At 69.8% G+C, this 56,232-nt stretch carries 50 protein-coding genes, 1 tRNA gene and 3 riboswitches (1 of these 54 only partly in view); of the genes, 33 read left to right on the top strand and 18 right to left on the bottom strand.

What is annotated here, in order from left to right; all coding sequences use genetic code 11:
- A protein-coding gene (locus tag V8J36_RS00255) for an EamA family transporter (RefSeq protein ID WP_336465245.1) crosses the window boundary here: on the top strand, positions 1-799 show its 3' portion. The gene continues 98 nt to the left of window position 1, outside the view; only the last 799 of its 897 coding nucleotides appear in the window; the start codon falls outside the window, past its left edge; it ends in the stop codon at positions 797-799.
- Between the two features lie 5 nt (positions 800-804).
- The gene (locus V8J36_RS00250; RefSeq protein WP_336465244.1) at positions 805-1,470 is read left to right on the top strand and encodes an inner membrane-spanning protein YciB; all 666 of its coding nucleotides are present in this window, start codon (positions 805-807) and stop codon (positions 1,468-1,470) included.
- 41 nt (positions 1,471-1,511) lie between these two features.
- On the opposite strand, the gene V8J36_RS00245 is transcribed toward V8J36_RS00250, so the two are convergent.
- From V8J36_RS00245 to V8J36_RS00235, 3 genes are all read right to left on the bottom strand, one after another.
- The gene (locus tag V8J36_RS00245; protein WP_336465243.1) at positions 1,512-2,309 is read right to left on the bottom strand and encodes a glutaredoxin; all 798 of its coding nucleotides are present in this window, start codon (positions 2,307-2,309) and stop codon (positions 1,512-1,514) included.
- Positions 2,310-2,437: 128 nt separating this feature from the next.
- Entirely contained in the window at positions 2,438-3,142 is a 705-nt protein-coding gene (locus V8J36_RS00240; RefSeq protein WP_336465242.1) for a glutathione S-transferase N-terminal domain-containing protein, read from the bottom strand.
- Positions 3,143-3,262: 120 nt separating this feature from the next.
- Positions 3,263-4,177, bottom strand: coding sequence for a hypothetical protein (locus V8J36_RS00235; RefSeq protein WP_336465241.1), 915 nt, complete (start codon positions 4,175-4,177; stop codon positions 3,263-3,265).
- Between the two features lie 133 nt (positions 4,178-4,310).
- Positions 4,311-4,387: riboswitch (SAM riboswitch) on the top strand.
- Between the two features lie 52 nt (positions 4,388-4,439).
- On the opposite strand from V8J36_RS00235, the gene metZ reads away from it, so the two are divergent.
- On the top strand, positions 4,440-5,624 hold the full coding sequence (metZ, locus tag V8J36_RS00230; protein ID WP_336465240.1) for an O-succinylhomoserine sulfhydrylase: 1,185 nt from the start codon (positions 4,440-4,442) through the stop codon (positions 5,622-5,624).
- A 14-nt stretch (positions 5,625-5,638) separates the two neighbouring features.
- Here metZ and V8J36_RS00225 read toward each other — a convergent pair whose 3' ends face one another.
- Complete coding sequence (locus V8J36_RS00225) at positions 5,639-6,742, bottom strand: NAD(P)/FAD-dependent oxidoreductase (protein WP_336465239.1); 1,104 nt, start codon at positions 6,740-6,742, stop codon at positions 5,639-5,641.
- Positions 6,743-6,838: 96 nt separating this feature from the next.
- On the opposite strand from V8J36_RS00225, the gene V8J36_RS00220 reads away from it, so the two are divergent.
- Positions 6,839-7,480 (top strand): SDR family NAD(P)-dependent oxidoreductase, encoded by a 642-nt coding sequence (locus V8J36_RS00220; RefSeq protein ID WP_336465238.1) that lies wholly within the window; start codon positions 6,839-6,841, stop codon positions 7,478-7,480.
- 6 nt (positions 7,481-7,486) lie between these two features.
- On the opposite strand, the gene V8J36_RS00215 is transcribed toward V8J36_RS00220, so the two are convergent.
- On the bottom strand, positions 7,487-8,383 hold the full coding sequence (locus V8J36_RS00215) for a bestrophin family protein (protein ID WP_336465237.1): 897 nt from the start codon (positions 8,381-8,383) through the stop codon (positions 7,487-7,489).
- Between the two features lie 214 nt (positions 8,384-8,597).
- On the opposite strand from V8J36_RS00215, the gene V8J36_RS00210 reads away from it, so the two are divergent.
- On the top strand, positions 8,598-9,380 hold the full coding sequence (locus V8J36_RS00210; protein WP_336465236.1) for an SDR family oxidoreductase: 783 nt from the start codon (positions 8,598-8,600) through the stop codon (positions 9,378-9,380).
- A 202-nt stretch (positions 9,381-9,582) separates the two neighbouring features.
- On the opposite strand, the gene V8J36_RS00205 is transcribed toward V8J36_RS00210, so the two are convergent.
- From V8J36_RS00205 to V8J36_RS00175, 7 genes are all read right to left on the bottom strand, one after another.
- Positions 9,583-10,776: a winged helix-turn-helix domain-containing protein gene (locus tag V8J36_RS00205; RefSeq protein ID WP_336465235.1), complete on the bottom strand. Its 1,194-nt coding sequence runs from the start codon at positions 10,774-10,776 to the stop codon at positions 9,583-9,585.
- A gap of 88 nt (positions 10,777-10,864) precedes the next feature.
- Positions 10,865-11,920 (bottom strand): dipeptidase, encoded by a 1,056-nt coding sequence (locus V8J36_RS00200; protein ID WP_336465234.1) that lies wholly within the window; start codon positions 11,918-11,920, stop codon positions 10,865-10,867.
- Between the two features lie 3 nt (positions 11,921-11,923).
- A complete protein-coding gene (locus V8J36_RS00195) occupies positions 11,924-12,682 on the bottom strand; it encodes an ABC transporter ATP-binding protein (protein WP_336465233.1) in 759 nt (252 codons plus the stop codon).
- Positions 12,679-13,509 carry an ABC transporter ATP-binding protein gene (locus tag V8J36_RS00190; protein WP_336465232.1) on the bottom strand — a complete coding sequence of 277 codons (831 nt, stop codon included), beginning with the start codon at positions 13,507-13,509 and terminating at the stop codon, positions 12,679-12,681. Before V8J36_RS00190 ends, V8J36_RS00195 begins: the two co-directional genes overlap by 4 nt.
- Positions 13,509-14,426, bottom strand: a complete 918-nt coding sequence (locus tag V8J36_RS00185; RefSeq protein ID WP_336465231.1) for an ABC transporter permease — start codon at positions 14,424-14,426, stop codon at positions 13,509-13,511. The genes V8J36_RS00190 and V8J36_RS00185 overlap by 1 nt, the downstream gene beginning before the upstream one ends.
- Entirely contained in the window at positions 14,423-15,499 is a 1,077-nt protein-coding gene (locus V8J36_RS00180; RefSeq protein ID WP_336465230.1) for an ABC transporter permease, read from the bottom strand. Before V8J36_RS00180 ends, V8J36_RS00185 begins: the two co-directional genes overlap by 4 nt.
- The gene (locus V8J36_RS00175) at positions 15,496-17,091 is read right to left on the bottom strand and encodes an ABC transporter substrate-binding protein (protein WP_336465229.1); all 1,596 of its coding nucleotides are present in this window, start codon (positions 17,089-17,091) and stop codon (positions 15,496-15,498) included. The genes V8J36_RS00180 and V8J36_RS00175 overlap by 4 nt, the downstream gene beginning before the upstream one ends.
- A gap of 259 nt (positions 17,092-17,350) precedes the next feature.
- Between V8J36_RS00175 and V8J36_RS00170 the strand changes: the two genes are divergently transcribed.
- The 5 genes from V8J36_RS00170 (at position 17,351) to V8J36_RS00150 (ending at position 25,851) form a co-directional block, all read left to right on the top strand.
- Positions 17,351-20,695: a transglutaminase family protein gene (locus V8J36_RS00170; protein WP_336465228.1), complete on the top strand. Its 3,345-nt coding sequence runs from the start codon at positions 17,351-17,353 to the stop codon at positions 20,693-20,695.
- A gap of 10 nt (positions 20,696-20,705) precedes the next feature.
- On the top strand, positions 20,706-23,081 hold the full coding sequence (locus tag V8J36_RS00165) for a circularly permuted type 2 ATP-grasp protein (RefSeq protein ID WP_336465227.1): 2,376 nt from the start codon (positions 20,706-20,708) through the stop codon (positions 23,079-23,081).
- Positions 23,082-23,113: 32 nt separating this feature from the next.
- Complete coding sequence (locus tag V8J36_RS00160; protein WP_336465226.1) at positions 23,114-23,992, top strand: transglutaminase family protein; 879 nt, start codon at positions 23,114-23,116, stop codon at positions 23,990-23,992.
- A gap of 5 nt (positions 23,993-23,997) precedes the next feature.
- On the top strand, positions 23,998-24,918 hold the full coding sequence (locus tag V8J36_RS00155) for a LysR family transcriptional regulator (RefSeq protein ID WP_336465225.1): 921 nt from the start codon (positions 23,998-24,000) through the stop codon (positions 24,916-24,918).
- A gap of 105 nt (positions 24,919-25,023) precedes the next feature.
- The gene (locus tag V8J36_RS00150) at positions 25,024-25,851 is read left to right on the top strand and encodes a VOC family protein (protein ID WP_336465224.1); all 828 of its coding nucleotides are present in this window, start codon (positions 25,024-25,026) and stop codon (positions 25,849-25,851) included.
- A 3-nt stretch (positions 25,852-25,854) separates the two neighbouring features.
- Here the strand turns inward: V8J36_RS00150 and V8J36_RS00145 are convergent, their stop codons facing one another.
- Positions 25,855-26,274: a MarR family winged helix-turn-helix transcriptional regulator gene (locus V8J36_RS00145; protein WP_336465223.1), complete on the bottom strand. Its 420-nt coding sequence runs from the start codon at positions 26,272-26,274 to the stop codon at positions 25,855-25,857.
- Positions 26,275-26,402: 128 nt separating this feature from the next.
- On the opposite strand from V8J36_RS00145, the gene V8J36_RS00140 reads away from it, so the two are divergent.
- The 21 genes from V8J36_RS00140 to parA all read left to right on the top strand — a co-directional run bounded on the left by V8J36_RS00140 (position 26,403) and on the right by parA (position 50,539).
- Positions 26,403-27,257, top strand: a complete 855-nt coding sequence (locus V8J36_RS00140) for an FAD binding domain-containing protein (RefSeq protein ID WP_336465222.1) — start codon at positions 26,403-26,405, stop codon at positions 27,255-27,257.
- Positions 27,254-30,007: a molybdopterin-dependent oxidoreductase gene (locus tag V8J36_RS00135; RefSeq protein ID WP_336465221.1), complete on the top strand. Its 2,754-nt coding sequence runs from the start codon at positions 27,254-27,256 to the stop codon at positions 30,005-30,007. Before V8J36_RS00140 ends, V8J36_RS00135 begins: the two co-directional genes overlap by 4 nt.
- The gene (locus V8J36_RS00130; RefSeq protein ID WP_336465220.1) at positions 30,004-31,485 is read left to right on the top strand and encodes a 6-hydroxynicotinate reductase; all 1,482 of its coding nucleotides are present in this window, start codon (positions 30,004-30,006) and stop codon (positions 31,483-31,485) included. The genes V8J36_RS00135 and V8J36_RS00130 overlap by 4 nt, the downstream gene beginning before the upstream one ends.
- Positions 31,485-32,396 (top strand): UPF0280 family protein, encoded by a 912-nt coding sequence (locus tag V8J36_RS00125; protein WP_336465219.1) that lies wholly within the window; start codon positions 31,485-31,487, stop codon positions 32,394-32,396. Before V8J36_RS00130 ends, V8J36_RS00125 begins: the two co-directional genes overlap by 1 nt.
- A complete protein-coding gene (locus V8J36_RS00120) occupies positions 32,341-32,922 on the top strand; it encodes an amino acid synthesis family protein (protein ID WP_336465218.1) in 582 nt (193 codons plus the stop codon). The genes V8J36_RS00125 and V8J36_RS00120 overlap by 56 nt, the downstream gene beginning before the upstream one ends.
- Positions 32,919-34,259 carry a hypothetical protein gene (locus tag V8J36_RS00115; protein ID WP_336465217.1) on the top strand — a complete coding sequence of 447 codons (1,341 nt, stop codon included), beginning with the start codon at positions 32,919-32,921 and terminating at the stop codon, positions 34,257-34,259. The genes V8J36_RS00120 and V8J36_RS00115 overlap by 4 nt, the downstream gene beginning before the upstream one ends.
- 111 nt (positions 34,260-34,370) lie before the next feature.
- Complete coding sequence (locus V8J36_RS00110) at positions 34,371-35,672, top strand: ABC transporter substrate-binding protein (RefSeq protein WP_336465216.1); 1,302 nt, start codon at positions 34,371-34,373, stop codon at positions 35,670-35,672.
- A 196-nt stretch (positions 35,673-35,868) separates the two neighbouring features.
- Complete coding sequence (locus tag V8J36_RS00105; RefSeq protein WP_336465215.1) at positions 35,869-36,750, top strand: branched-chain amino acid ABC transporter permease; 882 nt, start codon at positions 35,869-35,871, stop codon at positions 36,748-36,750.
- The gene (locus tag V8J36_RS00100; RefSeq protein WP_336465214.1) at positions 36,747-37,679 is read left to right on the top strand and encodes a branched-chain amino acid ABC transporter permease; all 933 of its coding nucleotides are present in this window, start codon (positions 36,747-36,749) and stop codon (positions 37,677-37,679) included. The genes V8J36_RS00105 and V8J36_RS00100 overlap by 4 nt, the downstream gene beginning before the upstream one ends.
- Complete coding sequence (locus V8J36_RS00095) at positions 37,676-38,392, top strand: ABC transporter ATP-binding protein (protein WP_336466158.1); 717 nt, start codon at positions 37,676-37,678, stop codon at positions 38,390-38,392. The genes V8J36_RS00100 and V8J36_RS00095 overlap by 4 nt, the downstream gene beginning before the upstream one ends.
- A complete protein-coding gene (locus tag V8J36_RS00090; protein WP_336465213.1) occupies positions 38,389-39,093 on the top strand; it encodes an ABC transporter ATP-binding protein in 705 nt (234 codons plus the stop codon). Before V8J36_RS00095 ends, V8J36_RS00090 begins: the two co-directional genes overlap by 4 nt.
- Positions 39,094-39,177: 84 nt before the next feature.
- A riboswitch (glycine riboswitch) is annotated at positions 39,178-39,280 on the top strand.
- Positions 39,281-39,285: 5 nt separating this feature from the next.
- Positions 39,286-39,349, top strand: a riboswitch (glycine riboswitch).
- 76 nt (positions 39,350-39,425) lie between these two features.
- A complete protein-coding gene (gene gcvT, locus V8J36_RS00085; RefSeq protein ID WP_336465212.1) occupies positions 39,426-40,559 on the top strand; it encodes a glycine cleavage system aminomethyltransferase GcvT in 1,134 nt (377 codons plus the stop codon).
- Between the two features lie 28 nt (positions 40,560-40,587).
- Complete coding sequence (gene gcvH, locus V8J36_RS00080) at positions 40,588-40,950, top strand: glycine cleavage system protein GcvH (RefSeq protein ID WP_336466157.1); 363 nt, start codon at positions 40,588-40,590, stop codon at positions 40,948-40,950.
- 75 nt (positions 40,951-41,025) lie between these two features.
- Positions 41,026-43,866 (top strand): aminomethyl-transferring glycine dehydrogenase, encoded by a 2,841-nt coding sequence (gene gcvP, locus V8J36_RS00075; RefSeq protein ID WP_336465211.1) that lies wholly within the window; start codon positions 41,026-41,028, stop codon positions 43,864-43,866.
- A 184-nt stretch (positions 43,867-44,050) separates the two neighbouring features.
- Positions 44,051-44,509 (top strand): thioredoxin TrxC, encoded by a 459-nt coding sequence (gene trxC, locus V8J36_RS00070; protein ID WP_336465210.1) that lies wholly within the window; start codon positions 44,051-44,053, stop codon positions 44,507-44,509.
- 90 nt (positions 44,510-44,599) lie between these two features.
- Positions 44,600-44,675: transfer RNA gene (locus V8J36_RS00065), tRNA-Ala, on the top strand.
- Between the two features lie 316 nt (positions 44,676-44,991).
- Positions 44,992-46,641, top strand: coding sequence for a glucan biosynthesis protein (locus tag V8J36_RS00060; RefSeq protein WP_336465209.1), 1,650 nt, complete (start codon positions 44,992-44,994; stop codon positions 46,639-46,641).
- Positions 46,638-46,814 carry a hypothetical protein gene (locus tag V8J36_RS00055; protein WP_336465208.1) on the top strand — a complete coding sequence of 59 codons (177 nt, stop codon included), beginning with the start codon at positions 46,638-46,640 and terminating at the stop codon, positions 46,812-46,814. Before V8J36_RS00060 ends, V8J36_RS00055 begins: the two co-directional genes overlap by 4 nt.
- 3 nt (positions 46,815-46,817) lie before the next feature.
- Positions 46,818-48,638: a glucans biosynthesis glucosyltransferase MdoH gene (mdoH, locus tag V8J36_RS00050; protein ID WP_336465207.1), complete on the top strand. Its 1,821-nt coding sequence runs from the start codon at positions 46,818-46,820 to the stop codon at positions 48,636-48,638.
- The gene (locus tag V8J36_RS00045) at positions 48,631-49,851 is read left to right on the top strand and encodes an OpgC family protein (RefSeq protein WP_336465206.1); all 1,221 of its coding nucleotides are present in this window, start codon (positions 48,631-48,633) and stop codon (positions 49,849-49,851) included. The genes mdoH and V8J36_RS00045 overlap by 8 nt, the downstream gene beginning before the upstream one ends.
- 58 nt (positions 49,852-49,909) lie before the next feature.
- Positions 49,910-50,539 (top strand): ParA family partition ATPase, encoded by a 630-nt coding sequence (gene parA, locus V8J36_RS00040; protein WP_336465205.1) that lies wholly within the window; start codon positions 49,910-49,912, stop codon positions 50,537-50,539.
- 48 nt (positions 50,540-50,587) lie between these two features.
- Here the strand turns inward: parA and V8J36_RS00035 are convergent, their stop codons facing one another.
- Positions 50,588-50,881 (bottom strand): hypothetical protein, encoded by a 294-nt coding sequence (locus V8J36_RS00035; RefSeq protein WP_336465204.1) that lies wholly within the window; start codon positions 50,879-50,881, stop codon positions 50,588-50,590.
- A gap of 91 nt (positions 50,882-50,972) precedes the next feature.
- On the opposite strand from V8J36_RS00035, the gene V8J36_RS00030 reads away from it, so the two are divergent.
- Entirely contained in the window at positions 50,973-51,245 is a 273-nt protein-coding gene (locus tag V8J36_RS00030; RefSeq protein ID WP_336465203.1) for a GlsB/YeaQ/YmgE family stress response membrane protein, read from the top strand.
- Positions 51,246-51,260: 15 nt separating this feature from the next.
- Here V8J36_RS00030 and V8J36_RS00025 read toward each other — a convergent pair whose 3' ends face one another.
- The 4 genes from V8J36_RS00025 to uvrB form a co-directional block, all read right to left on the bottom strand.
- The gene (locus tag V8J36_RS00025; RefSeq protein ID WP_336465202.1) at positions 51,261-51,650 is read right to left on the bottom strand and encodes a hypothetical protein; all 390 of its coding nucleotides are present in this window, start codon (positions 51,648-51,650) and stop codon (positions 51,261-51,263) included.
- Positions 51,651-51,725: 75 nt separating this feature from the next.
- A complete protein-coding gene (locus V8J36_RS00020) occupies positions 51,726-52,472 on the bottom strand; it encodes a hypothetical protein (RefSeq protein ID WP_336465201.1) in 747 nt (248 codons plus the stop codon).
- A gap of 60 nt (positions 52,473-52,532) precedes the next feature.
- Positions 52,533-53,012, bottom strand: coding sequence for a VPLPA-CTERM sorting domain-containing protein (locus tag V8J36_RS00015; RefSeq protein WP_336465200.1), 480 nt, complete (start codon positions 53,010-53,012; stop codon positions 52,533-52,535).
- 308 nt (positions 53,013-53,320) lie between these two features.
- Positions 53,321-55,504: an excinuclease ABC subunit UvrB gene (uvrB, locus tag V8J36_RS00010; RefSeq protein ID WP_336465199.1), complete on the bottom strand. Its 2,184-nt coding sequence runs from the start codon at positions 55,502-55,504 to the stop codon at positions 53,321-53,323.
- A gap of 180 nt (positions 55,505-55,684) precedes the next feature.
- Between uvrB and V8J36_RS00005 the strand changes: the two genes are divergently transcribed.
- Positions 55,685-55,996 (top strand): ETC complex I subunit, encoded by a 312-nt coding sequence (locus V8J36_RS00005; protein ID WP_336465198.1) that lies wholly within the window; start codon positions 55,685-55,687, stop codon positions 55,994-55,996.
- Positions 55,997-56,232 lie beyond the last annotated feature (236 nt).

Here is a 56,232-nt window from a genome sequence, read left to right as displayed (position 1 = left end):
CGCGCTGCAGAAGGGGCGCCACGACCCTTGGGTCTCGCGCGGGGGGATGGACATCTGCTCGGGGCTCTTCGCGCTGCCGGTGATGGCGATGGTGCCGTTCCCGGAGCCGCAGATGTGGCCGATCTTCGCCGGTGCCTGGGTGATCCACTCGGCCTACAAGTTCCTGCAGGCCTCGACCTACCAGCGCGGCGCGTTCACGGTCGTCTACCCGGTCGTGCGCGGCGCGGCGCCGCTTTTCGCGGTGATCGGCGCCTGGATCGTCTTCGGCGAGCGGTTCGCGCCGCTGCAATGGCTGGGGGTGGCGGTGCTGCTGGCCGGGATCTTCGGCCTTGCAGTCTACAACCTGCGCTATGTCACCGTCGCGCGCGACACGCTGGTGGCGGCGCTGGGCTTCGCGGTCGCGACCGGCGCCTCGGTCGCCTTCTACACGACCTATGACGCCTACGGCATCCGCGCGACCGCCGATCCCTTCACCTTCCTCGCGTGGTTCTTCTTCATCGACGGCTGGCTGATGCCGCTGGTGCTGCGCAAGCGCCTTGCGGCGCTTCCGCGCGCCGACCTGGTCTCTGTCCTGAAACGGGGTGCATTCGGCGCGATCATCGCTTATCTCAGCTTCGGCTCGGTCATGCTGGCCACCCGGCTCGACAAGGTCGGCGAGGCGGCGGTCCTGCGCGAGACCTCGACGGTCTTCGCGGCGCTGATCGGCTGGCTGATGCTGGGCGAGCGTGTCGGGCCGCGACGGCTGGGACTGATGACGCTGATCGCGCTGGGCGCGGTGATCGTGGAATTCGGGGGATAGGACCGATGGCGGACGAAGACATCGCGGGTGGCCGGCTGGGCGCCGAGGCCGAGGGCGCGACGCCCAAGGGCCGCAAGATCAATCCCTGGCTGAAGGCGGGACTGGAATTCGGCCCGGTGCTGGCCTTCTTCGTGGCTTTCGGGCGGCTGAAGGACACGCATGTCACCATCGCCGGAACAGACTACGGCGGGTTCATCGTCGCGACGGCGGGCTTCGTCGCGCTGATGATCCTCACCACCGGGATCCTCTGGAAGCTGACCGGCCGGCTGTCGCCGATGCAGATCGCGACGCTGGTGCTGGTCGTGGTTTTCGGCGGGCTCTCGGTCTGGCTGAACGACGAGCGCTTCTTCAAGATGAAGCCCACGATGATTTACGTGCTCTTCGCGGCGATCCTCGGCTGGGGACTGATGCGCGGGCGGTCCTACCTTGCGCTGGTCATGGAAGAGGTGATGCCGCTGACGCAGGAAGGCTGGATGATCCTGACCAAGCGGCTGGCGCTGTTCTTCCTTGCCCTCGCGGTCGCCAACGAGGTCGTCTGGCGCACGATGTCGGACGAGGCCTGGGTCAGCTTCAAGACCTTCGGGCTGACGCTGGCGATGTTCGCCTTCTTCATTGCCCAGAACGGGCTGATGAAGGCGCATGGCCTGTCGAAGGACGACGAGGACAAGTGACGACGAGGACAAGTGACGGCGAGGGCCGGTGGGGGCGCGGCTCAGAAGAGCCGCACCAGCATCCACAGCCCCATCAGCGCCATCGCGAGGTTCTCGGTCAGCGAGACGAAGCCCAGCGGCGTGTTCGATCCGCCGCCCATGCAGGCGCATTTCAGCTCTCGCCCGTCGATCCACACCGCCTTGATCACCGAGACCGCGCCGATCGTGCCGATCACCAGCGCCACCGGCGCGGCGGCCCAGAGCGCGACGCCGGCCAGCATGGCAAGGCCCGCCGCGGTCTCGAGATAGGGGTAGATGTAGCCATAGGGCACCCAGCGCCGCGCGAGCAGGTCGTAGTTCAGGAACATCGTCGAGAAGCTTTCGACGTCCTGCAGTTTCTGCAGACCCAGAAGCACCATTGCGACCGAGACGAACCAGGAAAAGATCATCGCCGTCTCCAGCGCCCCGGTCGCGACCCAGGCGATCGCCAGTGCGATCACGGCTGCGACCGCGAACAGCGTCAGCACCGGGCGATAGGTCGTCTCGTCAGCTTTCGGGACGTGATGTCCGAAATGCTCCTGCAGGTCGTCATAGCCGCCGATGCGGCGCCCGGCGATGAAGACCTGCGGAGTCGCCTTCACGTCCAGCTTGCGCTTCAGCCGGTCGGTCTCGTCGCGCGTGGTCAGCCAGTGGTCATGGACGGTGAACCCCTTGCGTTCGAGCAGTGCCTTGGCCTTCAGGCCGTAGGGGCAGAGGTGATCGGGCATCACCATGCGATAGAGGCTGGCGGTCTTCGCGGGGTCGGCATCGCTTTGCGGCGCGGTGTCGATGACGATGGTTTCCATCGTTTGATCGGTCATGGGCGGCTCCGGTTCTGCGGCTGTGTCGCAGGGCGGCGGTGCCAAGGCCACGCCTTGGGCGCGCCATCGCCGGGACCGCCCCGGTTGCCGACACAACGGCTCCGGGGCGGTTTCGGTTTCGTCTTCGGTCAGGCTTTGCGGAACAGGTGCTTCTGCGCTTCCTTGTCCGCCGCCACGTTGCCGCGGTTTTCGGCCGAGACCGCGCGGCCGCGCTGCACGCCCGGACGCGCCGCCATCACGTCCAGCCAGCGCTTGAGGTTCGGCTTGTCGTCCAGCGTCTGCGACTGCCCTTCCCAGAGCGAGGCCCAGGGCCAGATCGCGAAATCGGCGATCGAGACGAAGTCGCCGGCGACATACTCGGTCTTCGCCAGCTGGCGGTCGAGCACGCCGTAAAGCCGCGCCACCTCGTTGCGGTAGCGGTCCTTGGCATAGGGCAGGTCCTGCGGCGGGTCCATCGCGGGGGCGTATTTCAGGAAGTGGTGAGCCTGTCCCGCCATCGGGCCCAGCCCGCCCATCTGCCACATCAGCCACTGGTCGACCGCGATCCGGTCGCGCTCGGTCGGGCCGCAGAACTGGCCGGTCTTGCGGGCGAGGTATTGCAGGATCGCGCCTGATTCGAAGATCGAGACCGGCTGGCCGTCCGGCCCCTCGGGGTCGATGATCGCGGGCATGCGGTTGTTCGGCGCGATCTTCAGGAACTCGGGGTCGAACTGCTCGCCCTTGCCGATGTTCACCAGATGCAGGGTGTAGGGCAGGCCCATTTCCTCGAGCGCGATCGAGATCTTCCAGCCGTTCGGCGTGGGCCAGTAGTACAGGTCGATGGGTTTGGTCACGGGTCATTCCCCCATTGGCCCCGCGGTGCCGCCGGATGCGGCCGTCTGAACGGGGCGGTTCGGATATCGAGAATGGGGGTTTTCCCGGCGGGGACAAGTGCGCCAGCGCAGGGCGGGGTCTCAGGCCATGCGCGGACCGGCGTCCTCGTCGCGTGGTGGCAGGGCCGCGATCAGCCCGCGGAAGCGGCGCACCGTGGCAGGAGGCGCTGCGGCGCGCAGTTGCGCGGGGCTGATCGCAGCGCGCTCGCGCAGGATCGCGCGATAAAGCGCGAAGACCCCGGGGCGCAGATAGGGGCCCCAGTGGCAGACGCGGTGGCGGGCGGCGCCGATGCGGAAGCCCAGCGCGGCCAGTCCCGCCCGCGTCTCGGCGCAGTCGAGGTCGAGATCGACCCAGTCCCGCGGCGCCTGCGGCAACCCGCGCCCGAGCCCGCGCCACAGCGAGGCGCCGAGTGCCAGCTCCAGCGCCGCGTCGAACAGGTCGTTCTCGCGCGTCGTCACGTTCACGAAGCCCGCGCGCCGGCCTGCGGGGCTGTCGACGGCGCGCATCGCGTTCGCGGTGAACTCGGCCGCGGCCAGCAGCAGCACCCGGCCGATGCTGCCCGCCGGTGCCGCGGCGATCCCTGCGAAGGCCACCCGCGCGCCCATCGAATGGGCGAGGATGTCGAGCGGGCGTCCGTCGAGCCGTGCCGCGATCTGCGCCAGCCCCGTGCCCGCGCGCCCCGCCGCCTGCCAAGCCCGCCAGAGCGAGCCGCTGGCCTCCCAGCCGATGGCGATGGCCAGCCCCTCGTCGGGGCGGCCCTGCCCGAAGCCCAGCGCGCGGGGCCAGGACAGTGCGCGGCGGTCGCCCGGGGCGGGGTCCAGCGCCAGGATATGGCGGTGGGGGGACAGCGCCTCGGATCGGGGCGAGAAGCGGAACCCGTGCAGCAGCGCGACCACCGGCCCGCGGGGCACGGCAGTCAGGGCTGCGCGAAGACGTGCCGCGGCGGGGGCGGGCAGCTGGCCGTCGGGGGCAAGGTCGATGCGGATCAGGGCCATGGGCGGCGCTCGATGAACTGGACCTGCTTTCATCCTGCCGCAGCGCGGCGACGCGGGCGTGACCCTGCGGTAACGCGGCCGTGACGATGTGCCCCGCACCGCGCTTGACCTTCGGGCGGGGCGGGCGTAAGCCCACCGCGACCGTGGCGATTTGTCCCCGATTGCGGGCCACGTAAAACAATCCGCTAAAGTGGCCGGACCGCCCTCGCAGGCCGTTCCGACCCCTGTGATGCGGGGTAACGCGATGCGAGGACCCGGAAGAATGACCGATCCCAAAGACTGGAAACGCCGCACGAAGCTCGTGCACACCGGCACCCGCCGGTCGCAATATGGCGAGATGGCCGAAGCCCTGTTCCTCACCCAGGGCTTCGTCTACGACAGCGCCGAGCAGGCCGAGGCGCGCTTCATCGCCGTCGGCGACGACGAGTTCATCTATGCCCGCTACGGCAACCCGACGACCCGGATGTTCGAGGATCGCATCGCCGCGATCGAGGGCACCGAGGACGCCTTCGCCACCGCCTCGGGCATGGCTGCGGTCAACGGCGCGCTGGCCTCGTGGCTGCGGCCCGGCGACCATGTCGTCTCGGCCCGTGCGCTGTTCGGCTCGTGCATCTTCGTGCTGGACTACCTCGCCTCGTTCGGGGTCGAGGTGACCTATGTCGACGGCACCGACAATGACGCCTGGAAGGCGGCGCTGCGCCCCGACACCAAGGCGGTGTTCCTCGAGTCGATGTCGAACCCGACGCTGGAGATCGTCGACCTGAAGGCGGTCTGCACGCTGGCCCATGCGGTCGGCGCGACGGTGATCGTCGACAACGCCTTCGCCACCCCGGTCTGGAGCCGTGCGGTCGAGATGGGCGCGGATGTGATCGTCTATTCGGCGACCAAGCACATCGACGGCGGCGGGCGCGCGCTGGGCGGCGTGATCTGCGGCACGAAGGAGTTCGTGCGCAAGGTGGCCGAGCCCTACCTCAAGCACACCGGCGCGGCGATCAGTCCGTTCAACGCCTGGCTGATGCTGTCGGGGATGCAGACGCTCGAGCTGCGCGTGCGTGCCCAGACCGAGGCCGCAGCCGAGATCGCCGAGGCGCTGTCGGGCCATGCCAAGATCACCCGGCTGGTCTATCCGGGACTGGAAAGCCACCCGCAGCACAAGGTCGCGGCGGAACAGATGGGCGGCTTCGGCACCATGCTGGCCTTCGAGATCGCGGGCGGGCAGGAGGCGGCGTTCCGGCTGCTGAACGCGCTCGAGGTGGCGAAGATCTCGAACAACCTCGGTGACGCGAAGACCATCGCCACGCATCCGGCCACCACCACGCACCAGCGCCTGCCGGTCGAGCAGAAGGCGATGCTGGGCATCACCCCCGGCCTGATCCGGCTGTCGATCGGTCTGGAAGACCCGGCGGACCTGATCGCCGACCTGATGCAGGCGCTCGACAAGGCGTAAGACCGGCGCGCGCGCTAAAGGCGCGCCGCCACCTCGGCCCCGATCGCGAGGCTCGAGGTCAGGCCCGGGCTCTCGATCCCGAAGAGGTTCACGAGCCCCGGCACCCCGTGCTCGGCCGGTCCGCGGATGACGAAATCCGCGGCCGGTGCGCCGGGGCCGGACAGCTTCGGCCGCACCCCGCAATAGCTGACAGACAGCGAGCCCCTGGGCAGCCCCGGCCAGTAGCGCGAGATCTCGGCCTCGAAATGCCCGGCCCGTGCCTCGGACAGGGTATAGTCGACCCCCTCGATCCATTCGACATCCGGCCCGAACCGCGCGCCGCCGCCAAGGTCCAGCGTCAGGTGCACGCCCAGCCCGCCGGGTTCCGGCACCGGGTAGATCAGTCGGCTGAAGCTATGCCGCGCGCTGGTGGTGAAGTAGCTGCCGCGGGCATAGTGCATCCGCGGCACCTCGGCCGAGGGCAGGCCATCCAGCGCCGTCGCGATCCCTGCCGCCCAGAGGCCCGCCGCGTTCACCACGCTGCGCGCGCGCAGGTCGAAGGGCGCGCCGGCCGCGTCCACCGTTCGCAGTTCGATCCCGTCGCCGGTGATCCGCCCGCCGGTCACGCTAGTGCCAAGCGCCAGCATTCCGCCGGCCGCCTCGATCTCGCCCACCAGCGCCAGCATCAGCCCATGGCTGTCGATGATCCCGGTCGAGGGCGAAAGCACCGCCGAGGTGCAGAAGAGGTCGGGTTCAAGCTCCATCGCCTCGCGGGCGGTCAGGCGGCGCAGGTCGCCGACCCCGCAGGCGGCGGCATGGGCCATGACCGTGTCCAGCGCCGGCTCCTGCGCCGGATCGGTCGCCACCACCAGCTTGCCGCAGTTGCGGTGGCCGATCCCATGCTCGGCGCAGAAGGCATAGAGCCGCGCCTTGCCCTCGATGCAGAGCCGTGCCTTCAGGCTGCCGGCGGGGTAGTGGATCCCGGCGTGGATCACCTCGGAGTTCCGGGCGCTGGTTTCCGTCCCGAAGGCCTCGGCCCGTTCCAGCACCAGAACCTCGCGGCCAGAGCGGGCCAGTTCGCGCGCGATGGCCAGCCCGACAACCCCGGCCCCGATCACCACGCAATCGACGTCTTCCATGTGATCCTCCCTCTTGCGCAGCAGCCTAGGGAGCGCAGGGCGGGAACGGAACCCCGCCGCGGTGCGTAGGGCATCGGAACGCGACGGAGGATGGCGATGCGGGCACTGGTGATCGGGGCATCGGGCGGGATCGGCGCGGCACTGGCCGCGGCACTGGCGGCGCGGGGCAAGGTGGTGGGCCTCAGCCGCAGCCACGACGGGCTCGACGTCACGGATGAGGCCTCGGTCGCCCGTGTGCTGGGCGTGCTGCGGGGACCCTTCGAGATGATCTTCTGCGCGACCGGGGCGCTGGGCCGGCCCGAGAAGATGCTGAAGGCGCTGGAGCCCGAGGCTTTCGTGCAGCAGATGCAGGTCAATGCACTGGGCCCGCTTCTGGTGCTGAAACACGCGCTGCCCCTGATGCCGCGCGACCGGGTGGCGCGGTTCGGGGCGCTGTCGGCGCGGGTCGGCTCGATCGGGGACAACCGGCTGGGGGGCTGGTATTCCTACCGCGCCGCCAAGGCCGCGCTGAACCAGGGCCTGCGCTCGGCCGCGGTCGAGATCGCGCGCACCCATCCGCAGGCGGTGATCGCCGCCCTGCATCCGGGCACGGTCGAGACCGCCTTCACCGCGGGATACGCCGCCGAGAAACATGCCCCGGACCGGGCCGCCGCGGACCTGATCCGGGTGTTGGAGGGCCTGACCCCGGACGACAGCGGCGGCTTCCGCGACTGGCGCGGCGCGACGGTGCCATGGTGAGCGGGGTCAGTTCAGAAGCCCGTCGACGGGTTGCAGCGGCTCTGGCAGGTCGGTGATGCCGCGGGCGGCCTGCAGCTCGATCTCGATGTTGCGGGCAATGGCGGCCAGCGGCAGGTCGTTCGGCTCGAGCCCGAAGGGCTGCTCGACCTCGTCGGCCAGCGCGTCGAGGCCGAAGAAGGCATAGGCCACCAGCAGGGACAGGATCGGCGTCAGCCAGCCGATCAGGTCTGCGAAGCCGAAGGGCAGCAGGAAGCAATAGGGATGCGCGGTGCGGTGCAGGAGCAGCGCATAGCCGAAGGGCACCGGCGTCGCCTTGATCCGCTCGCAGGCCGCCTGCGCGTTCATCAAGAGGCCAAGGCTTTCGTCGAGCCGCACCCAGGCGATCTCGCCCAGACGCCCCTCGCGGGCCTCGGTCGCCAGCCGCTCGCCGATCTCCTGCAGCATCGCTTCGGCCGGGTTGCGGGTGGCGATGGGCCGTGCGGGCATCGGCACCGGCAGTGCCACCGGGCCCTCGGCGCCGCGCAGCTGGTGCTCGACCAGCCGGATCCAGGCGACCAGATGCAGCAGCATCCAGTCGCGCAGTCCGGGGTCGGGCAGGATATGGGTGGCGCGGCCGATTTCGCGCACCCCGATCACCATCGCGCCCAGAAGCTTGCGGGCCTCCCACCAGCGGTCGTAGGCGGCCGAGTTGCGGAAGCCGAGGAAGATCGACAGGGCGATCCCCAGCAGCGAGAAGGGCGTCGGGTTCACCGCCGGCACCCAGTCCGGCGCGGTGCGGTGCAGGGTCACGATCACGGTCGAGATGACGCCCACGCCCAGCACCATCGGCCAGACCTTGCGGATCACCGAATGGCGCAAGACGAAAAACAGGGTGAGGACGCCGGGGCGGGGGCGAAGGATCATGACGGAGCTCTGAAGGGCTGAGGGGCGATCATTCCGGCGTCAGCAGGGCCGTATTGCTGCCTAGACCCGCGCCGGGTGCTTTTTCCAGTGCCGAGCCCGGGGGCGCGGCAGGAGGTCGCAGGGACGCTGTCCCGGGATCTGACATGGGGGTCGCCCAAGGCAACCGATCGGCGCAGGATGGCGTTGGCCCCGCGACGCGAAAAGGAAGGTCCCGATGGAAGACGCAAGTCCCGAAACCGCCACGGCCGAGGCGGCGGTGGCCGCGGTCCTGACCCGCGCGGCCCTGGTCACCGGCGGCGCGCAGGGCATCGGCCGCGCGATCGTGAAGCACCTGTCGGACGCGGGCTGGCAGGTCGCGGCGCTCGACATCGACGAGGACGCGCTGGACGAGGTCGGCGCATGGCCCGGGGTGATCCCGCTGGCCTGCAACCTTGCGGACGAGGCGCAGGTGACCCGTGCCGTTCAGGCGGCCGGGCTCGACCGGCTGGACCTCGTCGTGAACAACGGCGGGCTGGCCAAGGCGCAGGGGGCGGCGCTGGAGGAGATGAGCCTGGAAAGCTTCAACGGCTGGATCGGTTCGCATCTGGTCGGCACCTTCCTGGTGACGCGGGCCTGTCTGCCGGCGTTGCGCGCGGCGCACGGGGCGGTGGTCAACATGGCCTCGACCCGCGCCTTCCAGTCCGAGCCGGACAGCTACGGCTATGCGGCGGCGAAGGGCGGGGTGGTGGCGCTGACCCATGCGATGGCGATCGGGCTTGGGCCGCAGGTGCGGGTGAATGCGGTGGCGCCCGGCTGGATCGACACTTCGGGCTGGCAGAAGGGCCACCCGGCGCCGGCGCAGTGGTCGGCCGAGGATCATGCCCAGCATCCGGTCGGCCGCATCGGCGAGCCCGCGGATATCGTGGGCGCGGTGATGTACCTGTGCGACGCCCGTTTCGTCACCGGGCAGGTCATCGTCGTCGACGGGGGCATGTCGCGGAAGATGATCTACCTTTGAACGTCCGAAGGGAGTGCCGGGGGGAGGCGCGCCTCCCCCCGGCACTCCCTTCGGACGTTCAAAGGTAGATCATCTTCCGCGACATGCCCCCGTCGACGACGATGACCTGCCCGGTGACGAAACGGGCGTCGCACAGGTACATCACCGCGCCCACNTGGGGGGAGGCGCGCCTCCCCCCGGACCCCCCTGCGCCATGGCGCTCCTACCCGGCGTCGGGGCGAAGCCATCCGGGGTCGAAGGCCACCGCCTCGACACCGGCGAAGCGGGCGAGACGGTCGAGTTCGGCCTCGAGCCGCGCAAGCCGGGCGCCGGCGATCTTCACGCCGGGCTCTGGCCAGACCGCGCGGACCTGCAGCACGCCCTCGGCCCGCTTCGCCCGCGCGTCGAGGCGGCCGATCAGGCGGTCGCGCTCCAGCACCGGAAAGACGTAGTAGCCCCAGCGCCGCTGCGGCTCGGGCACGAAGACCTCGATGCGGTAGTGGAAGCCGAAGAGCCGCTCGGCCCGTGCCCGGTCGCGCAGGGCGGGGTCGAAGGGCGACAGGATGCGCACGCGGCCCGAAGGCTCGGGCGCGGCCTCGGCGGCGGCGCGCAGGCCCGGGCGCGCGTAATGGCGGCGGGGGCTGCCGTCGGCGCCTTCGATCTTCACCTCCTCGATCGCGCCGCGGGCGAGGGCGGCGGTGCACCAGTCCTTGGCCTCGGCGGGCGTGACCTTGGCCCAGAAGGCCGCGATCTCGCCGCTCGTCGCGAAGCCGAGGCGGTCGAGGGCGGCGTTGCAGGCCCAGTCGATGGTCTCGGCCTCGCCGCGCGCGATGGCCTGCGGATAGACCCGTTCGGCAAGGTCGTAGACCTTGGCGAAGCCGTCGCGGCGGGTGACGGCAAGGCGGCCCGAGCGCCAGAGGAATTCGAGCGCGGTCTTCGAGGGCTGCCAGTCCCACCAGCCCTGGCCACGGCTTTCGCGCGGGGTCGAAAGATCGCCGGTGCCGACCGGGCCGCTGTCGCGGATCCGGTCGAGGACGGTGTCGATCTCGGCCTCGAATTCGGGGCCCTGCCATTGCCGGTAGCGTTCGCGGATCCGGGCGGCATCGCGGGCGAAGCGCATCTGCCAGTGGTCGAGGAAAGCCGTGGGGATCAGGGCCGCGTCATGGGTCCAGTGTTCGAAGAGGTGGCGGTCGCGTTCGTGCAGGCGCTTCAGCGCCGGCGGGCGATAGGCGGGTCGGCGCGACCACAGGATCTGGTGATGGGCCCGCGCGACGGTGTTGATCGAGTCGAGCTGGACGAAGCCCAGGCGGTCGATCAGGGACAGCAGGTCGGGGCCTGTCGCGGGGCCCGCGGGCGCCTCGGCCAGCGCGTGGCGGTCAAGGAAGAGCCGGCGGGCGAGGGCGTTCTCGAGGATCATCGGGCGGCGGTCCCCTGTGACGAGCGCCGGGGGCTGTCTGCCCCCGGACCCCCGAGGATATTTTCGCCAGTGCGAATGCGGAAGGGGCTCAGGCCCAGGTCCGGTCGAGGAGGGCGAGCCAGTTTTTCCACGCGAGCTTCTCGATCAGCGCCTCGCCGTAGCCATGGGCGCGGAAGGCCTCGATCAGGCGCGGCAGGCCCGCGACATCGCCCAGGGGCGCGGGGATCGTCGCGCCGTCGAAGTCGGAGCCAAGGCCGAGGTGATCCTCGCCCAGGATCGACAGGAGGTGATCCATGTGGCGCAGCATCACGTCGAAGCCGAAGGCCGGGTCCTTGCGGCCGTCGGGGCGCAGGAAGGAGGTGGCGTAGTTCAGGCCGACCATCCCCTTGGACTCGGCGATCATCTTCAGCTGGCGGTCGGTGAGGTTGCGCGCCGAAGGCGTCACCGCATGGGCGTTCGAATGGGTGGCGACCAGCGGCGCGTCCGAAAGGCGGGCGACATCGTCGAAGCCCTTCTCGTTCAGGTGGCTGAGGTCGAGCATGATCTTCAGCGCGTTGCATTCCGCGACCAACCTGCGTCCGGCCTCGGTCAGGCCCGGGCCGGTGTCGGGCGAGGAGGGGAAGGCGAAGGGCACGCCGTGGCCGAAGGCGGTGGGGCGCGACCAGACGGGGCCGAGCGAGCGCAGGCCGAGCCCGTGCCAGACATGCAGCGTGTCGAGGTCTTCCGAGATCGCCTCGGCGCCCTCCATGTGCAGGATTGCGGCGATCTTCCCCGCGGCCATCGCCGCACGGATCTGGGCGGTGGTCGTGCAGATCGAGAGCGTCCCGGTGCGCTCCATCCATTTCAGATGGCCGATCATCGCGGTGGCGACCGGCAGCGCCGCGTCGAGCGGGGCCGGCGCCGGCAGCGGCACCTGATAGGGCGGGTTGTCCATCAGCGCGTCGTAATCGAGCCCCGCGGCATCCTTGGGCGAAGGGATGTAGACCGCGAAGAAGCCGCCGGCGAAGCCGCCCGCGCGCATCCGCGGCAGGTCGAGCTGGCCCTTGCCCTCGCCGGTCAGCCAGATCTCGTCGCGCCGGGCGGGATCGCGCAGCAGGCGCAGGAGGAAGTCGTTGTGGCCGTCGAAGACAGGAACTTGGGTCATGGGTCAGGCTGCCGTATAGCCGCGCGAGGCCTCGAGAAGCTGGCGCGTGTAGGGGGAGGTGGCGGTGCGGGCGCGCAAGGCATCGCGCGTGAGCTCTTCTACGCCCTGGCCATGCTGCATCACCAGCAGCCTCTCGCACATGTGCGCGACCACGGCGAGGTCGTGGCTGACCATGATGTAGGTCAGACCGCGCTCGGTCCGCAGCCGGTCGAGGAGGTTCAGCACCTCGGCCTGGATCGAGGCGTCGAGGGCCGAGGTCGGCTCGTCGAGCAGGAGCACCTTGGGTTCGAGGATCAGCGCCCGCGCGATGGCGACGCGCTGGCGCTGGCCGCCCGAGAGCTGGTGCGGATAGCGGAAGCGGAAGCCTTTCCCGAGGCCGACCTCCTCCAGAGCGCGCTCCACGCGGCTTTCCCGATCCGTGAAGCCGTGGATCGCCAGGGGCTCCGACAGCACCCGGTCGATGGTGTGGCGGGGGTGCAGCGAGGCATAGGGGTCCTGAAAGACCATCTGCACCTGCCGGTAGAAGGCCGGCGGGCGCGGGCTCGCAAGCTCTTGCCCGCCGATGCAGATCTCGCCGGCCGAGGTCGGGGCAAGGCCGCAGATGGCGCGCAGGACGGTGGATTTGCCAGAGCCCGACTCGCCCACCAGCCCATAGCTTTCGCCCTGCGCCACGCTCAGCGAGACGCCGCGGACGGCATGGACCTCGGTCGTCCCGCTGGTGAAGCGGACGTGAAGGTCGCGGATGTCGATGAGTGCGGTCATTCGGCCCAGCTCGCCTCGCGTTGCAGGGTGGGGAGGGGGCGGATGTCGTCGTCGAGCCGCGGCAGGCAGTTCAGAAGGCCCTGCGTGTAGGGATGCTTTGCCAAGTGAAGCTCCGAGGCCTTCAGTTCCTCGACGACGCGCCCGGCATACATCACCAGCACCCGGTCGCAGAAGGACGACACCAGCCGCAGGTCGTGGCTGATGAAGATCAGGCCCATGCCGCGCTCGGTCACCAGCCGGTCGAGGATGCGCAGCACCTCGACCTGCACGGTCACGTCGAGCGCCGAGGTCGGCTCGTCCGCGATCAGGAGGTCGGGCTCGGTCACCAGCATCATCGCGATCATCGCGCGCTGGCCCATGCCGCCCGACAACTCATGCGGATAGGCGTTGAACACGCGGTCCGGGTCGCGGATCTGCACGGCTTCCAGCATGGCGATGGCGCGGCGCTTCTTCTCGGCCCCCGACAGGCGGCCGTGGAACTTCAGCGCCTCCATGATCTGCTTGCCGATGGTCATCACCGGGTTCAGCGAATACTTCGGGTCCTGCATCACCATCGACATCCGGCCGCCGCGCAGGCTGCGCCATTGGCGGGGCGTCGCCTTCTTCAGGTCGATGCCGTCGAAGGTGAGCGTCTTCGCGCTGGCCTTGCCCGGCGGCGGGGTCAGGCCGAGGATCGCGCGGCCGGTCTGCGACTTGCCCGAGCCGCTTTCGCCGACGATGCCCAGCCGCTCGCGGCCCAGCGTGAAGCTGACGCCGCGCACGACCTCGACAGGCCCCTGGCGCGAGGGGAAGGCGATGCGCAGGTCGTCTACGGTGAGAAGCGTCATCACTTCCTCGCTTTCGGATCGAGGACGTCGCGCAGGCCGTCACCAAGGAAGTTGAAGCCTAGCGAGACCACGAAGATCGCAAGGCCCGGCATGGTCGCGACCCACCACTGGTCGATCAGGAAGCGCCGGCCCGCGGCGATCATCGCGCCCCATTCGGGCTGCGGCGGCTGCGCGCCAAGGCCGATGAAGCCGAGGCCGGCGGCGGTCAGGATGATGCCCGCCATGTCGAAGGTCACCCGCACGATCACGGACGAGGTGCAAAGCGGCACGACATGGCCCCAGATGATCCGGGGGCTAGAGGCGCCCTGCAGCCGGATCGCGGCGATGTAGTCGCTGTCGCGGATCGTCAGCGTCTCGGCCCGCGCGAGACGGGCGTAGGGGGGCCAGGAGGTGATGGCGATGGCGATGATGGCGTTTTCGATGCCGGGGCCGAGCGCCGCGACGAAGGCCAGCGCCAGGATCAGGCGCGGGAAGGCCAGGAACACGTCGGTGACGCGCATCAGCGCGGTATCGACCCAGCCGCCGAAATAGCCGGCGGTGGTGCCGACCAGAAGGCCGATCGGCGTCGCGATCACCGCGACCAGCGCCACCACCATCAGCGTCAGGCGTGAGCCGTGCACGAGCCGCGAGAAGATGTCGCGCGCCTGATCGTCGGTGCCCATCAGATGCGCCATCGAGGGCGGCAGCAGCCGCTCGGTCCTGAGGTCGCCGCCGACGATCGGATCGTAGGGGGCGATGACATTGGCGAAGACCGCCATCAGGATCAGCACGACGATGATGGCAAGGCCGACCATCGCCAGCGGATTGGTGCGGAAGGCAAGCCAGGTGCGGTAGGCCTGGCCCAGGCGGGCCTGCCGGCGCGAGGCGGGCTGCTCGGACAGCAGCCATTCGCGCCGGGAAAGGTTTGCAGCGGTCATGCGCGTCTCCGGACCCGGGGGTCGAGCAGGCGGTAAAGAAGGTCCGACAGCAGGTTCAGGGCGACGAAGCTGGTGCCGATCAGCAGCGTGCAGCCCAGCACCGCGGTCATGTCGGCGTTCTGCAGCGAGTTGGTCAGGTACATGCCAAGCCCCGGCCAGGCGAAGACCGTCTCGGTCAGGACCGAACCTTCGAGCAGGTTCATGTAGCTCAGCACGATCACGGTGATCAGCGGCACGGCCGCGTTCTTCAGCGCGTGGATCCAGATGATCCGCCATTCCGGCACGCCCTTCACCCGGGCGGCGATGACGTATTCCTGCGCCATTTCGGTCAGCATGAAGCTGCGGGTCATCCGGCTGATGTAGGCCATCGAGAAATAGCCCAGAAGCGAGGCGGGCAGGACCAGGTGCGAAAAGACGTTCTGGAACGCGGCCCAGCGGCCCTGCATCGCGGTGTCCAGAAGCAGGATGCCGGTCGTCGCGGTGAAATCGTACTCGTAGGAAATATCGACGCGGCCCGGGCCGGACACCCAGCCGAGGTTGGCGTAGAAGACCAGCAGGCCCAGCAGCGCCAGCCAGAAGATCGGTGCGGAGTAGCCGATCAGGCCGATCACCCGCACGATCTGGTCGGAGATGCCGCCCTGGCGCACCGCGGCCAGCACGCCCAGCGGGATGCCCAGCACGGTGCCGATGATGACGCCCGAGGTCGCAAGCTCGAGCGTGGCGGGGAAGACCCGGGCGATGTCCTCGAGCACCGGGCGCTTGGTCAGCACGCTTTCGCCGAAGTCGCCGCGGAAGATGTCGGTCAGATACATCCAGAACTGGGTGTAGAGCGGCTTGTCGAGGCCAAGCTCCAGATAGACGCGCTGGTAGGTCGAGGCGGGTGCGCGGTCGCCGACCACGGCCAGCACCGGGTCCACCGGCACCAGACGGCCGATCACGAAGGTGACCATCAGAAGGCCAAGGAAGGTCACGGCGGCGGTGGCGAGGATCTTCACCACGCCCCAGAGAACCGCCCCGATACGGGAAGCAGGGGCGCGCGAGCGCCCCTGCCGGGTCATGTCAGCGGCGCTCACTCCTTCGTCACCCCGATGAAGGAGTTGTCCGAGAAGCTGGGACCGAGCACGAAGTTGTCGACATTGGAGCGCTGGGCCGAGACCTCGACCTGCTGGAACATCACGACGAACGGGCTTTCGGCCAGCACCTTGCGCTGTTCCTCTTCGTACATCTTGGCGCGCTTGTCGGCGTCGCCCTCCATCATCGCCGCGTCGGTTTCCTTCGTCAGCTCGGGGATGTCCCAGGCGTTGCGCCAGGCGAGCGGCTTCGAGGTCGCGTCATCGGCGTTGTTGGGGTTGTAGGCGAAGGTCGAGGCGTTGGTGTGCGGGTCCTGATAGTCCGGGCCCCACTGGCCGATGTAGATGTCGTGCTGACGGCCGCGGTACTTGGTCAGCGTCTGCTTGCCGTCGCCCGGGATCAGTTCCAGCTTGATGCCGGCCTGCGCCATCGTGCCCTGGATCGCCTCGGCGATCGCGGTGATGTCGGCGGTGTTGCGGGTGTCCATCGTGACCGAGAAGCCGTCGGGATAGCCCGCTTCCTTCAGCAGCTCCTTGGCCTTGGCGACGTCGAGCTTGTAGGGCGCATCGTCGATCTCGCCCAGGAAGCCCTTGGGCAGGAAGGTCTGGTGGACCTGCGCGACGCCCGACATGATCGTGTCGGCGATCGCCTGGTAGTCGACCAGGTATTTCATCGCCTCGGCGACCTTCGGGTTCGACAGGTATTCGTTCTTCTGGTTCAGCCCGAGGTAGTAGATCGAGCCCTTGACCCCTTCCTCGATCTTGATGTCGGGGTTCGACTTCAGCGCGGCGATCTCTTCCGGGCCGAGCTTGCGGGCGATGTCGATGTCGCCCTGTTCCAGCATCAGACGCTCGGTCGCCGGTTCCGGGATGTGGCGATAGATCACCCGCTTCATCGCCGGCGCGTCGCCATAGTACTTCTCGTTGCGCTCGAAGACGACGGCCTCGTTCGGGCGCCATTCGCGGATCACGAAGGGACCCGAACCCGCGTAGTTCGTCTTCAGCCAGTTGTAGCCGTAGTCGTCACCCTCGGCATGTTCCATCACCAGCTTCTTGTCGACGACCATCGCGACGTTCGAGGTCAGGCAGTAGAGCACCAGCGAGGGCGCATAGGCCTGGTCCATCTCGAAGGTCACGGTCGAGGCGTCGGTGGCCTTGATCTTCTCTTCGACATTCTCCGGCGTGAAGCCGAACTGGGTGATGATGAAGGCGGGCGACTTGTCCAGCTTGACCGCGCGCACCAGCGAGAAGACGACGTCCTCCGCGGTGATCGGGTTGCCCGAGGCGAAGGTCAGCCCGTCCTTGATCTTGAAGGTCAGTGTCTTGCCGTCGTCCGACACGGTCCAGCTGTCGGCGATCTTGCCATAGACCTTGGACACGTCCTTGACGTCATAGCCGATCAGCGGCTCGTAGCTGTTGCCCAGCATCTCGCCGCCCGAGAATTCGAAGACCTCGGCCGGGTCGAGCGAGATGATGTCGTCGATCGCCCAGGCCTGGATCAGCGTGTCCGAGGGCGTGGCCGCCATGGCCGGCAGGCCCTGCACGGCGGCCCAGGCCACGACGGCCGTGGCCAGCCACTTGGAACGGTAAAGCATCTTGGAAATCCCCTCTGCTGGAAGTCGCGCCCGTGCCCGCGGTCCTTTGGCGGCCGTCGGTTGGCATGCGAACGATTTAACTGCCGGGTCAAAATTTCTGTCAAGGGTGCCGTCGGGGGAGAGCGGGCCGGCGCGGCGGACTGCCGATTTCGAAGGCAGCGGCGCGCGGGTTTCGCCGCGGCTGCGAAACGGGCTGGATGGGTGGGGGAAAAACGTGCAACCGTTAAGACCTACAGGGAATGGCGGGACGGCAGGACACATGTCGATCAAGGCGAGCATCTATCACCTCACGCATTACAAATACGACCGGCCGGTGATCCTCGGACCGCAGGTGATCCGGCTGCGACCGGCGCCGCACAGCCGCACGCGGGTGATCTCGCATTCCTTGCGCGTCGGGCCGAAGCCGCATTTCGTGAACCACCAGCAGGACCCCTGCGGAAACTGGCTGGCGCGCTTCGTCTTCCCGGAACCGGTGACCGAGCTGAAGATCGAGGTCGATCTTGTCGCCGACATGTCGGTCTACAACCCCTTCGATTTCTTCGTCGAGGAGGCGGCGGAAAACTGGCCCTTCGACTACCCGGCCGACCTCGTGCGCGACCTGTCGATCTACCGCCAGCCCGAAGAGGGCGGGCCGCTGTTCGAGAAATGGCTGGCCTCGATCCCGCGCCGCCGGATGCGCACCGTCGATTTCGTCGTCGGCCTGAACGCCCGGATCTCGCAGGAGATCGGCTATGTGATCCGGATGGAGCCGGGCGTGCAGACGCCGGAAGAAACGCTGGAAAAGGCGCTGGCCTCGTGCCGCGATTCCAGTTGGCTCCTGGTCAACACGCTGCGCCACCTGGGCTTCGCCGCGCGCTTCGTCTCGGGCTACCTGATCCAGCTGAAGCCGGACCTGAAGGCGCTCGACGGCCCCTCGGGGACCGAGGTCGACTTCACCGACCTGCACGCCTGGTGCGAGGTCTACCTGCCCGGCGCGGGCTGGATCGGGCTCGATCCCACCTCGGGCCTGCTGACCGGCGAAAGCCACATCCCGCTGGCCGCGACCCCGCATTACCGCAACGCCGCGCCGATCTCTGGCGGCTTCTCGGCCAATGGCACGCCCGAGACCGAATTCGCCTTCGACATGAAGGTGAACCGCGTCGCCGAACACCCGCGCATCACCAAGCCCTTCTCGGATGACGCCTGGGAGGCGCTGAACGCGCTGGGCCGCAAGGTCGACGAACGGCTGCAGGCCGGCGACGTGCGGCTGACGATGGGGGGCGAGCCCACCTTCGTCTCGATCGACGATTTCGAAAGCGCCGAGTGGAACACCGGCGCCGTCGGACCGCAGAAGCGCATCCTCGCCGACCGGCTGATCCGGCGGGTCAAGGACAGCTTCGCCCCGGGCGGCTTCCTGCATTACGGGCAGGGCAAGTGGTACCCAGGCGAAAGCCTGCCGCGCTGGACCTTCTCGCTCTACTGGCGGGCGGATGGCCAGCCGGTCTGGGGCGACACCTCGCTGATCGCGGATGAGGGCGTCGACACCGGCGCGACGCCGATGCAGGCGCAGGAGCTGATGCGCGAGATCGCCTTCGAGCTCGACGTGCCCGAGGATTACGTGATCCCGGCTTTCGAGGACCCGGCCGAATGGCTGGTCAAGGAAGCCCAGCTGCCCGAAAACGTGACGCCCGAGAATTCCAAGCTGGAAGATCCCGAGGCACGCCACCGCATCGCCAAGGTCTTCGACCGCGGCCTGACCGCGCCCGCGGGCTTCGTGCTGCCGGTCCAGCGCTGGCAAAGCCGCGCGGGCGGGCCGGGCTGGCGGTCCGAGCGCTGGCGGCTCAGGCGCGGGCACATGTTCCTGGCGCCCGGCGACAGCCCGGTGGGCTACCGCCTGCCGCTGACCTCTCTGCCCTGGCTCTCGCCGGCGGTCTATCCCTATCACAACCCGGCCGATCCCACGATCGAACGCCCGCCGCTGCCCGACTACGAGCCGGTCGAGGGCGCGAAGGGCGAGCGGCGCACCCAGCCGATGGCCAGCTTCGTGCCCTCGCCCCCGGCGCCGCAGGGCTTCGTGCCGCAGGGCGCGCCCGAGATCGAGGGCTTCGTGCGCACCGCCATCGCGGTCGAGCCGCGCGACGGGTGCCTGTGCATCTTCATGCCGCCGGTCGTCTGGCTGGAGGATTACCTCGACCTGCTGCGCGCGGCCGAGGCCGCGGCGCGGCGCATGGGCCTGAAGGTGCATATCGAGGGCTATGCGCCACCCTGGGACCCGCGCCTGAACGTGATCCGCGTCGCCCCCGATCCGGGTGTGATCGAGGTCAACATCCACCCCGCGCATAACTGGGAGCAGGTCGTCCACACGACCGAGACGCTCTACGAGGACGCGCGTCAGTGCCGCCTTGGCGCCGACAAGTTCATGATCGACGGCAAGCACACCGGCACGGGCGGCGGCAACCATGTCGTCGTGGGCGGGGTCACGCCCAACGACTCGCCCTTCCTGCGCCGGCCGGATCTGCTGAAATCGCTGATCCTGCATTGGAACCGGCACCCCTCGCTCAGCTATCTGTTCTCGGGCCTGTTCATCGGTCCGACCAGCCAAGCCCCGCGCATCGACGAGGCGCGCCACGACAGCCTCTACGAGCTGGAAATCGCGCTGTCGCAGATCCCGGCGCCGGGCTGGGGCGCGCCGCCGATGCCCTGGCTGACCGACCGGCTGCTGCGCAACATCCTGACCGATGTCACCGGCAACACCCACCGCTCGGAAATCTGCATCGACAAGCTCTATTCCCCGGACGGCCCCACCGGCCGCCTCGGCCTTGTCGAGTTCCGCGGCTTCGAGATGCCCCCGAACGCGCGGATGTCGCTTGCCCAGCAACTGCTGATCCGCGCCCTGATCGCGCGGTTCTGGGACAATCCGGCGGGCGGCAGCCTGACGCGCTGGGGCAACCAGCTTTATGACCGCTTCATGCTGCCGCACTACCTGTGGGAAGACTTCCTCGACGTGCTGGCCGACCTGCGCCGCCACGGCTTCGACCTCGACCCGGACTGGTTCAAGGCGCAGGCCGAGTTCCGCTTCCCCTTCTGCGGCGAGGCGGAATACGAGGGCGTCCATCTGGAACTGCGCCAGGCGCTCGAACCCTGGCATGTGCTGGGCGAAACGGGCGCGATCGGCGGCACGGTGCGCTACACCGACAGCTCGACCGAGCGGATGCAGGTCAAGCTGACCGCCGCCGACCCGTCGCGCTACATCGTGACGGTGAACCAGCGCCGGATGCCGCTGCAGAAGACCGCGACCAGCGGCACCGCCGTCGCGGGCGTGCGCTTCAAGGCCTGGCAGCCGGCGGCGGCGATGCAGCCGACGGTGCCGGTGCACGCGCCGCTGACGCTCGACATCTTCGACAGCTGGACGGGGCATGCGCTGGGCGGCTGCACCTACCATGTCGCGCATCCGGGCGGGCGCAGCTATGATACCTTCCCGGTCAATGGCAACGAGGCCGAGGCCCGCAGGCTTGCGCGTTTCGAACCCTTCGGTCATACGCCCGGCGGATATTGGCCCGCGGAGGAACGCGCGCATCCGGAGTTCCCGATGACGCTCGACCTGCGCCGGCCGGCAGGGATCTGACAGGACCAGAATGACACGCGCCGCCCCCTACAAGGACCCCGTCCTGTCCCTTCTCGAAGGGTATGAACGGCTGCCGGGGGCGGCGGACGAACTGCTGGACGGCGCGGGCCAGATCCGCCCGGTCTGGAAGCCCTTCGTGCAGCATCTCGCGCGGCTGCCCAAGGACGTGGTTGCCAGCCGCTTCGCCCGCGGCGACCAGTACCTGCGCGACGCGGGCGTCTTCTACCGGCTGTATTCCGAGGCCGACAGTGCCGAGCGCGCCTGGCCGCTGAGCCATGTGCCGGTGATCGTTCACGAAAAGGAATGGAACGGCATCGCCGCGGGGCTCGCCCAGCGCGCCGAGCTGCTGGAAAAGGTCATTGCCGACCTCTACGGCCCGGCCTCGCTGGTCAGCGACGGCCACCTGCCGCCGCAGCTTGTGGCGCAGAACCCCGAATGGCTGCGCCCGCTGGTGGGCGTGCGCCCGCACGGTGGCCATTTCCTGAACATCGTCGCCTTCGACATCGGCCGCTCGCCGGACGGGTCGTGGTTCGTGATGGGCGACCGGACGCAGGCGCCCTCGGGCGCGGGCTTCGCGCTGGAAAACCGCATGGCGACGGGCCGCGTCTTCTCGGACTTCTTCGCCACCGCGAATGTCGAACGCCTGGCCGCCTTCTTCCGCGCTTTCCGCGATTCGCTGAACGGCCTGCGCCGCAACGACGCCACCCGGGTAGGGATCCTGACCCCCGGCCCGATGAACGACACCTATTACGAACACACCTACATCGCCCGCTACCTCGGCTTCCTGCTTCTGGAAGGCGAGGATCTGGCGGTGCAGGACGGGCAGGTGATGGTGCGCACCGTCGCGGGGCTCAAACCCATCGACGTGCTCTGGCGCCGGCTCGACGCGCGTTTCGCCGACCCGCTGGAACTCAACGGCGCCTCGCGCATCGGCACCCCGGGCCTCGTGGGGGCGGTGCGGGCGGGCCATGTCTCGGTCGTCAACGCGCTGGGCTCGGGCCTGATCGAAAGCCGCGCCTTCCTCGCCTTCCTGCCGCGCATCTGCGAGGTGCTGATGGGCGAGCCGCTGAAGATGCCCAACATCGCCACCTGGTGGTGCGGCCAGAAGACCGAGCGCGACTTCGTCCTGGAAAACACCGACCGGCTGCTGGTCGGCCGGGCCCTGACCAACCGCCTGCCGTTCGAGACCGATCCCAGCGAGGAGGTCGCCCGCAAGGCGCCGCGGCCCTGGATCGAGGAACAGGGCGCGGAACTGGTGGGGCAAGAGGCGGTGACGCTTTCGACCACCCCGGCCTGGGTCGACGGGCATCTGGCGCCGATGCCGATGCTGCTGCGCGCCTTCGCGGTGCGCACGCCCGAAGGCTGGCAGGTGATGCCCGGCGGCTATGCCCGGATCGGCAAGACCCGCGAGGCCTCGGCCATCGCCATGCAGCGCGGCGGCGCCGTGGCCGATGTCTGGGTGGTCTCGGACCGTCCCGTCGCCCCCGACACCAACATCCCGCAGCCCGAGGTCTTCGTGCGCTCGGGCATGGGCGTGCTGCCGTCGCGCGCGGCCGACAACCTCTATTGGCTTGGCCGCTATGTCGAGCGGGTGGAAACCGCGGTGCGCCTGCTGCGCGCCTGGCACCTGCGCATCGCAGAGCCGGGCAGCACCGACCGCCCGCTGATGCGCCGCCTGTCCGAGCATCTGAAGGGGCAGGGCTTCGACCCCGGCCAACCCTTCGCCGACCGGCTGGCCGAACGCGTCGCCGCCGCCCGGGGCTGCGCCAACAAGGTGCGCGACCGCTTCTCGACCGACGGCTATTTCGCGCTGGGCGATCTGGCCGAGGCCGCGGCGCGGATGCGCGGGCGCGACCTGACCGGCGACGACGCGGTGCGCGAGCTGTCGGGCTTCCTGCGCCAGATCGGCGGCTTTTCGGGCCTTGTCCACGAGAACATGTACCGCTTCACCGGCTGGCGCTTCCTGACCATCGGCCGGGCGCTGGAACGTGCCAACTCGATGGCCTGGCTTCTGTCGACCTTCGCCGATCCCGGCGGGCCCGAAGGCGCGCTCGACCTCGCGGTCGAGGTCGGCGACAGCGTGATGACCCATCGGCGGCGCTACACCGTGGCCACCAGCCGTTCGACCGTCATCGACCTGCTGGCGCTCGATGCGCGCAACCCGCGTTCGGTCCTGTTCCAGTTCTCCGAGATGAAGGCGCAGGTGGCCGAGCTTCCGGGGTCCGAAACGCTGGGCCTGATGCCGCGGCTGCCGCGCCGGCTGCTCGAGCTGCACACCGGCATCGCCGTGCTCGGCCCGGACGAGATGACGACCGAACGCCTGCGCGCGCTGCGCGGCGCCACCGCCGATCTTTCGGGCCTGATCGCCGAGACCTACTTCCAGTAGCGTCCGCCCCCCCGGCCGGGGTATGAGGGGCCATGCTCTACGACATCGCCGCCAGCATCGATTACACCTACCAGCAGCCCTCGGCGCTGGGCCGGACCGTGCTGCGGCTGCTGCCGGCCTCGATCCCCGGCGTGCAGCGGCTGATCGCGGGCACGCTGACCGCCCAGCCCCTGTCGGATGAACGCATCGACCGGGTCGACTTCTTCGGCAACGCGGTGACCGAGATCGCCTGGCGCGGCACGGGGCGCGAGGCGCGCTTCAAGGTGCAGGCCCGCGTCGAACGGCTTGCCCGCCCGCCCGAGCTTGACCTCTCGCCGCCGCTCTCGGGCCTCGCCGCCGCGATCCGGGCCTGGCCCGACCTCGGCCCCGAGGCGCCGCACCACTTCCTCGGCCCGTCCGAGCGCGTGCGCCCGACCGCCACGATGACCGCCTTCGCCCGCGATCTCGTCACCCCGCAGATGACGGTGCTGGCGGCGGTCGAGGCGATCGGCCGCGCGCTTTACGAGGACATGCGCTTCGACGCCTCTGCCACCACGGTCGATACCGACCCGATGGAGGCCTTCACCGCCCGCCACGGCGTCTGTCAGGATTTCAGCCACATCATGATCGCCTGCCTGCGAGGGGTCGGCATCCCCGCGGCCTATGTCTCGGGCTATCTGCGCACCCTGCCGCCGCCGGGGCAGGAGCGTCTGGCGGGCGCCGATGCGATGCATGCCTGGGTCCGCGCCTGGTGCGGGCCCGACCTCGGCTGGGTGGAATTCGACCCGACGAACGACCTGCTGGTCGCCGGCGACCACATCCTTGTGGCGGTCGGGCGCGACTATCACGACGTCTCGCCGGTGAAGGGCGTGCTGCGCACCGCCGGGCGGCAGGCCAGCCACCACGGCGTCGACGTGATCCCGCTGGGCTGAGCGCGATGGACCGGCTCGCCTCGGACCGGATGTTCGTGACGGTGATGGAGCTTGGCAGCTTCTCGGCCGCCGCGCGCCGGCTCGGCGTCAGCTCTGGTCAGGCCTCGAAGCTTGTGGCGCGGCTGGAAGAGGATCTGGGCGTGCAGCTCATCACCCGCTCGACCCGCGCACTGTCGCCGACGCTGGCGGGGCAGGAGTATTTCGAGCGGATGCGTCGCGTCCTCGAAGAGATCGAGGCGATCGACCACGAGATCCGCGACGCCGCGGCCGAGCCCGGCGGGCTTTTGCGCCTGACCGTGCCGATCAGCTTTGGCACCGCGGTGCTGGCGCCGGTGCTGACCGAGTTCTCGGCCCGCTTCCCGGCGATCCGCCTGCAGGTCGATTTCTCGGACCGGCTCGCGGCGCTGGTCGACGAGGGGTTCGATCTGGCGGTGCGCATCGGCGCGCCGCGGGATTCGGGCCTGATCGCGCGACGGCTGTGCCCGGTCCGGGTCGGCGTCGTGGGGGCGCCGGCCTATCTGGCGGCCCGCGGGCGGCCCGAGACGCCAGCGGATCTGATCCAGCATGATTGCATCCTTGACGGAAACTTCGCCAATCCCGGCGCCTGGGTGTTCCGCGATCCCGCGACCGGGCGCGAGGCCGGGGTGCCGGTCAGCGGGCGGCTGCAGTTCTCCTCGGCCGAGGCGGTGGCGCAGGCGGCGCTGCGCGGCGCGGGCCTGGCGCGCGGGCCCGATTTCGTGCTCGGCCCGCTGGTGCAATCCGGGGCGCTGGTGCCGCTGCTGGCCGACTGGGATGTCGAGCCGATCCTGCTGCATGCCCTTTATCCCGCCGGCCGCCATCTGCCGGCACGCCTGCGCCGCCTGATCGACCATCTGGTCGAGGCCTTCCGGACGCCGCCGCCCGATTGGCGGATGCAGGCGCCCTGATCCCTTCCGGATCGGAAGAGGTGTTCCGGCAAATGTAGGGGTTATGCGACGGGGACCGAACCGTCATCTTGGGGACAACGAAGCTTGAACCCCGGACCCGCTCCCATGACCGCAACCCTTGCCGCCGCGCACCCGCTGAACACCTCCACCGCCCCCGTCGAGGTCGGCCATGTCGTGCTGACCGTGCGCGATCTCGACGCCGTCGCCGCCTATTACCGCGACGTGATCGGCCTCGACCCGCTCGCCTCTGACGGCGCCACCGCGCGGCTTGGTGCCGGCGGCCGTACGCTGGTCGAGTTGCGCCGCGACGGCGCCGCCCGCATCGCGCCGCGTGGCGAGGCGGGGCTGTTCCACACCGCCTTCCTGATGCCCTCGCGCCGCGACCTTGCCGAATGGCTGAACCGCATCGCGGAACGGCAGATCCCGGTGCAGGGCGCCTCGGACCACCTCGTCAGCGAGGCGATCTATCTGGCCGACCCCGAGGGCAACGGGATCGAGGTCTATGTCGACCGTCCCCGTGCCGACTGGCCGCATGGCCCCGACGGGATCGCGATGGCGACCGAGCCGCTGGACATCCCGGACCTGCTGGCGCAGGCCCGCGGCCCTTGGGCCGGTGCGCCCGAGGAACTGGTGGTGGGCCATGTCCATCTGAAGGTCGGCGACCTGGCGAAGACCGAGGGCTTCTTCGGCAAGACCCTGGGTCTTGACCTCACTACCCGCTATCCTGGCGCGAATTTCTGGGGCTGGGGCGGCTATCACCACCACCTCGCGACCAACATCTGGCAGACCCGCGGCGCGGGCAGCCGGCAGGCAGGCCTGACCGGTCTGGCCGAGGTCGCGCTGCTGGCCGAGCCTGCAGAGGCCCGTCGCCTCGTCGGCGCGACGCTGGTCGATCCCTGGGGGACGGCATTCTCGGTCTCGGAAAAGCGCTGAAGCTCAGACCAGCTTCAGCAGAAGCGTCATCAGCTGGGCCCGCTCGCGTTCCGTCAGCGGGTCCAGGGTCGCCTCGGTCACCTGTGCGGCGCGGGGTTCGGCCAGCTCGTAGCTCATCCGCCCGGCATCGGTCAGCGAGACCGTCAGCCGCCGGCGGTCGTCGGGATCGGGCGAGGTCTGCACGAGCCCCTGCCGGGTCAGCCGGTCCACCACGCCCTTGATCGTCGCCCCATCCATCGCCGTCACCCGGCCCAGATGGTTCTGCGACAAAGGCCCCAGCTCGTGCAGCTTGGCCAAGGTCGTGAACTGGGTGGTCGTCAGCTCGGGGATCGCGGCCGAGAATATCGCGAGGTGGCGCTGCGTCACGCGCCGCAACACGAACCCCACCTGCTCGTCCAAAATGTAACGCGGATCATCGTTCATCACCGCTACATTTAGCGTCAGCGCGCGCCATCGCGCAAGAACGTTGACAGGCGCCGAAGCCGGGGCGCAGGATGTTTGTGCGCATACGATCTGCGCCGTCTCTCCTGTCCTCCCGGGGTGTCGTGTCGATGACCGAGCTTTTCGCCAGGCCTGACCGTCTTGACGCCGCGCTCGCGCTGATGGCTGCGGGCGGGTGGCGGCCGCTGGCGGGGGGCACCGACCTTTACGCGGCGACGCGGGCGGCGCGGCTTGACGGCCCGGTGCTGGACCTGACGGCGATCCCGGCTCTGTGCGGTGTCTCGACCATGCCCGATGGCCTGCGCATCGGCGCTGCGACGCCCTGGGCGACGCTGGCCGCGGCGGACCTGCCGCCCGCGCTCGACATGCTGCGTGCGGCCGCGCGCGAGGTGGGCGGGCGTCAGGTGCAGGCGCGGGGCACGATCGGCGGCAACCTCTGCAATGCCTCGCCCGCCGCGGATGGCGTGCCGCCGCTGCTTGCCGCCGGGGCAGAGGTCGAGCTTGCCTCGACCGCCGGCACCCGCCGCCTGCCGCTGGCCGCCTTCTTGCTGGGCCCGCGCCGCACGGCGCTGGCCGCAGGCGAACTGCTGACCGCGGTCCTGATCCCGGCCGAGGGGCTGCAGGGCCGCTCGGCCTTCCTCAAGCTGGGCGCGCGGGCGCATCTGGTGATCTCGATCGCGATGGTCGCGGTGCGGGTGGTGATCGAGGGCGACCGCATCGCCCGTGCCGCCGTCGCCGTCGGCGCCTGCTCGGCCACCGCCTGCCGGCTGCCTGCTGTAGAGGCCGCACTGGTGGGGCAGGGGCAGGCGGGGCCGCGCTTCGATCCGGCGCTGGTGACCGCGGCGCTTTCGCCGCTCGACGACATCCGCGCCACCGCCGCCTACCGCCGCGAGGCCGCCGCCGAATTGGTCGCCCGCGCCCTCTCTGCCGCCCTCGCCGCCGCCCGCCCGGAGCCCGCGCTATGAACCGCCCCACGCCTCCGGTGCCGATGCTGACAGTGAACGGCACGGCGCGTCCCGTGACGGGCGATCCGCGCCGTCGCCTGTCCGAGGTGCTGCGCGAGGATCTGGGCCTGACCGGCACCAAGGTCGGCTGCGACGCTGGCGATTGCGGGGCCTGCACGGTGCTGGTCGACGGCGCGCCGGTCTGCGCCTGCCTGACCGCGGCGGGACAGGTGACGGGCGCCCGGATCACCACCGTTGAAGGTCTGGCCGAGGATGGCGGCCTGTCGCGCCTGCAGGCAAGCTTCCTGCGCCATGGGGCCGCGCAATGCGGGATCTGCACGCCCGGGATGCTGATGGCGGCCTCGGCGCTGCTCGCCGCCACCCCGCGCCCGAGCCGGGCCGAGGCCGAGGCGGCGCTGGGCGGCGTCCTGTGCCGCTGCACGGGCTATGCCAAGATCATCGCCGCCGTCTGCGACGCGCATCGCGACGACATGCCTGAGACGGCACCCGCGCCCGGCACCGCGGTCGGCGCGCGGGTCCGGCGGCTGGACGGCACGCCGAAGGTCACCGGCACCGACAGCTTCGGCGCGGACGATTCCCCCGAGGGCGCCCTGCTGCTGGTTGCGGTCCGCTCTCCGCATTTCCACGCCCGCTTCACCTTCGGCGACCTCGCGGGCTTCGCCGCGCGCCCCGGCGTCGCCGGGGTCTGGACCGCCGCCGACATTCCGGGCGTGAATCGTTTCGGCGTGATCCCGGCCTTCGCCGACCAGCCGGCGCTGGCCGAGGGCACCGCGCGGCTGCGCGGCGAGGCGGTGGCGCTGGTGGCCTTCGAGCCGGGCATCGAGCCTGACGTCTCGGCCTTCCCGGTGGCATGGGAGGTGCTGCCGCACGAACTCGACCCCGAGGCCGCGGCGACCGAGGGCGCGGCGCTGGTCCATACCGACCGTCCCGGCAACCACCTGACGCAGGGCTTCGTGAAGCGCGGCGATGCCGCGGCGGCACTCGCGGCCTCGGCCCATGTCGCCGAGGCGCGGTTCGAGACCGCCTTCGTCGAACATGCCTATATCGAGCCCGAGGCCGGCAGCGCCTGGATGGAGGGCGAGACGCTGGTGATCCGCGCCTGCACGCAGGCCCCGGTGATGGATCAGGAAGAGACCGCGAAGATCCTCGGTCTGCCGAAAGCGCGGGTGCGGATCATCCCCTCGGCGGTGGGCGGCGGCTTCGGCTCGAAGCTCGACGTCTCGCTGCAGCCCTATCTGGGTCTGGTGACGCTGGCCACGGGCCGGTCGACGCGGATGACCTACACGCGGTGGGAGTCGATGACCTCGACCACCAAGCGCCACCCGGCGCGGATTTCGGTGCGGATCGGCTGCGATGCGCAGGGCCGGATCACCGCGCTCGACTTCGACGGGATCTTCGACACCGGCGTCTATGCCAGCTGGGGCCCGACGGTGGCGAACCGGGTGCCGGTGCATGCGACCGGCCCCTATCGCACGCCCGCGGTCCTTGCCCGCGCCCGCGCCATCCATACCAACGGCCCCTCGGCCGGGGCCTTCCGCGGCTTCGGCGTGCCGCAATCCGCGATCGCGCAGGAGTTGCTCTATGACCGCCTTGCCGCCGCGACCGGGATCGACCGGCTGCAGTTCCGGCTGCGGAACGCTTATGTGCCGGGCGACCTGACCGCCACCGGCCAGCGTCTTGCCGCGCCGGGCATCCAAGAGTGTCTCACCGCGCTCGCCCCCCATTGGGACCGCGCGCTGCAACGGGCCGCCGCGGCCAATGCCGAGGCCGAGGCCACGGGCAGCCCGCTGCGCCGGGGCGTCGGTGTCGCCTCGTGCTGGTATGGCTGCGGCAACACCTCGCTGCCGAACCCCTCGACGATCCGCGTGGGGATCACCCCCGCGGGCCGGGTGGTGCTGCATCAGGGCGCGACCGACATCGGGCAGGGCTCGAACACGGTGATCGCGCAGATCTGCGCCGATGCGCTGGGCCTGCCGCTGGCCGCCTTCGACCTGATCGGGCCGGACACCGCGCTGACGCCGGATGCGGGCAAGACCTCGGCCTCGCGCCAGACCTTCGTCTCGGGCCGGGCCGCGCAGGCCGCGGGCGCGGCGCTGCGGGCCGAGATCCTGCGCGCGGCCGGCGTGAACGGCGCGGCAGAGCTGCGGCTCGACGGTGCCGCGCTGGTCGTGACCGGCCAGACCGAGCACCGGATCGACCTTGCCGCGCTGCCGTCCGATGCCCGCGGCTATGCGCTGAGCGCCGAGGAAAGCTATGACCCGCCGACCGCGCCGCTCGACGCGAACGGTCAGGGCATCCCCTACGCCGTCTACGGCTACGGCGCGCAGATGGCAGAGGTCGCGGTCGACATCCGCCTTGGCACCGTGAAAGTGCTGCACATGACCGCCGCCCATGACCTCGGCCGGGTCATCAACCCGCTTCTGGCCGAGGGGCAGATCGAGGGCGGCATCGCGCAGGGCCTCGGCCTCGCGCTGATGGAGGAATACCTGCCGGGCCGGACAGAGAACCTGCACGACTACCTGATCCCCACCACCGGCGACATGCCCGAGGTCACCTCGTTGCTGGTCGAGGTGCCGGACCCCGAGGGGCCCTTCGGCGCGCGGGGCCTTGGCGAGCATGTGCTGATCCCGACCGCGCCCGCGATCCTGAACGCGATCACCCATGCCACCGGGGCCGAGATCACCCGCGTTCCGGCGCTGCCCCACCGCGTGCTGGCCGCGATCCGCAAGGCCGAGGAGGCGCGCCGATGACCCCCGAGGATCTGCCCGACGCCCCCGCCAGCCGCGCCGAGGCGCGGGCCGAGAAGCTGCGCTGCGACGCCTGCCCGGTGATGTGCTACATCGCCCCCGGCCAGACCGGCGCCTGCGACCGCTATGCCAACGCCGGCGGCCGCATCGTGCGCACCGACCCGGTGGTGATGCTGTCCAAGGCGCTGGAGGGCGGCGCGCGGATCGTGCCGTTCGCCGGGGCCGAATGGCGCGACGGCATGGTCCCCGCCGACACAGTCGTCACCGGCATCGGCTCGGGCACCACCTATCCCGACTTCAAGCCCGCGCCCTTCATCGTCTCGGCCGAGGTCGAGGGCGCGGACATGGTCACCGTGGTGACCGAGGCGATCTTCTCCTACTGCGGGGTCAAGGTGAAGATCGACACCGACCGCCACCTCGGCGCCGAGGGCGCGGCCGTGCGCGCCGCGGGCGAGGTCGTGGGCCATGTCACCACCGCCGAATACGGCAGCCAGATGCTGTCGCTGGGCGGCGTCTCGCACCTGACCGGCCATTCCAAGGCCGAGGGTCGCGCGACCTGTGCAGCCCTTCTGGCGCTGTGCAACCGCGAGGCGGTCGAGCTGACCATCGACGGCGGCTCGACCGTGGTGGTGCAGGCGGGCCGCGCGCCGATCGTCGACGGCGTGACCGAGCGGCGGATGCGCGTCGGCTGCGGCTCGGCCACGATCGGGATGTTCGCCGCCGAGTGGCAGGGGCTGGTCGACGAGGTGGTGGTGGTCGACGACCACATCACCGGCGTGGTCAGCGAGCATCAGGCCGGCAAGGTGATCGGCTGGCCTGACACCGGGATCAAGATCCTCGGCCACCGCTCGACGCCGGGGCGCTACTTCCGCGTCTCGGAGCCGGGGCTGGGCTGGGGCGGCACGCAGATCTCGGACCCGCTGCAGATCCTCGGGCCGTGGAATGCGCGCAAGGGCGCGCGGCCGGGGCTGCGGCTGCTGATGGTGTCGACCACCGGCGAGGACTGGGGCTATTACGAACTCGACACGGACCTCGTGCCGCAGCCCGCGTCCTTGCCCGCGGCGCTGGTGCAGGCGGTCGAGGTCATCGCCGAGAATTGCGAGCCCTCGCTCTGCACCGTGCTCTTCGTCGGCGGGGCGGGGGGCAGCCTGCGCGCGGGCGTGGTGCGCAACCCGGTGCGGCTGACGCGCTCGGTGCAGGGGCGCGAGACGCGGCTGACCTCGGGCGGGGCCGAGGTCTTCGTCTGGCCCGGCGGCGGCATCACCTTCATGGTCGACGTGACGTCCCTGCCCGAGGGCGCCTTCGGCTCGGTGCCGACACCGGCGATGGTCGCGCCCTTGGAATTCACCCTGCCGCGTGCGGCCTATCTGGCGATGGGCGGGCACGAGGCCGCGATCCGCACCCTGTCCGAGGTGATGGCCGAGGGCGGTGAATACCCCACCGCCGCGCGGATCGAGCGCGACCCCGCGGACCGCGGCTGATGGGCCCCGCCGTGCGGCTTCTGCCCGACGGGCGACGGCTGCACCTGAACCACGGGCCGATCGACGTGATCCTTGAACTCTGGGGGGCCCCCGCCGCCGTGGCCGAGGGGCGGGCCCGCGCCACGCAGGCGCTCGAGGGGCTGCTCGAGGCGCTGGTGGCCGAACTGCCCGCCCTGCGCAGCGCCGATCCGGGGCCGCTGACCCATCCGGTCGCGCACGCCATGGCGGCGGCGGTCGCGCCCTATCGCCCGGCCTTCGTCACGCCGATGGCCGCGGTCGCTGGCGCGGTGGCCGACCACCTGCTGGCCGCGGCTGTGGCAGGCGGCGCCATCGCGAAGGGCTATGCAAACAACGGCGGCGACATCGCGCTGCATCTTGCGCCGGGGGAAAGCCTGACCGCGGCCATCGCGGCGCGCCCGGGCCTGCCGGACCGCGTGACGGTCCGCGCCGCGGACCCGGTGCGCGGCATTGCCACCTCGGGCCGGGGCGGGCGCAGCCAGTCGCTGGGCATCGCCGATGCGGTGACGGTGCTGGCCGCCACAGCCGCCCGCGCCGATGCGGCGGCGACGATGATCGCCAATGCCGTGGACCTGCCCGGCCATCCCGCCGTCACCCGCCGCCCGGCCTGCGAGGTGAAGGCCGACAGCGATCTGGGCGCGCGCCCGGTGACGGTCGCGGTGGGGCCGCTGTCGCCCGCGGATCGCGCCCGGGCGCTGGCCCGGGGGCGCGCCTTCGCGGACGGCCTTGTCGCCTGTCACCGCATTGAAGGTGCGGCGCTTTTCCTTCAGGGTGCCGCCGAGGTCGCCGGCCGCTGCCCGCTGTCACTGCCCGCGACCAACCAGGGAGAGGCCGGCCATGTCGCGTTTCGAGATCCGCAAGATCACCACGCTTGTCGAGGAGATCCGCCATGACGGCGGCCCGGCGCCCGCCACGCCGCGGCTGCGCGCCGCGATCCTCGCGCAGGTGAAGAACCCCTTCGCCGGCGGCTACCACGCCGATCTGCAGCCGGCGATGGACGAACTGAAGCCCCTGGGCCTGATGATGTCCGAACGCCTGATCGCGGCCCTGGGCGGGCGCGAGGGCATCGACGGCTACGGCAAGGGCGCGATCGTCGGCGCGGGCGGCGAGATCGAGCATGGCGCGCTCTGGCACGTACCCGGCGGCTATTCGATGCGCGAGCATCTGGGCGAAAGCCGCGCCATCGTGCCCTCGGCGATGAAGCTCGGGGCGATGGGCGCCAGCCTCGACGTGCCGCTCGGCCATATCAACGCCGCCTATGTCCGCAGCCATTTCGACGCGATGACCGTCAGCCTGCCCGACGGCCCCCGTGCCGACGAGATCGTCTTCGCGCTGGTCATGGCGAAGGGCGGGCGCATCCACAGCCGGATGGGCGGGCTCGAGGCCTGGGACGTGAAGGGGCAGGACGGCCTTCGGTGAGGGCAGGCCTCGCGCTTCTTGTCGCGCTGATCCCCGGCGCGGCCTTCGCCCATGCCGCGGAACGGATGGTGATCCAGACCCTGCCGACCGGCTGGTCGATCCTCGGCGCGGGTCTGGTGGTGGCGCTGACCGGCCTGCTGGCGCTCGTCCGCCTGCCGCGCCTTGCGGCCCGACACCTTGGCAGCCTGCGGCTTCTGCCCCGCGCCGCCACCAGCTGGATCGCCGCCGCAGGTTGGGCGCTGCTGATCGCCGTGGGCTTTCTGGGCAGCCGCGACCCCTTCGCGAATCTGCTGCCGATGACGCTCTGGGTGCTGGTCTGGGTCGGGCTGACACTGGCCTCGCTGGTCTTCGGCGACCTCTGGCGCCCCTGGCAGCCTTGGTACGGCCCGGCGCGCGCCCTGCGCCGGCTGATCGGCTGGCAGGGCAGGGTGGGGATCTCGCGCCTTGGCCACTGGCCGGCGGTCATCGGCTATTTCGGCTTCGCCTGGCTCGAGATCGTCTCGCTTGCCCCCGCCGATCCCGCCGGCCTCGCCCGTGTCGTCCTCGCCTATGCCCTCGTGATCCTCGCCCTGAGCGTTGCCGAGGGCGAGGACTGGCCCGACCGCGGCGAGGCGCTGAGCCTCTACTTCGCCCTCGTCTCGAAGGTCGCGCCGGTCTGGCGCGAGGGGGCGACCTGGCGCGCGGGTCCGCCCGGCACGCAGATCACCGCGATGTCCGCGCTGCCGCTGTCCGCCGCCGCCTTCGTGACGCTGGTGCTGGCCGGCGTCAGCTTCGACGGCCTGTCCGAGACCTTCTGGTGGCTCGCCCGGATCGGGATCAACCCGCTGGAATTCCCCGGCCGCTCGGCGGTGCAATGGCAGAACACCGCGGGACTCGCGGCGATGTGGGCCGCCTGTGCCGGCTCGGTCGCGCTGGCGGTGGGACTTGGCCGCGCGCTCGGCCATCGCGGCCTTGCCGGGCCGGTGTTGCTGTCCTTCCTGCCGATCGCCGCGGGCTATCATAGCGCGCATTACCTCGTCGCGCTGCTGACGCAGGGCCAATACGCGCTCTCGGCCCTGAACGATCCGCTCGACCGCGGCTGGGCACTGCTCGGCCTGCCGCAGCATTGGGAGCGTTTCGGCTTCCTCGCCGACCGCACCGGGGTGACGCTGGTCTGGGCGGTGCAGATCGCGGCGATCCTCGGCGCGCATGTGCTCGCCGTGCTGCTGACCTCGGTTCTGGATGCAAAAACGCCTTCAGGGCCGGAAAAGGTGCTTTCGCATCTTCCGGTCACCACGGTGATGGTGATTTATACGGCGCTGGGACTGTGGCTGCTTTCCACACCGACCGGCGCCTGAATCACTGGACAGATCATTTGCACACGCACAACCTGTCTGCAAGGCCCCACGGAACAGAGGCGCCGCCCGGGCCACCGCATCGCGGGGCTCCATGCAACAGCGAGGATCAAGATGACGTCTTCCCTGCTCGGCACGACACCGACCTTACTGAAACCTTCGCGGCGCGCGGTGCTGGGCGGCTTGGCCGGCGGCGCGGCGGCGCTCGCCCTGCCGGCGCGATTCGCCTCGGCGCAAAGCGCCGCGCCGATCAAGCTCGGCGTCCAGCTGCACCGCACCGGCATCGGCGCGGCCTACGGGCGCTGGTACGAGCGCACCGCGCAGGCGGCGCTGAAGGCGGTGAACGACGCCGGCGGCATCAACGGCCGCCCGGTCGAGATCGCCTTCGAGGATGACGGCACCGACCCGAAACGCGGCGCCGAGGTGATCGAGAAGCTCGCCAGCCAACAGAACTGCGACCTGATCTTCGGCCCGCTCTTCAGCCATGTCGTCATGGGCTCGGCCCCCCGCGCGGGCGAGCTGAAGATCCCCTATCTCGTCTGCTCGGAAGGCCATCACGTGGCCTCTGGCAAGCTGAACCGCTGGACCCTGCAGCCGGGCATCACCGACGTCAAAAGCCAGGTGAAGGCGATGGCGCCCTGGATCGCCTCGACGCTGGGCAAGAAGGTCACGATGATCTTCCCCGACTACGCCTTCGGCTATGACCACCGCGACAACTTCGTCCCGGCGATCAAGGAAGCCGGCGGCGAAGTGGCCGAGCTGATCGCGATCCCGCCGACCGAGACCTCGTTCACCCGCTACCTGCCGCGGATTCCCGCCGACACCGATGTCATATACCACGTCATGATCGGCCCCTCGGTGCTGACCTTCGTGCGCGAGCTTGGCGAATTCTTCGGCTCGGGCGACCGGCCCGAGATCTTCGGCTTCATCGACAGCCTCGAAGCGGTGGCGATCGACAGCCCCGGTCTCGAATTCCTCGAGGGCACGCATTTCTGGGAAGGCAATCCGCGCTACCAGCAGGCCGATGCCGACGGGATCGAGACCGGCTTCCGCGCCGCCGTCGGCGTCGATGCCAAGGGCGCGAGCCTCGCCGACCCGAAGGACGTCTCGACCTATGCCCATATGTTCTCGGTCTGGGAGACGCTGCACGTGATCAAGGCCGGGATGGAGGCCGCCGGCTATCAGTCGAGCGCCGACCGCCAGAAGTTCGTCGAGGCACTGGAGGCGATGACCGACATGCCCCGCTCGGCCGCGCATCCGCAGGGCGACAAGGTGTTCAATGGCAAGACCCACCAGGCCTTCGGCCACCAGTACATCTCGAAGGTCGAGGGCGGGAAACTCGTCAAGGTCCATGCCACCGCGATCGAGGACGGGTTCTACCCCGACGAGGTCGACTACACCTCCATGTCCTTCTGATTTCGCATTGGTCCAAATATCCCACGGGGGTGCGGGGGTGTGAAACCCCCGCTCCGCCCTTGCCGTATGGGNCCCCCCCCCCCCCCCCCCCCCCCCCCCCCCCCCCCCCCCCCCCCCCCCCCCCCCCCCCCCCCCCCCCCCCCCCCCCCCCCCCCCCCCCCCCCCCCCTCCGCCCTTGCCGTATGGGAACTGACGCTTGGGTTTCGGAGCCTTCTTCCTTCTCGCCTCGCTCGAGGGCCTTGTTTCCGCCGCGGTGCTCGCGCTGACGGCGGCCGGTCTCAGCCTCGTCTTCGGGGTGATGCGCGTGGTCAATGTCGCCCATGGCGAGTTCTTCATGCTGGGCGCGGTGCTCGCCTCGTTCGTGACGTCGTTCCTGCCCGGCCCGCCGGCGCTGGGTTTCCTCGCGGCCCTGGTGATCGCGCCCTGCCTCGTCGCCACCATCGCCGCCCTGTCGGACCGGCTGATCCTGAAGCGGCTGAACTACGACCCGGATGCGACGATCGTCGCCACCATCGGGTTGCTCTACATCTTCCAGCAGGCCGCGCTCAGCTTCTACGGGCCCGAGGCGCGCCCGGTGCCGGCACCCTTCTCGATCCGGGTGCAGCTGCCGTGGTTCGGCTATTCCGGCTACAAGCTCGCGGTGATCGCCGCGGCGGTGGTGGTGCTGGCCGGGCTCTGGCTGTTCCTGACCCGCACCCGGGCCGGCCTCGTGATGCGCGCTACCCAGATCGACCGCGAGACCGCGACCGCCTTCGGCATCGACACCGGCCGCGTCTATGCCGGGGTCTTCGCGCTGGGGGCCGGTCTGGCGGCGCTGGCCGCGGTGCTGATCGTGCCGATCCAGCAGGCCCATTACCTGATGGGCCACGACCCGCTGCTCTTGTCGTTCATCACCGTCATCATCGGCGGACTCGGCAGCTTGCGCGGCACGCTGGTCGCGGCGCTGGTGATCGGGCTGTCGGACGGGATCATCTCGGTCTTCTTCTCGCCGACGCTGGCCAAGATCATTGCCACGCTGCTGGTGGCACTGGTGCTGGTGTTCCGCCCGCAGGGCCTGTTCGGGGGCGCGAAGACATGAGGGACTTCGCGCTTCCCGCCGCCCTGATCGCGGTGCTCTGGGCCGCGACGATGGTGCTGCCGGCCTATCACGAGGGCAACCTCGCCCGGATCATGCTGCTCGCGACCTACGCGATGGGCTACAACATCGCCTTCGGCTACACCGGGCTTCTCAGCCTCGGCCACGCGCTGTTCTTCGGGGCGGGCATGTATGCCGCGGGCCTTGCGGCCGAATACGGCGGGGTCCCCGCCGGGCCGGGGCTGGCGCTGGGGCTTCTGGGCGGCGGCGCGATGGCGCTGGCGGTGGGACTGCTGGCGCTGCGCACCACCGGGGTCAGCTTCCTGATCGTGACGATGATGTTCGCGCAGGCCGGCTACCTGACGATCCTCTACTACACCCCCGTCACCCGCGGCGAAGAGGGCATCGTGCTTGCATCGGCCCTGCGCCGGATCGGGCCGCTCGACCTCTCGGCCGACGACACCCGCTATCTTGTGGCGCTGGCGATCTTTGCGGCAGGCCTTGTCGTACAGGCGGCGCTGGTGCGTTCGCGCTTCGGGCGGGTCATGGTCGCGATGCGCGAGAACGAGGAACGCTCGCGGATGCTCGGCTACAGCCCGTACCGGGTGAAGCTGATCGCGCTGGTGATCTCGGGCCTCTATGCGGGGCTCGCCGGGGCGGCCTACGGGCTGCTTTTCGGCTACGTGGGCGCGGGCTTCGCGGCGATCCAGAATTCGATCGCGCCGCTCCTTTGGGTGCTGTTGGGCGGGGCCGGCACCGTGCTCGGGCCGTTCCTCGGCACGGCCGCGATGTTCTACCTGACCGACCTTGCTTCCACGATTACGACCGCGACGCTGATGGTCACCGGGGTGGCCCTGCTGATCCTTGTGCTTTTCGCACCGAAAGGCGTGCTCGGCACGATCCGCGACAGGTGGGCGCCATGGCTGCCATGACCTCTTCCGTGATCCTCTCGGCCCGCGGCCTCACCCGGCATTTCGGCGGCCTGAAGGCGGTCGACGGCGTCGATTTCGATCTCGCGCAGGGCGAGATCCACGCGCTGATCGGCCCGAACGGCGCCGGCAAGACCACCTTCGTCAGTTTGCTGTCCGGGCGGATCCCGGTGCAGTCTGGCACAATCACCCTCGACGGCGCCGACATCACCCGCAAGCCCGCCCACGCCCGGGTCCGCGCCGGCATCGCCTATACCTTCCAGATCACCTCGATCTATGCGCGCCTGCCGGTCTTCGACAACGTGGCGCTGGCCGTGCAGTCGCGCCACCGCGGCGACCCCGGCCCGCGCGCCCGCGCCGCCCTCGCGCGCGTGGGGCTCGAGACGCGCGGGGCCCAGCAGGCGGGCACGCTCAGCTACGGCCACCAGCGGCTTCTGGAGGTGGCGATGGGCCTCGCGCTCGAGCCCAAGGTGCTGATCCTCGACGAGCCCACGCAGGGCCTGGCCGACAGCGAGATCGAAACCTTCAAGGCGCTCGTCCGCTCGGTCGCGCCCGAAACCACGGTGCTTCTGATCGAGCACAACATGGACGTCGTCATGGACCTCGCGCAGCGGATCACCGTGCTGAACTTCGGCCAGCGCCTCGCGATCGGGACGCCGGACCAGATCCGCGCCGATCCGCAGGTGCAGAGCGCCTATTTGGGGGACACGGTATGACCGCCGCCCTGACGATCCGCGGCCTCAGCGCCGGCTACGGCCCGGTCACCGTCCTCTACGGCCTCGATTTCGAGGCCCGCGCCGGCGAGGTCACCTGCCTGATGGGCCGCAACGGCGCCGGCAAGTCGACGCTGATGAAGGCGATCATGGGCCTTGTCCCCGCGCGCGAAGGGCAGGTGCTGCTGGCCGGCCAGCCGGTGCAGGACCTGCCCGCGCATCAGGTCCCGCGCCACGGCATCGCCTATGTCCCGCAGGGGCGGCGGCTCTTCGGCGACATGACCGTGGCCGAGAACATCGAGGTCGGGCTGATGACCCGGGGCAGGGGGGCCGCGGTGCGCGAGCGGGTGCTCGACCTCTTCCCGCGGCTGCGCGAGCGGCTGGGGCAGGTCTCGCGCACCCTCTCGGGGGGCGAGCAGCAGATGCTGGCGCTGGCCCGCGCGCTCTGCCTCGAACCCGCGGTGCTGCTGCTGGACGAGCCGACCGAGGGGCTGCAACCCTCGATGATCCGGCTGATCCGCGACACGGTGGTGGCGCTGAAGGCGACCGGCGTCGCGACGGTTCTGGTCGAGCAGCGGGTGGATGCGGTTCTGGCGATGGCCGACCGCGTGTCCTTCATGGACCACGGCCGCATCGCCGCCACGGTCGAGGCCGCGGGGCTGACGCGGGATGCCGCGGAATTCCGCATCCATGTCGGTGTCTGAGCGCGGATCTGTCGCTTTTCGCGCGTGATGCGTCGAGTTCATCATTTCGCTGGACAGCGCCCCCGCGGCGCGGCTATCCGATCCGCGACAGGATCGGGAGAATCCGGCGGCGCGCGCGAGCGGGCCAAAGGTGCCGAAGGAGCAACCGCCCCGGTAAACTCTCAGGCGCAAGGGACCGTCCTGTCAGGAAGACTCTGGAGAGAGGCGCCGAGAGGCGTCCGCCGAAGGGATAACGATCTCAGGCGAAGGGACAGAGGGGGCATCAAAGGACGGGACAATTCCGTCCGGAAGATGCCGGGGCTTTCGCCGGCGTGACAGGAAAGGGTTTGGCGATGGCCGAAACCGACATGCTCCGCCGTACGGGGCTGCACGCGCTGCATCTGCGGCTTGGCGCGAAGATGGTGCCGTTCGCGGGCTACGACATGCCCGTGCAATACCCGATGGGCGTGCTGAAAGAGCATCTGCACACCCGCGCCGAGGCCGGGCTGTTCGACGTGGGCCACATGGGGCAGGTGATCGTCACCGCCCGCTCCGGCGACAACCGCGACGCCGCCCTGGCATTGGAACGGCTGATCCCCGTCGACATCGCCGGCCTCGCCGAGGGCCGCCAGCGCTACGGCTTCCTGACCACGCCCGAGGGCGGCATCATCGACGACCTGATGATCGCCAACCGGGGCGACCATTTCTTCATCGTCGTGAACGCGGCCTGCAAGGAGGGTGATCTTCAGGTCCTCAAGGCCGGCCTGCCCGAGTGCGACGTGGCCGAGGTGCCGGGCCGCGGCCTGATCGCGCTGCAGGGCCCGAAGGCCGAGGCCGCGCTGGCCCGCCTTGTCCCCGATGCCGCCGATTTCGCCTTCATGGACGTGGGCATCCGCAACTGGCAGGGTGTCGAGCTCTGGATCTCGCGCTCGGGCTACACCGGCGAGGACGGCTACGAGATCTCGGTCCCCGACGGCTTCGTCGAGCCCTTCGCCGAGCGTCTGCTGGAGATGCCCGAGGTCGCCCCGATCGGCCTCGGCGCCCGCGACAGCCTGCGGCTCGAGGCCGGGCTCTGCCTGTACGGCCATGACATCGACACCACCACGACCCCGGTCGAGGGCGCGCTGACCTGGGCGATCCAGAAGGTCCGCCGCACCGGCGGCGCCCGCGCCGGCGGCTTCCCCGGCGCCGAACGCATCCTGTCCGAGCTGGCCGAGGGTTCGGTTCGAAAACGTATGGGACTGCGCCCCGAAGGCCGGGCGCCGATGCGCGAAGGTGTTGAAATCTTCGCATCGGCCGAGGGCGGCGAACCGATCGGCCGGGTGACCTCGGGCGGCTTCGGCCCCTCGATCGAGGCGCCGATGGCCATGGCCTATCTGCCCGCCGGCACCGCGCCCGGCACCACCGTCTATGGCGAGCTCCGCGGCAAGCGGCTGCCCGCCACCGTCACCGCGATGCCGTTCCGGCCCGCGACCTACAAACGCTGACCCCTCCCGCACAGGACCCTGCATCATGCTGAAATTCACCGAAGACCACGAATGGCTCCGCGTCGAGGAAGACGGCACCGTCACCGTCGGCATCACCGAGCATGCCTCGGAACAGCTCGGCGACGTGGTCTTCGTCGAACTGCCCGAGATCGAGACCCAATGCGCCAAGGGTGACGAGGTCGTGGTGATCGAAAGCGTCAAGGCCGCCTCGGACATCCTCGCCCCGGTCGATGGCGAGATCGTCGCGGTCAACGAGACGCTGGCCGACAACCCCGGCCTCGTGAACGAGGACCCGCTGGGCGCCGCCTGGTTCTTCAAGCTGAAGATCGACGATCTCTCGGTCCTCGACGGCTTCATGTCGGAAGACGACTACAAGGACATGATCGGCTGAGGCCGCGCCCCGCCTGCGCGGCCGTGCCGCGCGGGCCTTCCCCCGATTGCGCGGGCTTCCCGCAGGATTGACGCCATGAGCTATACCCCGACCGCCTACGATCCCTACGATTTCGCCAACCGCCGCCATATCGGCCCTTCGCCCGCCGAGATGGCCGAGATGCTGAAGGCCGTGGGCTGCGAGACGCTCGACCAGCTGATTGCCGAGACGGTCCCGGGCTCGATCCGGCAGGGCACCGCGCTGGACTGGGCGCCGCTGGCCGAGCATGAGCTGCTGGCGAGGATGCGCGAGGTCGCGGCGAAGAACAAGGTGATGACCAGCCTGATCGGGCAGGGCTATTACGGCACCGTCACCCCGCCGGCGATCCAGCGCAACATCCTGGAAAATCCCGCTTGGTACACGGCTTACACCCCCTACCAGCCCGAGATCGCGCAGGGCCGGCTGGAGGCGCTGCTGAACTACCAGACCATGGTCGCCGACCTGACCGGTCTGCCGGTGGCGAATGCCTCGCTGCTGGACGAGGCGACCGCGGCGGCCGAGGCGATGGCCATGGCCGAGCGCGTCGCCAAGTCGAAGGCGCGCGGCTTCTTCATCGACGCCGGCTGCCATCCGCAGACCATCGAGGTGATCCGCACCCGCGCCCTGCCGCTGGGGATCGAATGCTTCGTCGGCCCGGTGGAAGAGCTTGACCCGTCGAAGGTCTTCGGCGCGATCTTCCAATACCCCGGCACCCACGGCGAAGTCCGCGATTTCTCGATGGAAATCGACGCGCTGCACGGCGCCAAGGCCATTGCCATCGTCGCGACCGACCTTCTGGCGCTGTGCCTGCTGAAGGAGCCGGGCGCGATGGGCGCCGACATCGCGGTCGGGTCCTCGCAGCGCTTCGGCGTGCCGATGGGCTATGGCGGGCCGCATGCCGCCTTCTTCTCGTGCCGCGACGAATACAAGCGCTCGATGCCGGGCCGGATCGTCGGCGTCTCGGTCGATGCCAAGGGCAACAAGGCCTACCGGCTGGCGCTGCAGACCCGCGAGCAGCACATCCGCCGCGAGAAGGCCACCTCGAACGTCTGCACCGCGCAGGCGCTGCTGGCGGTCATGGCCTCGTTCTACGCGGTGTTCCACGGGCCGAAGGGCATCCGCGCGATTGCCGAGAAAGTGCATTTCAACACCGTCCGGCTGGCCAATGCGCTGAAGGCGGCGGGCGCGAAAGTGCAACCCGCGGCCTTCTTCGACACGATCACCGTCGAGGTCGGCGTGGGGCAGGCGGGCATCCTTGCCGCCGCCGAGCAGCGCGGCATCAACCTTCGCAAGGTCGGCCGCGACCGCGTCGGGATCAGCCTTGACGAGACGACCGACGCCAGCGTGATCACCCGGCTGCTGGACGCCTTCGGCATCACCGACCCGGTGGGGGCCGAGACGGAACTGGGCTTCCCCGAGGCGCTGCTGCGCGAGACGGGCTACCTCGATCACCCGATCTTCGGGATGAACCGGGCCGAGTCCGAGATGATGCGCTACATGCGCCGCCTGTCGGACCGCGATCTGGCGCTCGACCGGGCAATGATCCCGCTCGGTTCCTGCACGATGAAGCTGAACGCCGCCGCCGAGATGATGCCGATCACCTGGCCCGAATTCGGCAGCCTGCATCCCTTCGCCCCCGCGCATCAGGCTGCGGGCTATGCCGAGGCGATCGCCGACCTGTCGGAAAAGCTTTGCGAGATCACGGGTTACGACGCCTTCTCGATGCAGCCGAACTCGGGCGCGCAGGGGGAATATGCGGGGCTTCTGACCATCGCCGCCTATCACCGCGCGAATGGCGAGGGCGACCGCGACATCTGCATCATCCCGGTCTCGGCCCATGGCACCAACCCGGCCTCGGCGCAGATGGCGGGGATGAAGGTGGTGGTCGTGAAGGCCGCGCCGAACGGCGACATCGACATCGAGGACTTCCGCGAGAAGGCCGCGGCGGCGGGGCGCAAGCTGTCCTGCGTGATGATCACCTATCCCTCGACCCACGGGGTCTTCGAGGAGACGGTCCGCGAAGTCTGTGAAATCGCTCACAAACACGGTGGTCAGGTCTATATCGACGGCGCGAACATGAACGCGATGGTGGGGCTGGTGAAGCCCGGCGCCATCGGCGGGGATGTCAGCCACCTGAACCTGCACAAGACCTTCGCCATTCCGCATGGCGGCGGCGGTCCGGGCATGGGGCCGATCGGGGTGAAGGCCCATCTCGCGCCCCATCTGCCGGGGCATCCGGAGACTGGTGGAAGCGAGGGGCCGGTGAGCGCGGCGCCCTTCGGATCGGCCTCTATCCTGCTGATTTCATGGGCCTATTGCCTGATGATGGGCGGCGAGGGGCTGACGCAGGCGACCAAGGTCGCGATCCTGAACGCGAACTACATCGCCTCGCGGCTGAAGCCCGCCTATCCGGTGCTGTTCATGGGCAACCGTGGCCGGGTCGCGCATGAGTGCATCCTTGACACCCGCGGCTTCGCCGATGTGGGCGTGACCGTGGATGATCTGGCCAAGCGCCTGATCGACAACGGTTTCCACGCGCCGACGATGAGCTTCCCGGTGGCCGGCACGCTGATGATCGAGCCCACGGAATCCGAGACCAAGGCCGAGATCGACCGCTTCATCGCGGCGATGCTGGCGATCCGCGAGGAGATCGCGGCGGTCGAACGCGGCGAGCTGACCGCCGAGCAGAGCCCGCTGCGCTTCGCCCCGCATACGGTCGAGGATCTGGTCGCCGACTGGGACCGCGTCTACACCCGTGAGCAGGGCTGCTTCCCCGCCGGCAGCTTCCGCGTCGACAAGTACTGGCCGCCGGTCGGGCGGGTCGACAACGTCTGGGGCGACCGCAACCTGATGTGCATCTGCCCGCCGCTGTCGGAATACGCGGAAGCCGCTGAATAAGCTGCGAAAACGGGGGGTGACATCCGTGCACCCCCTGTACACCCCCCCGTACACCCCCCGCGCGCGGTGCGCCAAGCCTTGAGAAGGGTGCATGACCCCCTTGCACGCCCCGCGCCTTGTCGCGGGGCGTTGGCGTTGCGATATGCCGCAACGTCATAGCCCGACGGGGCGATGGGAGGGGACGATGCCGGACAGCCTGAAGATCACCTGCCTCGACTGCGGTCAGGCGAACCGCGTGCCCGCCGACCGGCTGGGTGCCGGGCCGAAATGCGGCACCTGCGGGGCCGGGCTGGTGACCGGCAAGGTCGCGGCCATCGACGCCGCGACCCATGCCAAGGCGAAGGGCGACGACCTGCCTCTGGTCGTCGATTACTGGGCCGCCTGGTGCGGGCCCTGCCGGGCGATGGCGCCCGAATTCGCCCGCGCGGCCGAGGCGCTGAAGGGGCGGGTGCGATTCGCGAAACTCGACACCGAGGCCGAGCCAAAGGTCAGCCAACAGCTTGGAATCCGCGGCATTCCGCTGCTGATCCTGTGGCGGGGCGGGCGCGAGGTCGCGCGCGCGGCCGGCCAGCGCCCCGCCGCCCAGATCGCCCAGTTCCTGCAGGACAGCCTTGGGGCGGGGCAGGGGGCGGGACGCCGCTGATGCAGGCGGAGACGGGCCGAAAAAACTTTCGCCAGCCGGGGGCGGGTTCCTTGACAGTCCGCGGGAAAGGGGGCAAATACCCGCCCCGTGGGGGCAGTAGCTCAGTTGGGAGAGCGCGTCGTTCGCAATGACGAGGTCAGGGGTTCGATCCCCCTCTGCTCCACCAGATCTCCTAGGCAATCAGAAGATGAACATCCGGAACGCGCGAGTTCCGTTGCATTTTTGTGTGGTCCGGCAAGGTTTTGCGCATCGCGGCAACTTGTGCTGCACCTGCAATCTGCGCTGATGTAAATGGAGCCCGAGGCGTATGCTCGGGCGGCGCGATTCGGCTCTGGCCGGAGGGTTGCGCGAGGACATACGAGGGAGGCTTCCGGTTCCGTCGCCGGGTGTCGCCAGACCACCACGACCCCGACGGCACGACCCGATTGCTGCCCGGCGCGGCCCGCGCCAAGAGATCCTAGAAGACTGAACGGCCCCAAGACATGACCCGCGTTTCTGCCCTGTCGCTGATCGCCCCGAGCCGCCGCGCCCTTCTTGGGCAGGCGACCGCCGCGCTCGCCCTTTGTGCGGGTGGCCGCGCCTTCGCGCAGGACCAGCAGGCGCAGCCCGCGCAGGCCCCGGCCCCGGCAGAGCAGGCGCCCGCCGCCGCACCCGCCCCGGCCGAACCGCCGCCGCCGCCCTTCTCGTTCGACATCCTGACCGAGCAGATGCGCCAGAAGGCGATGGGCGGCGACGAGACGCCGGCGCCGCTGGAGGGCTTCCTGGCCGACCTCGGCTATGACCGCTATCGCCAGATCAACTTCCGCGCCGACCGCGCCCGCTGGGACGTGGACGGCAGCCTGTTCCGCGTGCAGGCCTTCCACCTTGGCTGGCTGTTCAAAGAGCCGGTGCATGTCTACGAGGTGGCCGAGGGCGTCGCGCGCGAGTTCGTCTTCTCGACCGACGATTTCGACTATCGCGGCGACCTTGCGCAATCGGTGCCGCAGCACTTCAACCTGCCGGGCGTGGCGGGCTTCCGTCTGCACTACGCGCTGAACCGCGCCGATGTGCTGGACGAGCTGGTGGCCTTCGTTGGTGCCAGCTATTTCCGCGGCCTCGGGCGCGGCACCAACTATGGCCTGTCGGCCCGCGGCCTTGCGATCAACACCGGCCTGCCGGGCGGCGAGGAATTCCCGCGCTTCACCGCCTTCTATCTGGAACGGCCGGTGATGAACGCGAAGTCGGTCGTGGTCTATGCCGAGCTGGAGAGCCCGTCCTGCACCGGCGCCTACCGGTTCGAGATCTTCCCGGGCAACGACACCCGCATGGAAGTGACCGCGCGGCTGTTCTTCCGCGCCGAGGTCCAGCAACTGGGCATCGCGCCGCTGACGTCGATGTTCCTGTTCGCCGCCGCGAACCGCGAGAGCTTCACCGACTATCGTCCGCGCGTGCATGACAGCGACGGGCTGCGCATGGTGCGCCCGGATGGCGACGTGCTGTGGCGTGCGCTGAACAACCCGCCGCGGCTGTCGACCTCGGTCTTCGGCGAGCAGAACCTGCGCAGCTTCGGGCTGTACCAGCGCGAGCGGAACTTCGACAGCTACCAGGATGCCGAGGCGCATTACGAGACGCGCCCCTCGCTGGCGGTCGAACCGCTGGGCGACTGGGGCAAGGGTTCCGTCCGTCTGGTCGAGATCCCCTCGGATCTGGAAGTGAACGACAATATCGTGGCGTTCTGGGCGGTTGACGGGGTGATCCCGGCCGGTCAGTCGCGGGAATTCCGCTACCGGATGCATTGGGGCGCGCTGCCGCCGCAGGGCGATGGCGATCTCGCCTGGGTGTCGGATACGCGTGCAGGACATGCCGGGGTTGCAGGGGCCGATGCGGAACCCAACACCCGAAAGTTCGTTATTGATTTCGAAGGCGGGGTGCTCGGAGAGCTGCCCCCCGATGCGGAATTGTCCCCGGTCGTGAATGTCGGTGGCGGCGAGGTGATCCACCAGTCGTTGTCGAAGATCGAGGGCAAGAAGATCTGGCGGCTGGTCGCGGATGTGCGCGGCCGTCAGGGCGGCGTGACCGAGCTGGTCGCGCATATCGCCGGCTACGACCGCAAACTGACTGAAAACTGGCTCTATCAGTGGGTGCAGGAATGACCGTTGAAGGTGACATTGTGAAGTCCGAAGCCGATCTCGTGGGGGAGAGCCTGTTCGCTCTGCCCGCAGCGCCGATGGTGATGCCGCGGCAGGTGCTGGAGCGTCAGCACACGCTGGTGGCGCGCCTGGCGGGCCTGTTCGGTGGTGCGCGGGTCGGCAAGGCCGGGAACTGACACTTGACGCCGAGACGGGTGAGCCTGGCCGTCACGCAGACGGTCCGGACGGTTGCGCTGCTGCTGTCGGTGGGCATCGGCCTGTCGGCCGGCGCCCTGTTCCTTCAATACGGGGCCGGTGACGGGCTTCAGTCGATGGACTGGATCCGGTCCGCCCTGATCATCCTGTCGACCTTCTGGCTGGCCTGGGGCGCGATCCAAGGCCTGATCGGCCTTGCCTTCCTGCGCACGCCGGCCGAGCAGCCGGCGTGGATGCGCGGCGAAGGCCCGGCGGTGCAGGGGATGACCGCGATCCTCGTCCCCGTCTACAACGAAGAGCCGATGACGGTCTTCGCCCGCGTCGCGGCGATGGACGCGTCGCTGGCGGCGCTGGGCGTGCAGGACAGGTTCCACTTCGCGGTGCTGTCGGACACCCGCAAGGAGGACGTGGCCGCGCAGGAGCGCGCCTGGTTCCTGCGGCTGGTGAAGGAGCGCGGCGCCGAGGGACGGATGTTCTACCGCCGCCGCGCCTCGAACCCCGGCAAGAAGGCCGGCAACATCGAGGACTTCTTCCAGCGCTCGGGTGGGGCCTATGATTACGCCCTGATCCTTGACGCCGACAGCCTGATGGAAGGCGCGACGATCCTCGAGATGGCGCGCCGGGTCGAGGCCGATCCGCGGATGGGCCTGCTGCAGTCGCTGCCCAAGGTGATCGAGGCGGAAAGCCGCTTCGGCCGGGCCATGCAGTTTTCGGCCTCGTTCTTCTCGCCGGCCTTCGCGCAGGGGCTTGGCGTGATGCAGGGCCGCACGGGTCCGTTCTGGGGCCACAACGCGATGGTGCGGGTGCGCGCCTTCGTCGAAAGCTGCGGGCTGCCGGTGCTGGCGGGCGAGCCGCCCTTCGGCGGCCACATCCTGAGCCACGACTATGTCGAGGCGGCGCTGTTGGCCCGCGCCGGCTGGACGGTACGGCTGGACGAGGATCTGGAAGGCTCGTTCGAGGAAGGCCCCGAGAACATCGTCGATCATGCGAAACGCGACCGCCGCTGGTGCCAGGGCAACCTGCAGCATTCGCGGCTGGTGATGGCGCCGGGGCTGAAACCCTGGAGCCGGTTCGTCTTCATCCAGGGCATCCTCGCCTATATTGCGCCGCTGTTCTGGCTGGGCTTCATCGCCGCCTCGATCGCGGCGATCGTGCTGGCGCCGCGGCCCGACTACTTCCCGAACCCCTATGACCAGCTGTTCCCGATCTTCCCGCACAATGACGCGGCGAAGGCGGTGGAACTGGCGATCGGCATCTTCGGGCTGCTGTTCCTGCCCAAGCTGATGATCGGCATCCAGGCCGGGCAAAGCGGGCGGGCGCGCGGCTTCGGCGGCGGGGCGACGGCGCTGCGCTCGACCATCGTCGAGCTGCTGTTCTCCAGCGTGATCGCGCCGGTGATGCTGATGTTCCAGACCCGCTCGGTCATGCAGGTGCTGTTCGGGCTCGACTCGGGCTGGCCCACGAACAACCGCGGCGACGGCACGCTGGGCATCCAAGAGGCCTGGGCCGCCAGCAAGTGGATCGCCTTCACCGGTCTTGCCGGGCTGATCTTCGTCTGGTGGCTGACGCCGCCGCTGGTCGCCTGGCTGCTGCCGGTGGGGCTGCCGATGCTGTTCGCGCCGCAGATCATCTCTTGGTCGTCGAAAAAGTCGGGCGAGCCCGCCTTCGGTGCCTACAAGCTGTTCACCGTGCCGACCGAGATCGCGCCGAGCCCGGTGATCCTGGCCTGGAAGCATGTCATCGCCAGCTGGAGCGAGCCGCAGGCCCCGGTCCCGGTCGCAGAGCCCGTGCTGGCCCATGCCTGAGCAAAGCCCCGCGTCGCAGCCGGGACGGGTTGCGGCGCGGGCGACCCCCGCGCCGTCGCGGCGCGATCCGCGGCTGGACGTGCTGCGCGGCCTCGCGCTGGTGATGATCTTCATCAACCATGTGCCCGGCAATGCCTACGAGGCGCTGACCAACCGCAACTTCGGCTTTTCGGACGCGGCAGAGGGCTTCGTCTTCATGTCGGGGATCGCGGCGGCGCTGGCCTATGGGCCGCGCTTTGCCGCGGGCTTCACCTGGGAGGCGGTCAAGCGGCCCTGGCGCCGGGCCTGGACGCTGTATCTGGTGCATCTGGCCTGCACGGTGATCGCGCTTGGCATCTCGGCCGCGGGGGCGCTGTGGCTGGGGACCGACCGGCTGATCGCGGAAAACAACGTGGCGCCGGTGATCGAGGACCCGCTGAGGGCCTGGATCGGGCTGGCGACGCTGTCGCATCAGCTGGGCTACATGAACATCCTGCCGATCTATGCGGTGCTGCTGATGCTGACGCCGGCGCTGCTTTACGTCGGGCGACGGGCGCCGGTGGGGCTGCTGGTGCTGTCGGTGGCGGTCTGGCTGGTGGCGGGGATGAACCGCTGGGCGATGCCGACCTGGCCCACCGAGTCGATCTGGTTCTTCAACCCGCCCTCTTGGCAGCTTCTGTTCACGCTGGGCCTGCTGACCGGACTTGCCGCCCGCGACGGCCGCGCCTTCGTGCGCGCGACGCGGGCCCGGGTGATCGCGGCCGCGGCGGTGGTGGTCTTCATCCTGGTCTGGGCGAAATGGCCGGCCTTGGGCGAATATCTGAATTCCATCATGTTCGCGATCCGCGACAGCCGCGCACCGACCTTCCTGTTCGATTATGACAAGACCTTCGTGTCCGGCCCGCGGCTGCTGCACTTCCTGGCGCTGGCCTATCTGCTGGCCAGCCTGCCCATCGTCACCCGCGCCTGCGCCAGCCGCTGGGCGGGGCCGTTCCAGACGCTGGGCCGCCACGGTCTGGTAATCTTCGCGCTGGGCACCATCCTGGCCTTCGCCGGGCAGGTGGTGAAGGAGCGGGCGCGGATGATCGGGATCGACGGGCTCGACCTCGACACCGCCGTGGTCGTCGCCGGGCTGGGGATCCAGTACCTGGTGGCGCGGATCAAGGAGAGCTCGGCCAGCCGCCGTCGGGCGGCGCGGGCCCGCGAAAGCCTGCTCGCCCACGCGAATCGCTGACGTTCCGGTTGAAACCTGCCTAGGCTGCAGCGCAGCAAGCGCGGTACGGAGGGGGCGCATGGCCGGAAAGGTGATTGCGGTCGCCCAGCAGAAGGGCGGCAGCGGGAAGACCACGATCGCGGTGAACCTCGCGGTGGCCTTCGTGCGGGCGGGGCGGAAGGTGGCGGTGCTGGACACCGATCCGCAGGGCAGCCTCGGGCGCTGGTTCATGACGCGACGCGAACGGCTGGGGGATGCGGGGCTGGAATTCTCGACCTCTTCGGCCTGGGGCGTGGCCTATGAATGCGAGAAGCTGAAGCGCGACGTGGATTACGTGATCATCGACACGCCGCCGAAGGTGGATGCCGATCTGCGCCCGGCGCTGCGCGAGGCGGATCTGGTGCTGATCCCGGTGGCGTCGAGCCACGTCGATCTCTGGGCGACCGAGGGGGTGCTGGATCTGGCCGGGCGCGAGGGCAAGCGCGCGACGGTCGTCCTCAATCGCGCCAAGGCCGGCACCCGGCTGGCGGAAGAGGTGGCGCTGGCAGCGCGGGATCTGTCGGCCGAGCTGGCCGACACGCGGCTGGCCTACCGGGTCGCCTATGCCGAAAGCCTGGGCGAGGGGCTGGGCGTGCAGGAGGTGGGCCGGCGCGGCCCGGCCGCCGACGAGGTCGAGGCGCTGGCGGCCGAGGTGGCGGCGCTTCTGTAGCGCCGCCCTTTCTGCGTTGGGGCCGGCTTGCCCGCGCTCACTCTGCGCTCATTCTGTGGGCGGGAAGGGCGCGGTCAGCTCGGCGGCCTTCGTCTGCTTGTCGAAGACGCAGATCATCCTGTCGCTGCCCTGTGGCGTGGTCAGGGTGACCAGCGCCGCGCCGTAGCTGGCCGAGCCGAAGGGATTGACCTCGACCGCAACCTCGCCCGGGTCGGTGACGAGGGCGGCGCAGGTCTTTTCGACCTCGTCGCGGAACTCGTCCCATGCCGCGTCGCTTGAGGCGAGCGCGGGTCCCGCGATGAGCGCGAGGGCCGGCAGGGCAAGCAGGGTGCGGATCGTCATCGGGTTCCTCCTCGGTCTTTCGGGGCCGCAGGGGAGCATGGGCGGACCGGGGGCGCCAGTGGGGCGCCGTGCACGAATGAGCGAGGTTGGTATGGACGGCGGAGTTCTTCAGGCTTTCGGCTGGACGGTCTTCGGGCTGCTGGCGGTGATCGGGCTGCTGGCGGGCTGGTTCGCGAGCCTGGTGACCGGCGGGTCGCGGGCGAAGTTCATGGCCCTGGGCGTGGTGGGGGCGGTGGTGCTGCCGGTGATCCTGGCGCTGGCCGGAGTGACGGTGGTGGCGGCGGCCGGGGTGGTGGCGATCGTGGTCGCGGCACTGGTCGGCGCGGCGGTGCTGCTGGCGCTGGGGGCGCTGATCTTCCGCTGAGCGCGCGCGCGCCGGTCACGCCGGGGGCGTGGCCCCTTCCTGCGTCTTGGCTTCCGGTGCCGTGAGGCCGGCCCCGGCGCCGGCGCGGCGGGCGGCGTCCAGCGCGGCCGCGAAGGCCTCGGCGCGGCGGCGGGAGGCGTCGGGCTCCTCGAGCGTGCCGGGCGGCAGGCTGTCGGCGAAGCTGCGGAATTCGGCCACGGTGAGGTGACCGTCACCGTCGGCATCGGTCGCCGCGAAATCCTGCAGTAGGCGCTCTGCCATCGGGATGGCCCCGGCCTCGGGCCGCGACAGGCGGCCGTCGCGGTCGGCGTCGTCGCGGGCCATCAGGCGGGCGGTGAAGCCGGCGCTGTCGGCGCGGCCGAGGGGCTGGGCTTTAGGGAGGGGCAGGGCGCTGTGCAGGATCATCCCGTGATCTCCGGCAGGGGGTTCGGGCAGGGGTTTCGGCCAGTCTCGCGCGGCGGGGTTAGCGAAGCGTTGCGCCTAGAACTCGATCCAGAGGCCGATCTTCAGCGCGGTTTCGCCCTCGCCCTCGAGCGGGGTGATGAGGCCGATCTCGGCCTTCAGCGGGCCGGGCAGGTCCTGCACGAGGCTGGCGGCAAGCCGGGCGTTCAGCGGCGTGGCCGAGCTGTCGTCAAGCTGCAGCTGCGCGATCCACAGCCGCCGTCCGCCGGCGGTGGCGATGCCGAAGGTGACGTCGGTCTTCATCGCGGTGACCAGCGTGACGGGGGTGATCATCTGCTGCATCGAGGCGCTTTGCGAGATCACCACCGGCTCGCCTTCGCCGGGCAGCAGGCGGATCTTGCTGTCGACGGCCAGCCAGCCGGGCCCGAGGCCGGTGTCGAAGCCCATGCCCCAGGACCCCGCGCCCTGCATCATCGGCGTGCTGCGCCCCTCGCTGCGGCTGGCGCCGATGCCGAGCGAGGCGGTGAAGCGGTGACGCCCGGTCTGCGGCCCGAGCGCGCTTTGCAGGAACAGGATCGCGATCCCGTCGCCGCTGTCCGAGCGGCCGGCGTCGAGGCCGAGCGTGAGCCCCTCGGTCAGCCCGTATTCCGCGTAGAGGCTGGTCCAGTCGCCGAGCGACGAGCGTTCCTGCCCGAAGGACAGGAAGGTGGCCCCCTTGTCGCGGGGCCAGGGCCCGGCGGCGGCCGGGTCTGCCGCGAGAAGCGCGAACGGCAGGGCACAGAGCCCCGCCGCCCGCAGGCGGATGCGCGCCGGTCGTGACGTCATGGCTGGTCCTTCCCCCGTTGCCCTGACGCTCAGCCTGACGCGAAGTCGTTAATCACTCGTTTACGATGATTTCGGCCCCGGCAAGGAGTTCGCCTGCCGGCGCAGGCGCAGCGCGCCGAGGGCCCCGAGCCCGGCCGCCAGCAGCGGCAGCCCCGCCGGCAGCGGCACCGGGGCGATCGGCGGTTCGGGGATGAAGGTGGTGCGGGTGGCAGCCTGCCAGTCGTCGGTCGGCGCATAGCCGTTGCCGCCGACGAAATCGACGGTGGCATAGGCGGCGCCGGTATCGTCGACGATGCCGAAGAAGCCGAAGGCCGCGGCCGAGACGACCGAGGTGATCAGGTCGCCGCCGGCAGTGTAGAAGCTGAGCCTGAGCGTGTCGTCGCCGCCGACGTTGAACATGCCGAGGCCGAAGATGTAGTCACCCGCCGCGATCGGGCGCACGGTGATCGGGCCGCGCGCGGGCAGGCTGTCATCGGCATCGTTGAGCAGGTTGTGGGGCCCCGAGCGGACGACGCCACCGGTCGAGGCGTAGGGCTGCACCGTCGGCTGGGTGCCGTCGTCGAGCGGGTCGAAGGCCAGGCCCAGCGCGGGCAGGCTGAAGACCTCGGTCGTGGCGGTGATGGGGTCGAAATCCTCGAAGCCGTAGACACCGCCCGGCGCGACCCGCCACGCGGCTTCGTCGGTGAAGGTCTGGGGGATGGCAAAGCTGGGCGAGGCCGCCAGTGGGCGCGCGCCCGTGGTCGGAACGCGCGATACATCCTGTTCCCCCGGTGCAACGGGTCGAAAAAACTCTGTCGGACGTTCGGCGCGGATCGCCCGCGGGCTATGGCGCGGCGGTGCGGCGGGCCTCAGCCGCGCCCGCGCCGTTTCACGCCGCCGCGCTGGCCGGGCCGGCCGGCGGTCGAGCGGCCGCTGGATTTCACCGCCGCCTCGGCCGCTTCTTCGATCGCCGACTGCCGCGCCATCGGGTCGTCGGACACGGCCAGTTCCACCGCTTCCAGCCGCTTGACCTCGTCGCGCAGGCGCGCGGCCTCTTCAAATTCGAGGTTTTCGGCCGCCTTGCGCATCTGCACCCGCAGACCGTCGAGATGGGCGGCAAGGTTCGCGCCGACCATCGGCTTGTCGACCTTGGTGGTGATCCGGCTCTGGTCGGTGTCGCCCTGCCAGAGGCCGGCCAGCACGTCCTCGACGTTCTTCTTCACCGTGGCGGGGGTGATGCCGTGTTCGAGGTTGTAGGCCTGCTGCTTTTCGCGCCGCCGGTCGGTTTCGCGCATCGCGCGTTCCATCGAGCCGGTGATGCGGTCGGCATACATGATCACCCTACCTTCCGCGTTGCGCGCCGCGCGGCCGATGGTCTGGATCAGCGAGGTTTCCGAGCGCAGGAAGCCCTCCTTGTCGGCGTCGAGGATCGCCACCAGCCCGCATTCGGGGATGTCGAGGCCCTCGCGCAGCAGGTTGATGCCCACCAGCACGTCGAAGGCGCCAAGGCGCAGGTCGCGCAGGATCTCGATCCGTTCGATCGTGTCGATGTCGGAATGCATGTAGCGCACCCGCACGCCCTGTTCGTGCAGGTATTCGGTCAGATCCTCGGCCATGCGCTTGGTCAGCACGGTGCAGAGCACGCGCATGCCGTTCAGCGCGACCTTGCGGATCTCGTCCAGAAGGTCGTCGACCTGCATCGAAACCGGGCGGATCTCGACCACCGGGTCCAGCAGGCCGGTGGGGCGGATCACCTGTTCGGTGAAGACGCCGCCGGTCTGTTCCAGCTCCCACGCGGCGGGGGTGGCCGAGACGAAGACCGACTGCGGGCGCATCGCGTCCCATTCCTCGAACTTCAGGGGGCGGTTGTCCATGCAGGACGGCAGGCGGAAGCCGTGTTCGGCCAGCGTGAATTTCCGCCGGTAGTCGCCCCGGTACATGCCGCCGATCTGGGGGACCGAGACGTGGGATTCGTCGGCGAAGACGATGGCGGTGTCGGGGATGAATTCGAAGAGGGTGGGCGGCGGCTCGCCTGGCGCGCGGCCGGTGAGGTAGCGCGAATAGTTCTCGATCCCGTTGCAGACGCCGGTGGCCTCGAGCATCTCGAGGTCGAAGTTGGTGCGCTGTTCGAGCCGCTGGGCTTCCAGCAGCTTGCCTTCGTCGTTGAGCTGCTTGAGGCGGTCGAAGAGCTCTTTCTTGATGCCCTTGATCGCCTGCTGCATCGTCGGGCGCGGCGTGACGTAGTGGCTGTTGGCGTAGATCCGGATCTGCTTGAAGCTGTCGGTCTTGGCGCCGGTCAGGGGATCGAACTCGGTGATCCCCTCGAGCTCTTCCCCGAAGAACGAGAACCGCCAGGCGCGGTCCTCGAGGTGGGCGGGCCAGAGCTCGACCACGTCGCCGCGCACCCGGAAGCTGCCGCGCACGAAGGCCGCGTCGAGGCGCTTGTAGGCCTGGGCGATCAGTTCGGCGATGAACTTGCGCTGGTCGTAGAGCCCGCCCACCGTCATGTCCTGGGTCATGGCCGAGTAGGTCTCGACCGAGCCGATGCCGTAGATGCACGAGACCGAGGCGACGATCACCACGTCGTCGCGTTCCAGAAGCGCCCGGGTGGCCGAGTGGCGCATCCGGTCGATCTGCTCGTTGATCTGGCTTTCCTTTTCTATGTAGGTGTCCGAGCGCGGGACATAGGCCTCGGGCTGGTAGTAGTCGTAGTAGCTGACGAAATACTCGACGGCGTTGTCGGGGAAGAAGCCCTTGAACTCGCCGTAAAGCTGGGCGGCGAGCGTCTTGTTCGGGGCGAGGATGATCGCCGGGCGCTGGGTTTCCTCGATGATCTTGGCCATGGTGAAGGTCTTGCCGGTGCCGGTGGCGCCGAGCAGCACCTGGTCGCGCTCGCCGGCCGTGACCCCGGCCGCCAGTTCGGCGATGGCGCGGGGCTGGTCGCCGGCGGGCTGGAAGGCGGTCTGCATGCGGAAGGCGCGCCCGCCCTCGAGCTTGGGCCGGGTCAGCACCTCGGGGCGGAACATCGGCATGTTCGAGTTGTTGTGGGGCATCGGGCACCTTCGGCGGCGGAGGGGCGGGCAGGGCGGTCGGGCAGGCGACCGTTGCCTAAATTGATCTTATTTTGTTCCGGTTCAAGCCCCGTCCCGGGGCCCGGCGAGGCCCGGAGGGGCTTGCGTGCGGGGCAATCATTTTCGATAAGGGGCCAACGCTCTGAACTCGGTGAGGATTCCATGCGCGCCCGGATCTACCAGCCTGCCAAGACCGCGATGCAATCGGGCGTCGCCCGCACCAAGGGCTGGGTGCTGGAATTCGCGCAAGGTTCGGCGCGCGAGATCGACCCGCTGATGGGCTGGACCTCGAGCGACGACACCCAGACCCAGGTGCGCCTGAAGTTCGAGACCCGCGAGGCGGCCGAGGACTATGCGCGCGAGCACGGGATCGAGGTCGTGGTGCAGGAGCCGAACCTGCGCAAGGCCAACGTCCGCGCCCGCGGCTACGGCGAGAACTTCGCGACCGACCGCCGCGGCGCCTGGACGCACTGAGGCTTGTAGTTCGGGGCAAAGTTGGTGCCGGCTGCGGCATGTTGTGACCCTGCTGGGGGCATAGTTTGCGCAAGTGATTGATGACGCAAGGGCAGCCTGTGGGCTGCCTTTTCGTTTGCGTGATCGCATCATGACGGCGTTGTTGCTCTAATCGGCTGAAGGCCGATCTGTCCCTTTCCCGCTCGGTCTTCAGCTCACGGCAGTGATCTCGGCGGTGCCGAGGGTGTTGTATCTGT

This window comes from Frigidibacter sp. MR17.14, assembly GCF_037095735.1.
Taxonomy (GTDB): Bacteria; Pseudomonadota; Alphaproteobacteria; order Rhodobacterales; family Rhodobacteraceae; genus Frigidibacter.
The sequence above is the reverse complement of the archived record's forward strand: the minus strand, read 5'-3'. Positions and strand labels throughout refer to the sequence as shown.

What these genes read in the sequence shown, in the direction of transcription:
- V8J36_RS00250 (WP_336465244.1), top strand. Translation starts at nt 805, where the DNA reads ATGGCGGACGAAGACATCGCGGGTGGCCGGCTGGGCGCCGAGGCCGAG.
- V8J36_RS00245 (WP_336465243.1), bottom strand. Translation starts at nt 2,309, where the DNA reads ATGACCGATCAAACGATGGAAACCATCGTCATCGACACCGCGCCGCAA.
- V8J36_RS00235 (WP_336465241.1), bottom strand. Translation starts at nt 4,177, where the DNA reads ATGGCCCTGATCCGCATCGACCTTGCCCCCGACGGCCAGCTGCCCGCC.
- metZ (WP_336465240.1), top strand. Translation starts at nt 4,440, where the DNA reads ATGACCGATCCCAAAGACTGGAAACGCCGCACGAAGCTCGTGCACACC.
- V8J36_RS00225 (WP_336465239.1), bottom strand. Translation starts at nt 6,742, where the DNA reads ATGGAAGACGTCGATTGCGTGGTGATCGGGGCCGGGGTTGTCGGGCTG.
- V8J36_RS00220 (WP_336465238.1), top strand. Translation starts at nt 6,839, where the DNA reads ATGCGGGCACTGGTGATCGGGGCATCGGGCGGGATCGGCGCGGCACTG.
- V8J36_RS00215 (WP_336465237.1), bottom strand. Translation starts at nt 8,383, where the DNA reads ATGATCCTTCGCCCCCGCCCCGGCGTCCTCACCCTGTTTTTCGTCTTG.
- V8J36_RS00210 (WP_336465236.1), top strand. Translation starts at nt 8,598, where the DNA reads ATGGAAGACGCAAGTCCCGAAACCGCCACGGCCGAGGCGGCGGTGGCC.
- V8J36_RS00205 (WP_336465235.1), bottom strand. Translation starts at nt 10,776, where the DNA reads ATGATCCTCGAGAACGCCCTCGCCCGCCGGCTCTTCCTTGACCGCCAC.
- V8J36_RS00200 (WP_336465234.1), bottom strand. Translation starts at nt 11,920, where the DNA reads ATGACCCAAGTTCCTGTCTTCGACGGCCACAACGACTTCCTCCTGCGC.
- V8J36_RS00195 (WP_336465233.1), bottom strand. Translation starts at nt 12,682, where the DNA reads ATGACCGCACTCATCGACATCCGCGACCTTCACGTCCGCTTCACCAGC.
- V8J36_RS00190 (WP_336465232.1), bottom strand. Translation starts at nt 13,509, where the DNA reads ATGACGCTTCTCACCGTAGACGACCTGCGCATCGCCTTCCCCTCGCGC.
- V8J36_RS00185 (WP_336465231.1), bottom strand. Translation starts at nt 14,426, where the DNA reads ATGACCGCTGCAAACCTTTCCCGGCGCGAATGGCTGCTGTCCGAGCAG.
- V8J36_RS00175 (WP_336465229.1), bottom strand. Translation starts at nt 17,091, where the DNA reads ATGCTTTACCGTTCCAAGTGGCTGGCCACGGCCGTCGTGGCCTGGGCC.
- V8J36_RS00170 (WP_336465228.1), top strand. Translation starts at nt 17,351, where the DNA reads ATGTCGATCAAGGCGAGCATCTATCACCTCACGCATTACAAATACGAC.
- V8J36_RS00165 (WP_336465227.1), top strand. Translation starts at nt 20,706, where the DNA reads ATGACACGCGCCGCCCCCTACAAGGACCCCGTCCTGTCCCTTCTCGAA.
- V8J36_RS00160 (WP_336465226.1), top strand. Translation starts at nt 23,114, where the DNA reads ATGCTCTACGACATCGCCGCCAGCATCGATTACACCTACCAGCAGCCC.
- V8J36_RS00155 (WP_336465225.1), top strand. Translation starts at nt 23,998, where the DNA reads ATGGACCGGCTCGCCTCGGACCGGATGTTCGTGACGGTGATGGAGCTT.
- V8J36_RS00150 (WP_336465224.1), top strand. Translation starts at nt 25,024, where the DNA reads ATGACCGCAACCCTTGCCGCCGCGCACCCGCTGAACACCTCCACCGCC.
- V8J36_RS00145 (WP_336465223.1), bottom strand. Translation starts at nt 26,274, where the DNA reads ATGAACGATGATCCGCGTTACATTTTGGACGAGCAGGTGGGGTTCGTG.
- V8J36_RS00140 (WP_336465222.1), top strand. Translation starts at nt 26,403, where the DNA reads ATGACCGAGCTTTTCGCCAGGCCTGACCGTCTTGACGCCGCGCTCGCG.
- V8J36_RS00135 (WP_336465221.1), top strand. Translation starts at nt 27,254, where the DNA reads ATGAACCGCCCCACGCCTCCGGTGCCGATGCTGACAGTGAACGGCACG.
- V8J36_RS00130 (WP_336465220.1), top strand. Translation starts at nt 30,004, where the DNA reads ATGACCCCCGAGGATCTGCCCGACGCCCCCGCCAGCCGCGCCGAGGCG.
- V8J36_RS00125 (WP_336465219.1), top strand. Translation starts at nt 31,485, where the DNA reads ATGGGCCCCGCCGTGCGGCTTCTGCCCGACGGGCGACGGCTGCACCTG.
- V8J36_RS00120 (WP_336465218.1), top strand. Translation starts at nt 32,341, where the DNA reads ATGTCGCGTTTCGAGATCCGCAAGATCACCACGCTTGTCGAGGAGATC.
- V8J36_RS00110 (WP_336465216.1), top strand. Translation starts at nt 34,371, where the DNA reads ATGACGTCTTCCCTGCTCGGCACGACACCGACCTTACTGAAACCTTCG.
- V8J36_RS00100 (WP_336465214.1), top strand. Translation starts at nt 36,747, where the DNA reads ATGAGGGACTTCGCGCTTCCCGCCGCCCTGATCGCGGTGCTCTGGGCC.
- V8J36_RS00095 (WP_336466158.1), top strand. Translation starts at nt 37,676, where the DNA reads ATGACCTCTTCCGTGATCCTCTCGGCCCGCGGCCTCACCCGGCATTTC.
- V8J36_RS00090 (WP_336465213.1), top strand. Translation starts at nt 38,389, where the DNA reads ATGACCGCCGCCCTGACGATCCGCGGCCTCAGCGCCGGCTACGGCCCG.
- gcvT (WP_336465212.1), top strand. Translation starts at nt 39,426, where the DNA reads ATGGCCGAAACCGACATGCTCCGCCGTACGGGGCTGCACGCGCTGCAT.
- gcvP (WP_336465211.1), top strand. Translation starts at nt 41,026, where the DNA reads ATGAGCTATACCCCGACCGCCTACGATCCCTACGATTTCGCCAACCGC.
- trxC (WP_336465210.1), top strand. Translation starts at nt 44,051, where the DNA reads ATGCCGGACAGCCTGAAGATCACCTGCCTCGACTGCGGTCAGGCGAAC.
- V8J36_RS00060 (WP_336465209.1), top strand. Translation starts at nt 44,992, where the DNA reads ATGACCCGCGTTTCTGCCCTGTCGCTGATCGCCCCGAGCCGCCGCGCC.
- V8J36_RS00055 (WP_336465208.1), top strand. Translation starts at nt 46,638, where the DNA reads ATGACCGTTGAAGGTGACATTGTGAAGTCCGAAGCCGATCTCGTGGGG.
- V8J36_RS00045 (WP_336465206.1), top strand. Translation starts at nt 48,631, where the DNA reads ATGCCTGAGCAAAGCCCCGCGTCGCAGCCGGGACGGGTTGCGGCGCGG.
- parA (WP_336465205.1), top strand. Translation starts at nt 49,910, where the DNA reads ATGGCCGGAAAGGTGATTGCGGTCGCCCAGCAGAAGGGCGGCAGCGGG.
- V8J36_RS00035 (WP_336465204.1), bottom strand. Translation starts at nt 50,881, where the DNA reads ATGACGATCCGCACCCTGCTTGCCCTGCCGGCCCTCGCGCTCATCGCG.
- V8J36_RS00030 (WP_336465203.1), top strand. Translation starts at nt 50,973, where the DNA reads ATGGACGGCGGAGTTCTTCAGGCTTTCGGCTGGACGGTCTTCGGGCTG.
- V8J36_RS00025 (WP_336465202.1), bottom strand. Translation starts at nt 51,650, where the DNA reads ATGATCCTGCACAGCGCCCTGCCCCTCCCTAAAGCCCAGCCCCTCGGC.
- V8J36_RS00020 (WP_336465201.1), bottom strand. Translation starts at nt 52,472, where the DNA reads ATGACGTCACGACCGGCGCGCATCCGCCTGCGGGCGGCGGGGCTCTGT.
- uvrB (WP_336465199.1), bottom strand. Translation starts at nt 55,504, where the DNA reads ATGCCCCACAACAACTCGAACATGCCGATGTTCCGCCCCGAGGTGCTG.
- V8J36_RS00005 (WP_336465198.1), top strand. Translation starts at nt 55,685, where the DNA reads ATGCGCGCCCGGATCTACCAGCCTGCCAAGACCGCGATGCAATCGGGC.